The 55,615-nt window shown below is 61.0% G+C and carries 51 protein-coding genes and 2 pseudogenes; 36 read left to right on the top strand and 17 right to left on the bottom strand.

Annotation, left to right across the window (positions count from 1 at the left end):
• Positions 1–197 precede the first annotated feature (197 nt).
• From E3T46_RS11085 to E3T46_RS11075, 3 genes are all read left to right on the top strand, one after another.
• Positions 198–758, top strand: a complete 561-nt coding sequence (locus tag E3T46_RS11085; RefSeq protein ID WP_241980647.1) for a hypothetical protein — start codon at positions 198–200, stop codon at positions 756–758.
• Positions 759–819: 61 nt separating this feature from the next.
• The gene (locus tag E3T46_RS11080; RefSeq protein WP_134578608.1) at positions 820–1,281 is read left to right on the top strand and encodes a hypothetical protein; all 462 of its coding nucleotides are present in this window, start codon (positions 820–822) and stop codon (positions 1,279–1,281) included.
• Positions 1,278–1,652: a rhodanese-like domain-containing protein gene (locus tag E3T46_RS11075; RefSeq protein ID WP_134578607.1), complete on the top strand. Its 375-nt coding sequence runs from the start codon at positions 1,278–1,280 to the stop codon at positions 1,650–1,652. The genes E3T46_RS11080 and E3T46_RS11075 overlap by 4 nt, the downstream gene beginning before the upstream one ends.
• A gap of 172 nt (positions 1,653–1,824) precedes the next feature.
• On the opposite strand, the gene E3T46_RS11070 is transcribed toward E3T46_RS11075, so the two are convergent.
• The 3 genes from E3T46_RS11070 to E3T46_RS11060 all read right to left on the bottom strand — a co-directional run bounded on the left by E3T46_RS11070 (position 1,825) and on the right by E3T46_RS11060 (position 4,707).
• The gene (locus E3T46_RS11070; RefSeq protein WP_134578606.1) at positions 1,825–2,064 is read right to left on the bottom strand and encodes a hypothetical protein; all 240 of its coding nucleotides are present in this window, start codon (positions 2,062–2,064) and stop codon (positions 1,825–1,827) included.
• Between the two features lie 93 nt (positions 2,065–2,157).
• Positions 2,158–4,476, bottom strand: coding sequence for a heavy metal translocating P-type ATPase (locus tag E3T46_RS11065; protein WP_241980645.1), 2,319 nt, complete (start codon positions 4,474–4,476; stop codon positions 2,158–2,160).
• Positions 4,477–4,491: 15 nt separating this feature from the next.
• Positions 4,492–4,707, bottom strand: a complete 216-nt coding sequence (locus E3T46_RS11060; protein ID WP_277870967.1) for a heavy-metal-associated domain-containing protein — start codon at positions 4,705–4,707, stop codon at positions 4,492–4,494.
• A 348-nt stretch (positions 4,708–5,055) separates the two neighbouring features.
• Between E3T46_RS11060 and E3T46_RS11055 the strand changes: the two genes are divergently transcribed.
• From E3T46_RS11055 to E3T46_RS11025, 7 genes are all read left to right on the top strand, one after another.
• On the top strand, positions 5,056–5,385 hold the full coding sequence (locus tag E3T46_RS11055) for a metal-sensitive transcriptional regulator (RefSeq protein ID WP_134578604.1): 330 nt from the start codon (positions 5,056–5,058) through the stop codon (positions 5,383–5,385).
• A gap of 717 nt (positions 5,386–6,102) precedes the next feature.
• Entirely contained in the window at positions 6,103–6,696 is a 594-nt protein-coding gene (locus tag E3T46_RS11050) for a DUF305 domain-containing protein (protein WP_134578603.1), read from the top strand.
• Between the two features lie 351 nt (positions 6,697–7,047).
• A complete protein-coding gene (locus tag E3T46_RS11045; protein WP_166790249.1) occupies positions 7,048–7,701 on the top strand; it encodes a M23 family metallopeptidase in 654 nt (217 codons plus the stop codon).
• Positions 7,694–8,962 (top strand): M23 family metallopeptidase, encoded by a 1,269-nt coding sequence (locus E3T46_RS11040; RefSeq protein WP_134578601.1) that lies wholly within the window; start codon positions 7,694–7,696, stop codon positions 8,960–8,962. Before E3T46_RS11045 ends, E3T46_RS11040 begins: the two co-directional genes overlap by 8 nt.
• Before the next feature lie 162 nt (positions 8,963–9,124).
• Positions 9,125–9,718: a TlpA disulfide reductase family protein gene (locus E3T46_RS11035; RefSeq protein WP_134578600.1), complete on the top strand. Its 594-nt coding sequence runs from the start codon at positions 9,125–9,127 to the stop codon at positions 9,716–9,718.
• Positions 9,719–9,720: 2 nt separating this feature from the next.
• Positions 9,721–10,482, top strand: coding sequence for a cytochrome c biogenesis protein CcdA (locus tag E3T46_RS11030; RefSeq protein WP_134578599.1), 762 nt, complete (start codon positions 9,721–9,723; stop codon positions 10,480–10,482).
• Positions 10,466–12,169, top strand: a complete 1,704-nt coding sequence (locus E3T46_RS11025; protein WP_134578598.1) for a cytochrome c biogenesis protein ResB — start codon at positions 10,466–10,468, stop codon at positions 12,167–12,169. Before E3T46_RS11030 ends, E3T46_RS11025 begins: the two co-directional genes overlap by 17 nt.
• Before the next feature lie 210 nt (positions 12,170–12,379).
• Here E3T46_RS11025 and E3T46_RS11020 read toward each other — a convergent pair whose 3' ends face one another.
• On the bottom strand, positions 12,380–12,862 hold the full coding sequence (locus E3T46_RS11020) for a DUF4395 family protein (protein WP_166790248.1): 483 nt from the start codon (positions 12,860–12,862) through the stop codon (positions 12,380–12,382).
• A gap of 749 nt (positions 12,863–13,611) precedes the next feature.
• Between E3T46_RS11020 and E3T46_RS11015 the strand changes: the two genes are divergently transcribed.
• The 9 genes and pseudogenes from E3T46_RS11015 to E3T46_RS10980 all read left to right on the top strand — a co-directional run bounded on the left by E3T46_RS11015 (position 13,612) and on the right by E3T46_RS10980 (position 22,586).
• Positions 13,612–14,676 (top strand): DUF418 domain-containing protein, encoded by a 1,065-nt coding sequence (locus E3T46_RS11015; protein ID WP_134578596.1) that lies wholly within the window; start codon positions 13,612–13,614, stop codon positions 14,674–14,676.
• A 126-nt stretch (positions 14,677–14,802) separates the two neighbouring features.
• A complete protein-coding gene (locus E3T46_RS11010; protein WP_134578595.1) occupies positions 14,803–15,258 on the top strand; it encodes a hypothetical protein in 456 nt (151 codons plus the stop codon).
• A 103-nt stretch (positions 15,259–15,361) separates the two neighbouring features.
• On the top strand, positions 15,362–15,511 hold the full coding sequence (locus E3T46_RS17950) for a hypothetical protein (protein WP_166790247.1): 150 nt from the start codon (positions 15,362–15,364) through the stop codon (positions 15,509–15,511).
• Between the two features lie 368 nt (positions 15,512–15,879).
• Positions 15,880–16,815, top strand: coding sequence for a prolipoprotein diacylglyceryl transferase (gene lgt / locus E3T46_RS11005; protein WP_134578594.1), 936 nt, complete (start codon positions 15,880–15,882; stop codon positions 16,813–16,815).
• A 16-nt stretch (positions 16,816–16,831) separates the two neighbouring features.
• Positions 16,832–17,011: pseudogene (locus tag E3T46_RS11000) on the top strand (cytochrome c biogenesis protein ResB); the annotation flags it as partial.
• A gap of 86 nt (positions 17,012–17,097) precedes the next feature.
• Complete coding sequence (gene ccsB / locus E3T46_RS10995; RefSeq protein ID WP_134578593.1) at positions 17,098–18,093, top strand: c-type cytochrome biogenesis protein CcsB; 996 nt, start codon at positions 17,098–17,100, stop codon at positions 18,091–18,093.
• Between the two features lie 31 nt (positions 18,094–18,124).
• The gene (locus E3T46_RS10990; RefSeq protein ID WP_241980644.1) at positions 18,125–18,406 is read left to right on the top strand and encodes a hypothetical protein; all 282 of its coding nucleotides are present in this window, start codon (positions 18,125–18,127) and stop codon (positions 18,404–18,406) included.
• Positions 18,407–19,239: 833 nt separating this feature from the next.
• Positions 19,240–20,706 carry an apolipoprotein N-acyltransferase gene (lnt, locus tag E3T46_RS10985; protein ID WP_241980643.1) on the top strand — a complete coding sequence of 489 codons (1,467 nt, stop codon included), beginning with the start codon at positions 19,240–19,242 and terminating at the stop codon, positions 20,704–20,706.
• A gap of 716 nt (positions 20,707–21,422) precedes the next feature.
• Entirely contained in the window at positions 21,423–22,586 is a 1,164-nt protein-coding gene (locus tag E3T46_RS10980; protein WP_134578591.1) for an SURF1 family protein, read from the top strand.
• Between the two features lie 427 nt (positions 22,587–23,013).
• On the opposite strand, the gene E3T46_RS10975 is transcribed toward E3T46_RS10980, so the two are convergent.
• Positions 23,014–24,348: a tyrosine-type recombinase/integrase gene (locus E3T46_RS10975; protein ID WP_241980641.1), complete on the bottom strand. Its 1,335-nt coding sequence runs from the start codon at positions 24,346–24,348 to the stop codon at positions 23,014–23,016.
• 150 nt (positions 24,349–24,498) lie between these two features.
• On the opposite strand from E3T46_RS10975, the gene E3T46_RS10965 reads away from it, so the two are divergent.
• The 3 genes and pseudogenes from E3T46_RS10965 (at position 24,499) to E3T46_RS10955 (ending at position 27,453) form a co-directional block, all read left to right on the top strand.
• Complete coding sequence (locus E3T46_RS10965; protein WP_241980649.1) at positions 24,499–25,713, top strand: IS256 family transposase; 1,215 nt, start codon at positions 24,499–24,501, stop codon at positions 25,711–25,713.
• 59 nt (positions 25,714–25,772) lie between these two features.
• Positions 25,773–26,549, top strand: a pseudogene (locus E3T46_RS10960) (DDE-type integrase/transposase/recombinase); the annotation flags it as partial.
• A gap of 124 nt (positions 26,550–26,673) precedes the next feature.
• Positions 26,674–27,453 (top strand): MFS transporter, encoded by a 780-nt coding sequence (locus E3T46_RS10955; RefSeq protein WP_134578587.1) that lies wholly within the window; start codon positions 26,674–26,676, stop codon positions 27,451–27,453.
• A 53-nt stretch (positions 27,454–27,506) separates the two neighbouring features.
• On the opposite strand, the gene E3T46_RS10950 is transcribed toward E3T46_RS10955, so the two are convergent.
• Positions 27,507–27,671: a site-specific integrase gene (locus tag E3T46_RS10950; RefSeq protein WP_198419199.1), complete on the bottom strand. Its 165-nt coding sequence runs from the start codon at positions 27,669–27,671 to the stop codon at positions 27,507–27,509.
• Between the two features lie 136 nt (positions 27,672–27,807).
• On the opposite strand from E3T46_RS10950, the gene E3T46_RS10945 reads away from it, so the two are divergent.
• From E3T46_RS10945 to E3T46_RS10935, 3 genes are all read left to right on the top strand, one after another.
• On the top strand, positions 27,808–28,404 hold the full coding sequence (locus tag E3T46_RS10945; RefSeq protein WP_241980639.1) for a sigma-70 family RNA polymerase sigma factor: 597 nt from the start codon (positions 27,808–27,810) through the stop codon (positions 28,402–28,404).
• Positions 28,370–29,416 (top strand): CU044_5270 family protein, encoded by a 1,047-nt coding sequence (locus E3T46_RS10940; RefSeq protein WP_134578585.1) that lies wholly within the window; start codon positions 28,370–28,372, stop codon positions 29,414–29,416. Before E3T46_RS10945 ends, E3T46_RS10940 begins: the two co-directional genes overlap by 35 nt.
• A gap of 401 nt (positions 29,417–29,817) precedes the next feature.
• Entirely contained in the window at positions 29,818–30,399 is a 582-nt protein-coding gene (locus E3T46_RS10935) for a GNAT family N-acetyltransferase (RefSeq protein WP_241980637.1), read from the top strand.
• A 169-nt stretch (positions 30,400–30,568) separates the two neighbouring features.
• Here E3T46_RS10935 and E3T46_RS10930 read toward each other — a convergent pair whose 3' ends face one another.
• The gene (locus E3T46_RS10930) at positions 30,569–31,087 is read right to left on the bottom strand and encodes a GNAT family N-acetyltransferase (RefSeq protein ID WP_134346804.1); all 519 of its coding nucleotides are present in this window, start codon (positions 31,085–31,087) and stop codon (positions 30,569–30,571) included.
• 1,124 nt (positions 31,088–32,211) lie between these two features.
• Here E3T46_RS10930 and E3T46_RS10915 point away from each other — a divergent pair.
• The 3 genes from E3T46_RS10915 (at position 32,212) to E3T46_RS10905 (ending at position 34,395) form a co-directional block, all read left to right on the top strand.
• Complete coding sequence (locus E3T46_RS10915) at positions 32,212–32,445, top strand: helix-turn-helix transcriptional regulator (RefSeq protein ID WP_134578582.1); 234 nt, start codon at positions 32,212–32,214, stop codon at positions 32,443–32,445.
• Positions 32,442–32,987, top strand: coding sequence for a hypothetical protein (locus tag E3T46_RS10910; protein WP_134346808.1), 546 nt, complete (start codon positions 32,442–32,444; stop codon positions 32,985–32,987). The genes E3T46_RS10915 and E3T46_RS10910 overlap by 4 nt, the downstream gene beginning before the upstream one ends.
• 313 nt (positions 32,988–33,300) lie before the next feature.
• Positions 33,301–34,395 (top strand): hypothetical protein, encoded by a 1,095-nt coding sequence (locus E3T46_RS10905; RefSeq protein ID WP_134578581.1) that lies wholly within the window; start codon positions 33,301–33,303, stop codon positions 34,393–34,395.
• Between the two features lie 1,212 nt (positions 34,396–35,607).
• Here E3T46_RS10905 and E3T46_RS10900 read toward each other — a convergent pair.
• The gene (locus tag E3T46_RS10900) at positions 35,608–36,735 is read right to left on the bottom strand and encodes a hypothetical protein (protein WP_134578580.1); all 1,128 of its coding nucleotides are present in this window, start codon (positions 36,733–36,735) and stop codon (positions 35,608–35,610) included.
• A gap of 510 nt (positions 36,736–37,245) precedes the next feature.
• Complete coding sequence (locus tag E3T46_RS10895; RefSeq protein WP_198419197.1) at positions 37,246–38,346, bottom strand: geranylgeranyl reductase family protein; 1,101 nt, start codon at positions 38,344–38,346, stop codon at positions 37,246–37,248.
• Between the two features lie 80 nt (positions 38,347–38,426).
• Here E3T46_RS10895 and E3T46_RS17945 point away from each other — a divergent pair, with 80 nt between their 5' ends.
• A complete protein-coding gene (locus E3T46_RS17945; protein ID WP_166790246.1) occupies positions 38,427–38,564 on the top strand; it encodes a hypothetical protein in 138 nt (45 codons plus the stop codon).
• A gap of 188 nt (positions 38,565–38,752) precedes the next feature.
• Here the strand turns inward: E3T46_RS17945 and E3T46_RS18485 are convergent, their stop codons facing one another.
• The 3 genes from E3T46_RS18485 to E3T46_RS10885 all read right to left on the bottom strand — a co-directional run bounded on the left by E3T46_RS18485 (position 38,753) and on the right by E3T46_RS10885 (position 39,655).
• The gene (locus E3T46_RS18485) at positions 38,753–39,145 is read right to left on the bottom strand and encodes a DDE-type integrase/transposase/recombinase (RefSeq protein WP_241980635.1); all 393 of its coding nucleotides are present in this window, start codon (positions 39,143–39,145) and stop codon (positions 38,753–38,755) included.
• Positions 39,142–39,354 carry a hypothetical protein gene (locus tag E3T46_RS18480; RefSeq protein ID WP_241980633.1) on the bottom strand — a complete coding sequence of 71 codons (213 nt, stop codon included), beginning with the start codon at positions 39,352–39,354 and terminating at the stop codon, positions 39,142–39,144. Before E3T46_RS18480 ends, E3T46_RS18485 begins: the two co-directional genes overlap by 4 nt.
• A 172-nt stretch (positions 39,355–39,526) precedes the next feature.
• Entirely contained in the window at positions 39,527–39,655 is a 129-nt protein-coding gene (locus E3T46_RS10885; protein WP_166790245.1) for a transposase, read from the bottom strand.
• A 209-nt stretch (positions 39,656–39,864) separates the two neighbouring features.
• On the opposite strand from E3T46_RS10885, the gene E3T46_RS10880 reads away from it, so the two are divergent.
• Complete coding sequence (locus E3T46_RS10880; protein ID WP_134578576.1) at positions 39,865–40,182, top strand: DUF6457 domain-containing protein; 318 nt, start codon at positions 39,865–39,867, stop codon at positions 40,180–40,182.
• Positions 40,183–40,244: 62 nt separating this feature from the next.
• Here E3T46_RS10880 and E3T46_RS10875 read toward each other — a convergent pair whose 3' ends face one another.
• Positions 40,245–42,587: an FdhF/YdeP family oxidoreductase gene (locus E3T46_RS10875; protein ID WP_134578575.1), complete on the bottom strand. Its 2,343-nt coding sequence runs from the start codon at positions 42,585–42,587 to the stop codon at positions 40,245–40,247.
• Between the two features lie 232 nt (positions 42,588–42,819).
• Here E3T46_RS10875 and E3T46_RS10870 point away from each other — a divergent pair.
• Positions 42,820–44,003, top strand: a protein-coding gene (locus tag E3T46_RS10870) for an IS3 family transposase (RefSeq protein ID WP_134578574.1) whose coding sequence is annotated in 2 segments (ribosomal slippage) — positions 42,820–43,081 and positions 43,081–44,003 — 1,185 coding nt in all. Because the reading frame shifts where the segments join, the coding sequence is not laid out codon by codon here.
• Between the two features lie 167 nt (positions 44,004–44,170).
• Positions 44,171–45,382, top strand: a complete 1,212-nt coding sequence (locus E3T46_RS10865; RefSeq protein ID WP_134578573.1) for an IS4 family transposase — start codon at positions 44,171–44,173, stop codon at positions 45,380–45,382.
• Between the two features lie 1,258 nt (positions 45,383–46,640).
• Here E3T46_RS10865 and E3T46_RS10850 read toward each other — a convergent pair.
• Both E3T46_RS10850 and E3T46_RS10845 read right to left on the bottom strand, forming a co-directional pair.
• The gene (locus E3T46_RS10850; RefSeq protein WP_134578571.1) at positions 46,641–46,883 is read right to left on the bottom strand and encodes a hypothetical protein; all 243 of its coding nucleotides are present in this window, start codon (positions 46,881–46,883) and stop codon (positions 46,641–46,643) included.
• 1,163 nt (positions 46,884–48,046) lie between these two features.
• Entirely contained in the window at positions 48,047–48,508 is a 462-nt protein-coding gene (locus E3T46_RS10845) for a hypothetical protein (protein WP_134578570.1), read from the bottom strand.
• A gap of 763 nt (positions 48,509–49,271) precedes the next feature.
• Between E3T46_RS10845 and E3T46_RS10840 the strand changes: the two genes are divergently transcribed.
• Both E3T46_RS10840 and E3T46_RS10835 read left to right on the top strand, forming a co-directional pair.
• A complete protein-coding gene (locus E3T46_RS10840) occupies positions 49,272–49,532 on the top strand; it encodes a hypothetical protein (RefSeq protein ID WP_134578569.1) in 261 nt (86 codons plus the stop codon).
• Between the two features lie 36 nt (positions 49,533–49,568).
• A complete protein-coding gene (locus E3T46_RS10835) occupies positions 49,569–49,895 on the top strand; it encodes a transposase (protein ID WP_134578568.1) in 327 nt (108 codons plus the stop codon).
• Positions 49,896–50,306: 411 nt separating this feature from the next.
• Here the strand turns inward: E3T46_RS10835 and E3T46_RS10830 are convergent, their stop codons facing one another.
• Positions 50,307–51,188, bottom strand: a complete 882-nt coding sequence (locus tag E3T46_RS10830) for a universal stress protein (RefSeq protein WP_134578567.1) — start codon at positions 51,186–51,188, stop codon at positions 50,307–50,309.
• A gap of 158 nt (positions 51,189–51,346) precedes the next feature.
• Here E3T46_RS10830 and E3T46_RS10825 point away from each other — a divergent pair, with 158 nt between their 5' ends.
• Both E3T46_RS10825 and E3T46_RS10820 read left to right on the top strand, forming a co-directional pair.
• Entirely contained in the window at positions 51,347–52,354 is a 1,008-nt protein-coding gene (locus tag E3T46_RS10825) for a universal stress protein (protein ID WP_166790244.1), read from the top strand.
• A gap of 271 nt (positions 52,355–52,625) precedes the next feature.
• Positions 52,626–53,954, top strand: a complete 1,329-nt coding sequence (locus E3T46_RS10820; protein ID WP_134578565.1) for a hemolysin family protein — start codon at positions 52,626–52,628, stop codon at positions 53,952–53,954.
• Positions 53,955–54,598: 644 nt separating this feature from the next.
• Here E3T46_RS10820 and E3T46_RS10815 read toward each other — a convergent pair.
• Positions 54,599–54,802 carry a hypothetical protein gene (locus E3T46_RS10815; protein ID WP_241977958.1) on the bottom strand — a complete coding sequence of 68 codons (204 nt, stop codon included), beginning with the start codon at positions 54,800–54,802 and terminating at the stop codon, positions 54,599–54,601.
• Between the last annotated feature and the right edge of the window lie 813 nt (positions 54,803–55,615).

Below are 55,615 nucleotides of genomic sequence, written 5' to 3'. Positions count from 1 at the left end.
CTTGAGCCGGTTGAGGGTCTTGCGCAGGTCGTCGCTGGCGTGGGTCGCGGGTTCGGTGATCCCCATGAGGGTGTGCTCCTGTTCGTAGGCGGATGCGAGGCTGGTTTTGTCTAAGACCAGGATACCCCTTAGGGTATCAGTGTATTCAAATATGACAGCAAACGTTTCACGATGAAAAGTAAATGAGGGCTATTCGAATGCGTGACCAACGCACCCGCAGGGACGAATCACCACGGCGTGCCCCTTGGCGCGGCAAGCTGGCCGGCCTCGGCGGGGACCTGCGTAGCTGGCCCTCTCGCCGCTGGTGGGTTGCTCTGACAACAGCACTATTTACGGTGGTCTTCATTGCCATCCCGACGGACTTGATTGACACGCCATTCTTTTCGCGACAGATCCCGCCGACCGCCTGGTCGTGGCCGGTGCTCATCCTCAGCGCGGTCTTGACGGGCATGGTCACCGCCACCTATGTGGCGCACCCGGAAGGTGCCCCGCCCAGTAGGGCGGCCGGACGATTGGGCATGGCCGGTTGGCTGGTAACGTTCTTCGCGGTGGGATGCCCCGTCTGCAACAAATTGGTTCTCCTCGCTCTCGGCACAACCGGGGCGATGCAATTCTTCGAGCCGGTCCAGCCGTATCTGGCCGCCGCATCCATCGTCTTGCTCGGCTGGGCTCTCTATGCGCGCATGACTCGAGAAAATTCTTGCGGTCTTCCCGCTCGGACCGCTGCCGCGACAGAGACCCTTGATCGTGTTCTCTGACCTACAAACTTGGTCGACTCGACGCTGGATAATCGCGGCCCCCGTTGCCGCAGCCGCGTTCATGGCTTTTGTAACGGGCTACGCGCCCCGGGCGGACAACGCAGACGGTGCCCTCTGGTGGACGGTCGCGGCCACCGCACTCGGAGCCAGCTTGATCGGCTTGATCGTTGCCAGTTATATCGGCACCCCCATCGGCGCCGACGCAACTCTCTGCGACACACGGTGGCCAGCTCTGGGTCTGATAGCGCTGTATCTGACCACCGAAGTGCGCTCCCTAGACCCGATAGTGAGCGGTGCTGCGCGCCCGGTTCTGGCCGCCGCTGCGCTCGCCCTGTTGATCTGGGCCCTGCGCGAACGACTGGTAAGCGAACGCCGAGCCACCACCCGCCGCGAATCGTCAGAGTCCGCTGAGGGTGAGGTCTGCACTACCTGCACGCCCTTGTTCCCGCGCTCCCGGAAAGTCACCCCAGAGCCGATCACACTGCCACCCACTGCACGCACCGGTCAGGATACCCAGCCATGAAGAAAGCACTCACCGGCATCACAATCGCCGTGGCGGCACTGCTCAGCATGGCCGCCTGCGCGAGCCCCGCGCCGGCGCCCTCCATCGCTGTCACCTCCAGTACGGTCATCATCGATGTGCGCACCGCACCAGAGTATGTCGGTGGACACCTTCAGGACGCCATCAATATTGACGTGCAATCCCCGGACTTCGACACTCTGATCGCGGCGCTGCCAATCGACGGGGACTACATCATCTACTGCGCCACCGGAAACCGATCGGCTGCAGCAGCCACCCGCATGGCCAACCTCGGGTTCACCACGCTGACCGATGCTGGCGGCATCACGGACGCATCCGCCGCCACCGGACTGGCCATCGCCATCGACAAATAAGTTCCCTCTCTCCGCGTGTATGCTTCAAGAAAATCGCCAACCGCATCAGTCGGCTCGGTTCCCCAAGCCGGTGTCGTCTCAGCTCACTGTCGCGGTTTGGTGTGCGGTGCCACGATCGGGGCGAAGCATAATGCCGACCAGTGCCGCTGCGAACACCGCGTGATGAGCCAGATCAAATCCTCTCTCGAAGGCGAAATTCGGGCCACCAGTTACTGATGTATTCGCGCTGCTGAGCACATCGGCAAGTGTCGATGCAGCCGGAAAGTATGCCGCTGATCCCCCTCCCGACGTTCATCGAGTGCCTGGCGAGTACGCCGAGCAACATTGCGGCCATGGCCAGAATTGCAACGATCGTCGAGAGGAGGACATGCTTCCGGGAGTGGTCCGCAATCGCGGTGCCGTTAAGAATCATGTCACCTCCTCCTCAGGTTTCGGTTGAAGTCACGCCGATCTCATCCCCGCACAGAGTACCCGATGGTCGGCGATCCCGCCTGAGAGGATCGAATCAAACGACCGACGCAAGATCCCGGGCACTTTGAGGGCGTTTGCTTGACACAACTGCGGCCCCGTTTAGGGCTGCGAATCTGCGCAGCCTGAGGCTGTTGCTGACCACGAAGACTGATGACAGGGCCATGGCGGCGCCGGCGATCAACGGGTTGAGCAGGCCCAGCATCGCGAGCGGGATTGCGGCGACGTTGTAGGCGAAGGCCCAGAACAGGTTGCCCTTGATTGTGGCCAGTGTGCGTCGAGACAAACGAATGGCATCCGCTGCTGCTAGGAGGTCGCTTCTGACCAGGGTCAGGTCGCTTGCTTCGATGGCGACATCTGTTCCGGTGCCCATCGCAATGCCCAGATCGGCGGTAGCCAATGCCACGGCATCGTTCACCCCGTCTCCGACCATGGCAACGACTCGGCCATCTGCTTGAAGTGCCCGGATGACTTCGGCCTTCTCGGCCGGGAGTACGTCGGCCCTGACATCGGTGATGCCAACCGCAGTCGCTACGGCCTGTGCTACCCGGGCGTTGTCGCCGGTGAGAAGTACCGGTCGTAGGCCGAGTTGCCGGAAGTGCTCGATTGCGGCGGCACTGGTGGCTTTCACCACGTCGGATACGGCTAGTACGCCTCGCGCTTCTCCGTCCCAAGCGACCGCGACCGCGGTCTGCCCCTGCTCCTCGAAAGCGGTAAGTGCCGTCTCGAGCTCATTCGGGAGGACGATACTCCAGTGCTCAGCGAGCCAGCGCGGACGTCCGACGAGTACAAGCTTTCCGTCGATGACGGCTTGCACGCCGAGCCCCTGCGCGGAAGCGAAAGATTCCGGCTGGGGAAGCGATCCAAAGCGTTCCCTGGCACCGGTAACAATTGCTGCGGCGATGGGGTGTTCCGAACCGTTCTCCGCCGCTCCGGCGAGACGGAGGAGCTCCTCATCGCTCACGCCGACAATAGGTACGGAGGCAACCAGCGTCATCCGGCCTGTTGTCACGGTTCCGGTCTTGTCGAGCACGATCGTGTCAACGCGGCGCGTTGACTCCAGAATTTGCGGTCCTTTGATCAGGATGCCCAGTTGCGCGCCACGTCCGGTGCCCACCATTAGCGCGGTCGGGGTTGCAAGCCCAAGCGCACACGGGCACGCGATGATCAACGTTGCTACGGCGGCAGTGAAAGCCATCTCCGGCCCCGCGCCGATGAAAAGCCAGACCGCGAATGTGGCCAGTGACAACCCGATCACAACGGGAACAAAGATGGCTGATACCCGATCGGCCAGCCGCTGCACTTCGGCTTTGCCTGTCTGTGCTTGCTCGACGAGTCGCCCCATCTGGGCGAGCTCTGTGTCCGCGCCAACCTTGGTTACCCGCACGACGAGGCGTCCGCCGGAATTCAGGGTTGCACCCACGACCGTGTCGCCGGGTCCGACCTCAACGGGAACGGCCTCGCCGGTGAGCATGCTGGCATCCACTGCCGAATTGCCTTCGACGATCTCGCCATCGGTTGCGATCTTCTCCCCCGGGCGCACGACGAACCGGTCGCCGACGACGAGTAACGAAGTCGGGATGAGGGTTTCCACCCCGTCGCGCAGCACCGTGGTTTCTTTCGCTCCGAGCTCCAGCAGAGCTTTCAAAGCTGCACCGGATCGTTTCTTCGCGCGAGCCTCGAAATAGCGCCCAGACAATAGGAATACAGTGACCGCGGAGGCGACTTCTAGATAGATTTCATCTGCCGCGCCTCTCGGCGAGACCGAAAACGTGAAGGACATCGTCATTCCGGCCATACCGGCTGTGCCGAAGAACAAAGCGTAAAGCGACCAACCCAAGGCGGCCAGCACCCCCACGCTGATCAGAGTGTCCATCGTTGCCGCTCCGTGACGGGCATTGATCCATGCCGCGCGGTGAAAGGGCCACGCACCCCAAACGGCTACGGGCGCTGCCAGAGTGAGGGCGAGCCACTGCCAGTTGGTGAACTGCAGTACGGGAATCATCGACATGGCTGCGACTGGAACCGCGAGTACCGCGGAGATCACCAGTCTCCGTCGAAGGCTCGACACCTCACGATCAGCGTCCGTGGGCTCCTCGGAATGCGGCTCGTCACTGACGACCGGTCGAGGGAGCGCAGCCGTGTATCCGGTCGCCTCGATTGTCGCGATCGCGTCCGTGATACTCGTGCCCTTCGGCACGAACACACTCGCCTTCTCGGTCGAGTAGTTCACCGAAGCCTCGACACCAGGCATCCGATTGAGCTTCTTCTCAATCCGCGCCGCGCACGACGCGCACGTCATCCCACCAACGTCGAGTACAACCTGCTCACCACTCATCGACACCGCTCCAGTCATTTCAGCATCGCCTGTCTAGTCAGACGCCAAGTCGTAGCCCGCCTCATCGATCGCTGCGGCTACTGCCGCGCGATCCAGAGCGTCGGTACTGGAGACAGTAACTCGCGACGCTCCACCCACGACGAGCTGAACATCAACGCTCTTGACTCCACTCAGTCGGCTGACCTCTGCGGTCACGCTAGACACGCAGTGCCCGCAGGTCATCCCTGATACTTCGTACGTGCGCGTCATCAATCCAACGTCGGCAGAAGCCGCACCCGCAGATTCATGAGCATGGGTTCCACAGGAGCAGGAGGCGTCGGTCAGGCCGAGGTCATTCGTGTTCGTGTTCGTGTTGCACATGGTAAATGTCCCTTTCGTTCCACAGCGGTTTCACTTTGCACCCAGGATCATGTACCCCCTGGGGGTAATTAGAATTTATACCCCATGGGGGTATCTGTCAAGATTCCTTTTATGGCGACATCAGATGCGTCGTGGAACCACCCTGTCCAATAATACCACTGGGGGGTATACTCGCAGGGAAATTATTGGGAGGATACCCTCGCGCGCACATGAGGCATCCAGACGAGAGGAAAGGGAATGGCCAGGAGTGAAATCACGGAGGCTGCAGGCGGCACGCCCAGCGGCCCTAACGGCTATATCTCCAACAAGGGCGACTACCTGAAGCGTCTGCGGCGCCTCGAGGGACAGGCTCGGGGCATTCAGGGAATGGTCGCGGAAGAGAAATACTGCATCGACATCCTCACGCAAATATCGGCGATGACGAGTGCGCTCCAATCCGTCGCCTTGAGTCTCCTTGGCGACCACTTGAATCATTGCGTACTGGAGGCAGCGTCGGCTGGTGGCCCCGAGGCGAACCTCAAAATACAGGAAGCTTCTCAAGCAATAGCGCGCTTGGTTCGCTCCTAACATCAGCTCACGGGAATGGTTGCGGCCGAGACCGTGCGGGGCATTTGCGGTCAGGTTTCAGCGCGTGCGGGAACCATTCAATTCGTTTTCAGGTTTCAGTGCAGCCATTGGTCTATCCTTTAAGAAGGCTTCAGCCGTTTGACGTGCTGTCTGGTTGCAATAGCGGAGGTGACATGACGTCGGATCGCACGGCGCGCCGAACGGTTGCGCCCGTCAGCTTTTCAGCGATTGTGGCGTTATTTGCTTTAGCCGTGGTGCTCGTGGGTACTTTTGCCATCCATTCTGAATATCCTGGGTCTGTCACGAACCCCCCGGCCGTTATGTCTATCGCTGCGGCTAATTCAGCTGACGAAACTGCGAGTGTGACCGCCGTAGCTATGGTGGCTCATGCGGCCGTGTTGATATCTTCGGGCAGCCAGGACGGCTTGTTGAACTGCGCCCTCCTCGCGATGGCATGCGCTCTCCTACTCATTTTTGTTGCGTCGATCGTCTTGAATCGGCGGCCAGCTTTGTATCGGCGACTCCTCGACGCAGGCGGTCGCATTGGCGTGGCCGTCCGCGAGGCTCCCCTCCACATTTACCGGCCGAACCTGCTCGTTCTTTCTATTAGTCGTATCTGAACCGAAACGCTGCCCACGCGCCAAGACTTGGTTGCGTGGCTTTGCCGTGCACGACGGCCCTTCGGTTTAGAAACGTTTGACAATGAATGGATGAACGATGCTTAGCGTACGAAAATTTTTCCTTGCCACGGCAGCATTGGCGACAGCGCTCACTCTGAGCGCATGCTCCGGCGGAATGGCCGGCATGGACATGGGCAATGACGCCGGGACGACTGACGCCCCGACTGCATCCGCTTCCTACAATGAAGCCGATATCGTCTTTGCGCAGGGGATGCTTCCTCACCACCAGGGTGCTGCTGGGATGAGTGACGTCGTCCTCGCGAAGCACGGCATCGATCAGGCGGTTCTTGACCTCGCTACCGAGATCAAGGCTGCTCAGGAACCAGAAATCGCGCAACTCACACAGTGGCTCACGGCTTGGGGCGCTGATGAGAACGGCATGTCCGGCATGGAGGGGATGGACGGAACTATGTCCTCCGACGATATGACGGCTCTGCAGAATGCATCGGGTGTGGAGGCGAGCAAGCTGTTCCTTGAGCAGATGACCATTCACCACCAAGGAGCCGTGGACATGGCGCAGACCGAGTTGAACGACGGTCAGAACGCGGACGCACGGGCAATGGCCACGACCATCGTGACAACCCAAACCGATGAAATCGCCATCATGAAGGACATCCTCGCCACCCTGTAACCGGCGCTCAATGGAGACGACGTTTCCCCCGAGGTTGGTGACGTCGGTTTTATCTGCCGCTCATCACTGTTCCGTAAGCTGATTCACCTGCAAGGACGTTCTACATGCATTCCGCACAATTTTCGATGCTCCCCTCCCATCGGTTTATGGGCCCACGTGGATAGCGCCGGTCACGTTGCTACGGCACCTCTGGTCGCTGGTGCGCTGCCTTTCATGTCGCGGCGCGACCTGCGTGCGTTGGAAAACCGCCTCGGCAAAAACCGATTCAACACAACCGCATCTGCGCCTACACACCCCTCGCCGAAGCGAGCGTCAATTCGACAGCGAGCTTCTGCCGCCGGGGCAATGGCAATGATTGTTCTCTTCGCCATTGGTGCGTCCCTGCCCGCTCTCGCCGTGAACCCGGAAAGGGGGCAGGCATCACCCACCCCGGCGACCCAAACCGACAACTTGCAAAGTGTCAGCAATTCCAGTGCCGCCACGGTTAAAATTAACCGTGACGGGTTCACCGTCACCGAGGCAGCGAAATCCAAGTCTTACACGGAGAGTGCGAGCAGCGGAGCGTGGTCCAGCCTCGTGCCCATCCAGATGAGCGATCAAGGATGGGCGCTGCCCGTTGTCGGCAGGATTTCGAGCCCCTTTGGTCCACGACCGAACAAGCCCGTTGATGGTGTCGGCGAGTACCACAACGGGACCGATATTGCCGCTCCGTGCGGCCGGCCCGTTTTCGCGGCGACCGGAGGAAAAATTGTCGACGCGGGCTATCAGGGCTCGTATGGCAATTGGGTCCTTATTGACCACGGGAACGGCGTCGAGACCGGGTATGCCCACAACAGCAAACTCCTCGTCGACGTCGGGCAGTTGGTCGTCGCAGGCGAGATTATTGCGGTCGTCGGTACGACGGGCGCCTCCAGCGGTTGCCATGTGCACTTTGAAACGCGTATCGACGGAATCCGTATCGACGCGGAGCCGTTCATGATGGAAAAGGGGATTTCTCTTGGATAAGAGCAGAACTGGCATGTACGTCACGCGGGCCGCCATCGCGATGGTGGCGGTCTTGGCCATAGTGGGGGTTGCAGGCTCGGCCACGGCAGCGGAATACCCGTCATGGTCCGACGTCGAGAGCACCCGCTCTTCAGAGGCTGGCAAGCAAGCCCAAATTGCGGAGCTAAACACGCTCATCACCGGACTCACCGTTGAAGTGGATGCTGCCCGTGCAGAGTCCGAACGCCGCGCCGCTGTCTACGAGGCAGCGCAGATGGCGTTTGACGGGGCGACTTTGCGAGCCACAAATCTGCAGACCCAGGCGGATGAGGCAACAGCCAGCGCTGCTATATCGGGCGAACAAGCCGGTCGCTTTGCGGCGATGCTCGCCCGCTCCGGAAACAGTGATCTTTCAATGACATTATTTTTGGAAGGCCGAGAGGCCGACCAGCTGCTCGATCAGCTCGGCTCTATGAGCAAACTGACTGAGCGGATGAGCCGGGCCTACGACTCGGCAGCAGCCGACCGAAACTCCGCGACGTCGTTGACCGATCAGGCAGAGGTTGCCCGAGAGGTGCTGGGAGATTTGGCGAAGGAAGCCGAAACGGCGCTGACTGACGCGGTGGCCTCCAGCGCCCGCGTGGAAACAGCACTTGCCAACCAACAGCAAGTCGCCGGAACGCTGCAAGCACAACTCGCCGTTCTCATCGAGGACCGCGCTGCGACCGAAGCGGACTACGCCGCAGGAGAAGAGATTCGCCGCGCAGCTGAAGCCGCTGCGGCAGAGGCTCGGGCGGCCCAAGCCGCTGCGGCAGCAGCTGCGGCAGCAGCAGGCAGGCCGGCGGCAGGGAGCGGAAGCAGCACGCCCAACGGCCAGGGCTGGTCGTCGCCGGTCTCGGGCTGGATCAGTTCCGCCTACGGGCCGAGGCCCAACAAACCAGTGGCCGGTGTCGGAGCATTCCACTACGGGACCGATATCGCCGCCGGGTGCGGTCAAGGCGTCTACGCCGTCTACAGCGGGACCGTCGTCTACGCCGGTTGGCTCGGATCCTACGGAAATTGGGTACTCATCGACCACGGCGACGGCACGCGAACCGGTTACGCACACAACAGCTCCATCCTGGTCAGTCAAGGGCAACAGGTATCGGCCGGAGCGACCATAGCCCTCGTGGGCAAGACCGGTGCGTCCACTGGATGCCACCTGCACTTTGAAACACTGGAAAATGGCGCACGCGTCAATCCGCAATCATTCATGAGCGCACGAGGAGTCACTCTTGGCTAGATTCACACTGCCCCACCGCGCTACTTCGGCGCTATCTGTGTCGAACGCAGTATCTTTGCCCACCTCGGTGTGCAGCACGCACGAGACAGGCTCGAGTGTTGCGCGGGGCGGCGGACCGCGCGTGGGCATCCGATGAGCATGCGACGCATCGCAGCCCACCGCATGAGCCGCACCGGATACACCGTCGTCGTGGTCACCGCCGCTATGTTTTTTTTGGCCGGCTGCGCTTCCGACCCGCTTGCCGACCAATATCGCGAGGGTAGCAATAAGGGCTACATAGCGGGCGACGGCAGTGTGACCGAAATTGCGGTCGCCGAGCGAGGCGACCCTGTTGAGTTCAAAGGCTCAATTGAGACAGGAGAGACCGTCACCTCCGGCGACTACCGCGGCGAGGTCCTCATCGTGAATTTTTGGTACGCCAGCTGTGCTCCATGCCGTGCCGAAGCCGGTGACCTGAAAACCCTCAACGCACAGTTCACGGGCCAGGGAGCGGAGTTTCTCGGCGTGAACGTGCGCGACCAAGCGCCCAATGCTCTCGCCTTCAATGCCACATATGACATCGCTTACCCTTCCGTACTTGACGTCGACGACGGCGCGATGCAGCTCGCATTTAGCGGCAGCATCCCCCCGAACGCCGTACCAACCACTCTTGTACTCGATGCGGAGGGTCGGATAGCTGCACGCATTCTCGGCAAGATTCCCGAGGCCTCAATCTTGGAAACATTGATCATCGACACGGTTGCTGAAGGCTCCTAAGCGTGGAAAATCCGTTCGGTGCGATCGTCTTTAGCGGCGAACTTTACTTTGCGATTCCCATTGCGTTACTCGCTGGGTTGGTGTCCTTCGCCTCGCCGTGCATTCTGCCCCTGGTGCCCGGGTATCTCGCCTATATCGGCGGCTTCTCCGATGCGAGCGCCACGGCATCGACGCGCCACCGGCGCGGCCGATACCGGTTACTCGTCGGGGTCGGTCTGTTTATTCTCGGTTTCACCGTCATCTTCGTGTTGACCGGAGTCGTATTCGGTGCAGCAGGGTTCTGGCTGAATCAATATCGTGACCTCGTCACCCGCATCGCCGGAGTCGTCGTCATTTTACTCGGGCTCGTTTTTGTAGGGCAGTTCGGAGCGCTGCAACGCAGCGTCAAATCCTCATGGCGCCCGAAGATGGGCCTCGCCGGCGCACCGGTGCTCGGCGCAGTCTTCGCCGTGGGATGGACACCGTGCACGAGCCCGACCTTGACCGCTATCAATTCTCTCAGTCTCGGGACCGGCTCCCCCTGGCAGGGCGGCTTGCTTGCGTTGTTCTACTCGCTCGGTCTCGGCATCCCCTTTTTACTGATCGCCGTCGGCTTCAGCTGGGCGACCGGCACCGTTCTTTTCCTGAAACGTCACACCCGGGCGATCAACCTTTTCGGCGGTGTTCTGCTGATCATCATCGGAGTGCTCATGCTAAGCGGCCTATGGAACGTGTGGCTCCTCGACCTCCAAGGGGTGATGGGTAACTTTGTCACGGCCATCTGACCATATCGATTCTCACCCGGCGGATACCACCGGTGTCGTGCAGCCCACGCTCGGCCTTGCTGGCTGGCTGCGTTTCGGGTGGCGGCAGCTCACCAGCATGCGGACTGCCCTCTTTTTACTTCTCCTGCTCGCCATTGCTGCGGTACCCGGATCGCTGGTACCGCAACGCTCCGCCGACCCGAATGGGGTCACTCAATACTTCACCGATCACCCTGAGCTAGCGTCGTTCCTCGACAATATTCAGGCATTCGACGTGTATTCCTCCGCCTGGTTCTCAGCGATCTACCTGCTGCTGTTCGTGTCGCTCATCGGCTGTATTATTCCGCGCACTCGCCACCACCTCACGGCATTGCGCGCCACACCACCCGCCACCCCGGCTCGGCTGGCGCGCCTGGCCGGCTTCACTACGCGCGTAGCTCCCGTCGGAACAGAGAGTGCCACCGCGATAACGTCGGCCCGTTCCCTGCTGAAATCTAATGGCTACCGCGTTGCTCTCTATGGCGAGGGCGGTAGTTTGTCCGTGTCCGCAGAGCGCGGTTACACCCGAGAAACCGGCAACCTCGTATTTCACTCTGCACTCGTAGGCCTTCTCGTGGTCGCTGGCTTCGGCGGCGGCTTTGGATTCGCTGGCCAGCGCGTTCTCGTGGAAGGGCAAACCTTCACCAACACTCTTCTCGCTTACGATTCCTTCAACCCGGGGCGTTTCTTCGATGACGCCACCCTGGACCCCTACACGCTCACCCTCGACGAATTCTCCGTAATTTACGACGACCAGAACACCGCCGCTTTGGGCCAGCCCGTGGACTATACGGCCGATGTGACCCTCACCCCTCGGGGCGAAGAACGCGGAACTGACCAAGTGAAGGTGAACGGTCCGTTGCGGAGTGGCGGCACAGACGTTTTCCTCCTGGGGAATGGATATGCGCCATCGATCACCGTATCGAATGCCGACGGTACACCTGTCTTCACCGATAAGATCCCGTTCTTGCCGCAAGATGCGAACCTCACCTCCCTTGGCGTTGTCAAAGTACCCGATGGCCTCCCTGAACAGCTCGGCATGATCGGTTTCTTCTACCCCACGCAAGAAACGGCACGTTCAGGCGCATTTTTCTCGTCCTATCCGGACCTCGTCTACCCGATGCTCACGCTGAACGTTTACACCGGTGACCTTGGACTCGACGAGGGGGTGCCGACATCTGTCTATTCTCTCAACACCGACAATATGACCCAACTGACCGGCGGCCAGACCGGCGTCGAGACGCTCGAACTCCTGCCCGGGGAAACCCTAGACTTGCCCAAGGGACTCGGCACTGTGACGTTTAATAATGCGGATCCCACTGCGCCCAATGGCGACCTTTCCAATTCGGTCCCGCGGTTTGCCTCGTTCGATATTCAGCGTGATCCCACTCAGGCTTGGGTGCTGGTCTTCGCGATTTTGGTCATGCTTGGCTTGCTCACCGGGCTGTCTGTGCCCCGACGCCGCGTCTGGGTGAAGGCGGTGCCGCAGTCTGACGGTACGTTACGTCTCGAATATGCAGGTCTGGCCCGTGGCGAAGACCCAGGGCTTGTAGCTGCCGTGACCGCGATCGCGGACCGGCACTCGACACTCATGGAGGCCCACACCACGAATACACGCACGACGGCTCACGCCAGCGGTTTGGCTCTCGATCAGTTCAACGACGCATGAAACTCGATGACCTCTCGATTTAGGGTTGTATTCGGTGAGGTGCATGACCCCACCTGCCTCGCCATCGCGATTGATCTCGCCCACCGATGGAGGGCCGAGGCGAATTGCGCACTTTCATCTGAATGAACGTACGCCAACGTGTGTTCGCGGCGAGGCGATAAGCTGACGGAACTCAGGGTCGCTGTGCGATTCTGCTGCGTAGTCGTGCTCTTATTTTGCCCCTCGATGAGCGAAAATTAGTCTGTAAAACCACGATCCGAGACACCAATGGGTTGTGGTGAGGATTGTTCCTCCGAGGGCGACCATTCCTCCCAGCACAAATCCCAGCGCTGATAATCCGTAAAAGAAGGACACGGCCGAACCCGCAATGAGCACGGTGGACAGTAGGTAGGAAAACCGTCGTGGACTCGGTGTCGGGGGAAGCGCCGGAGCACCAAAAACATGGCGAACGCCCAAGTTGTAAACCAGATCAAGAATCATGCCACGGGGGAACAGCGCCCCGGTGAGAGGGACGATTGCTCCCACTCCAAGAAAAATAGGCGACTGCAAAGCCAATCCAACAACGATTAAGACAGTGCCCACGGCCGGTGTGAATCGCAGGGGCCGTGCGTAACAGGACTTGGCTTCATCATCGAGACCTCCAAATCCTTGCTCATCCAGGTTGGTCTTTGTAAAGCCACTCAGTGCTGCCATTCTCAAATCCTTCATGCTGGCGCTAGACAACGCCGGTTTCAAATAGTAGGAGCAACACGGCCTATTTCTTCTTTGAGGGTAGCCCCGGAGGGAACTCGTGAAACCTGATTCTCAGAAATAGTTTCGAGAATAAAGTCCTCACATCATCGCACGACCACGACCTCCTAAGTTCTGAAAGACGCTCATGCTCATCGGCTAGCCCCGCTCCTCCGCCACCGAACAAAATCTCACCCTGCAATACCAAGCCTTACTCGCTGCCACCTGCGAACACATCTGTGAGGGTACGAACAGTGGCACCCGCGAGGGGCCAGTTTTGTCATGAGTCACGACCACGGCGGAGCGACCAACAACTCTGCCAGCCAGTCCCGGACCAGCCACCCCAAGACTCACAGCTTTGTCAGTGGCCTATGAGAAACTCGCTGATTCAGACCGTTGGAAAGCAATATATCTGGTGCAGCCGGAGGGCAAATGCGGGGCGGATCGCTCTTGCGCCGAGTCAGGTTATGGTTGCGCTGGCCTGCTGAGTCAGGCTTCACGTCTTCCACACCATGAGCACGACGATGACGGCGGAGGCGTCAAAGAGTGAGAGGTCTTTAATTGGAACGATTGTACGGCTTGCACTCCAGACGGGTAAGTCACAGCACCCGACGGTATGCTCGATAATCGGTCAGCGCTACCTTCGTTGAGCCGCCGGACTATGTGAGTACACCAATCCGGTTGTGTAAATCGGGCGGAGGTTCACTGTGGTCATGGGTCGCCGAGAAGTCATTGCCGAAAGTCGCGATGGCATCGCCGCCGCTGCTGGGCTGGCGTCTGCCGGGGGGCGGCGTATCGTCGGTGTTGACATTGCGCGCGGTTTAGCGATCATCGGCATGTTGGTCGCACACGCAATTCCTCGGGCCGACGAATCCGAACTGCTCGTCGATGGCCGGTCGTCGATCCTTTTCGCGACCCTCGCCGGTATTTCTCTGGGAATCATGACCGGTTCGGAACGAAAAACGGAGCCCGGACACCGGGCGGATCGCGTCGCGAGCATCGCAATGCGTGCGCTGGTATTGTTCCTGCTCGGCGTCACTCTGGGCAGCTTGGGCAGTGAAGTCGCCGTGATTCTCGACTACTACGCGATCATGTTCCTGTTCCTGACACCGGTGCTGTTCCTTCCCCGGTGGGTTCTCGGACTGGTCGCTGCGGTACTGGCGGTGGCCGCACCGGCGTTCGGCGTCGGCGAGGCCGATCCAACCGCGGGGTTCTTAGCGTATTTCGCTCAGTACTACCTCCTTACAGGCTATTACCCGGTGCTAATTTGGCTGCCGTTTTTGCTGGTTGGCCTAATCTCGGCCCGATCAGGCTTGGGCGGAGCGAAAACTCAACTGTGGATGGTCGCAGCCGGGACCATCTCGGCGGTGCTGGGTTACGGTGCCGCGCTACTGCTGCCCGGCATCACCGCGGAAGCGCATTCCGGTTCAACCGCCGAAGTTCTGGGTTCCGGTGGTTTCGTGGTCGCGCTCATCGGCGGGTTACTGTGGTTGACGTCACCGGAACGTGCGCGTGTTGGCACCGGTATCCGAGCCGTTTTGGCGCCGGTCGGCGCCGCTGGCTCAATGGCACTAACCGTGTACACGCTTCAGATCATCACCCTCGCGGTCTTTGCGGTCCTGCGCGACGAGACCGGCGGTGCGGTCGAGTACCCGGGATGGCCGTTGTTGATCGGGATGACGATTGTGTCTCTGCTGTTCGCCACTTTCTGGCGGGCGTTCCTGGGCAATGGGCCGTTGGAGCGCCTACTCGGGCGGGTGACCCGCACCCAACGCTGACGGGCTGCGGGTGCGGCGGCGGTTTCGGGGTCGCCCTGACGAAGCGCGGTGCGCCGGGCCTCCGGTAGTCTAGAAAGGGGTGCGTTGAGCGCCTTCGGTTCAACGGGAATTCTTAGTGGAGGTGACATGAATCTGAACGCCAACCTGGTTGTTTACCGTCCCCGACGGCATGTCATCCGCTCCACGATGGTTGCAGTGTTAACCATGACTGCGATAGTGCTCGGTCTGCTGGCATTGCACTCGGCAGCCGCCGGCGATGAAACGAGTGGTCCGGTCTCGATCGTGTCCGCACATAATGAGAGTGTTCCAGCCGAACCTGCAACAGGAAGTGTTGCGCTCATTACTCCTTACGTCGATGGCGGCTCACACACCGTCGACAACCGCCTCCTCGTCGGCTGCGTGATCATGGGGATGGTCTGCGTCGCTCTGCTCATCCTTGCAACTGTAGTCTTCCTGGCCCGACCGCCCGCGGTGTACCGCCGTCTGCTCGACGCTGGCGGTTTCGTAGTTGACTCCTTCCGTGAGATACCGCTGCACCTGCACCGGCCCAGTCTGACTCTCCTTTCCATCAGTCGCGTTTAGACCGAAACCCAGCGCACGCAGCAGCATCATCATCAGCTGCGTGGCATCGCCGTGCCACACGGCCGCCCGGTTTCTTGAACGTTGGACAATGAATGGAACAACAATGCTTAGAACACGCACCTATTTTCTCGCAACCGCCGCCGTGGCGACAGTGATCACGCTCAGCGCATGCGGCGGAACGTCCGGGATGGGCGGAATGGACATGGGAAACTCCTCGGAGATGACCAACGCCCCGACCGCAACCGCCCTGTAGGTCGACTTCACCTCGCGCCAAGGGCGGAGTGTTTTTTGATGGCCGCTGAAGCCACACACACGGCCCACGGCAAAACGCGCGCGCGGCCCCAGCTTTGCAAACGCTATGGACGAAATACCAGGACCGGGGCGTCGACAACGGTGCTGTCCAGCTTGCCTTCAGGGGGTGGTCGCGCCCAACGCGGTGCCCACCCCCTCGTCGTCGAAACGGAGGGAGGGGCGCCGCGCGGGCGCTCAGACGCATCTCCGACGCGAGCATCCTCGATGCCCTGATCAAGACCGCGCTCGAGGAGAACGACTAATGAAACCTTCACGGTCCGGCGATCCCGCCGTCTCCCCGTACCCAACCCATGAAAGCGTGCCCGGCCTATGAACCTTCTCGCCAGCATCCCAAGCCCCGACATCAGCTTCATCCAACTAGGGCCGTTCCGGGTCCACTTCTACGCGCTGTTCATTCTTAGCGGCATCGCGGCGGCCATCGCCCTCACCTCAAGCCGGCTCAGCCGACGCGGTGGGCAACCGGGCCTCGTCCTTGACATCGCCCTCTGGACCGTGCCATTCGGCATCGTCGGTGGACGGCTCTACCACGTTGCCACCCACCCGAACGACTACTTCTTCGTCGGCGCTGACCTCTGGAAGATCTTCTATGTGTGGGAAGGTGGCCTAGCGATCTTCGGCGCCGTGCTGTTCGGGAGCATCGGCGCGTACATCGCCTGCCGGAGGGCGGGGTTGCGTTTTCTGTCCTTCGCCGACGCGCTGGCACCCGGGATGCTGCTCGCTCAGGCCCTAGGGCGACTCGGCAACTATTTCAACCAGGAACTTTTCGGCGGCCCGACCACGCTCCCCTGGGGCCTGGAGATCGACCCGTCTAACCCGGCGTTCCCCATTGGGCTCCCTGCGGACACTCTCTTCCATCCGCTGTTCCTCTACGAGATGCTGTGGAACCTCGCCGGCGTCGCCGTGATTCTGCTCGTGGACCGCCGCTTCGATCTGCGCTGGGGGAAGGCGCTCGGCCTCTACCTGGTCATCTACGGCACTGGTCGTACGTGGCTCGAAGCCCTCCGGCTAGATCCGACGGAGTTCCAGCTGCTCGGCGTGAAGATTAACATCATCACCGCGGCGCTCGTCGCGGCTATCGGCCTGGTCCTGATCATTGTCCAGTCACGCCGCCACCAAGAACTGGAGATCAGCCCGTACCTGCCCGGTCGGGAATGGTCGGCGGAGAACGCGGAGGCCGGTCAGCCGCCCGTCGAGGCCGACCCCGCAGGGGGCGTTCCCTCCGCGCGGTCCGAGGACCAACCATGATCGCGCAGGGCTTGTAGTGTCGCGTCCACTTGATCATTACGGTTCCCGCCCGGCCGCGTTCGCTGATGGCGTCACCCAGCCGCCGCTCGGCTTTGTCGGTTGGGTGCGCTGGTTCTGGCGTCAGCTCACGAGCATGCGCACGGTGCTGTTCCTGCTGCTGCGCGCGATCGCGGCGGTCCCCGGGACGCTCGTCCCCCCAGCAGCGCGAGCACCGAGAACGGCAGCGCTGGCACCCGTCACGTCGTCCGCCCCGACAACCGAACAGAATTAGAGGCATATCCAATGAATCTTAATGAGTTCTCAATCCTGAGCCTGTACTCAGCCATGGGCCTATACGCGCTCGCCTTCATCGCCTTCTCGATCGACTTGGCCAGGCGCTCCTCGGCAGTCGGCGACGCACAGGGCGCCGCGCAACTCGCGGCCGAATCCGCAGGCTCCGGCGCGGCGCTATCCGGCGGCACGACCACCCTGACCCGGATCAGCGCGCGCATTACCAACGACGCCGCCACCCCTTACGGCCGGTCGGCTAGCCTTCGCGTCGGGGTCTCGCTCACCCTTCTCGCCTGGGCCCTGCACCTGGCCGCAACCGTTTTACGCGGTATCGCCGCGGAGCGCGTGCCCTGGGCGAACATGTACGAGTTCGCGATGACTGGAACGCTGCTCATTATGACGGTGTTCCTGATCGTGCTCTCCAGGGCTGACCTGCGTTTCCTCGGCACCTTCGTTACCGGACTGGTGCTGATCCTGCTGGGGATCGCCGCACTTAGATACTACGTCGAGGTCGCCCCGTTGCCGCCGGCGCTCCAGTCCGCGTGGCTGGTCATCCACGTGTTCGTTGCCTCGCTCGGCACCGGTTTCTTCGCGCTCGGCTTCGCCCTGTCGACCGTGCAGCTGCTGCAGTTCAGGCGGGAATCCCTCGTCGCCGGTACGAAGGCGACCCTGCTGCGTTTCGTGGCCACGCTGCCGTCCTCGGCGACGCTTGAGAACTTCGCCTACCGGCTCAACATCATCGGCTTCATCCTCTGGACTTTCACCCTCATGGCCGGGTCGGTCTGGGCCGAGCAGTCGTGGGGCCGCTACTGGGGCTGGGATACCAAGGAGGTTTGGACCTTCATCATTTGGGTCATCTACGCCGGGTACATTCACGCGCGGGCGACCCGCGGATGGCGTGGCTCACGCTCGGCGTGGCTGGCGATCATCGGTTTCAGCGCCGTCCTGTTCAACTTCGGCATCGTGAACGTCTTTTTCAAGGGCCTGCACTCGTACTCCGGCCTGTAATCCCAGCAACATCAACCCATTAGGAGGAAAAATGAAACACCCACGTGGAGTCGCGGCTACCGAGGCCGCTAAACCAACGCTGAGCGCGGAAGAGCTGGCGAGGAAGAAATACTGGCGGACGCGGCGCTTCGTTCGCATTGGACAGTCGCTGATGCTCGCGGGCGCTCTCGTCGCCCTCGTTCACTGGCTTGCGCATATCGAGGCATTCGGACCACAACAGCCTGCGCTCTGGCTGGACATTGTCGCCGGATACCCGATGGGGGCAATCCTGCTCATCGTCGGCGCAATCATAGCCGGGCAAAAACCGAAATGAACATAGATAGCTTATCGTTCAACGCCGTTTTCTCCGTCGCCTCTACTATTGGAGTCGGCCTTCCTGATGCGCGCGATCACTCACGCCGACCGAAACGAGTGAAAGATCTATGCCTGGATCGAGGCCGAAGAACGCGCCAAAGTCCCGGTCAAGAAGGAACCCCACACCGGTGGGTAAGAACTTCGCCAACATCGTCCTGAGCGGCTAACTTCTCTCGGCCGTCCCGAGCGCGGTGTGGGCTGGCTAGGTGTCCTTCGTATCCCGATGCGTACTGCCGCTAGTCCCCGGCTACCTCGCCTACGTCGGTAGCATAGCCAGCCCGGTCACCCGATTTCCTCGGCCGCGACTCGTCGCCGGTGTTGAGCTCTTCGTCCTCCCCATCTGACCTCACAAATCACGAATCTGAGAGAATCCCCCACAATGACACGTCCCTCCCTCCAAGGGTTTCAGCTGGGCCGGCGCATGCTTCCCGGTGCCGGACTGTCCAGCGCGACCCTGCTCGCCCTTACTCCGTGCACCCCCACCTCAACGTTCGCGTCTCCGACTTCAGATGCATTTGCATGGTCACACCTTTTAATACTCGGGCGGCGGAACGCGCAAAGGCACCTCAATCGTTGTGTCCGGTCGGACCCTGACCGTCGACATCGATGCAGACAACCCCGGTCGGCGGCTCCCCTACTGCCACGACCCCAACCACGGCGAAGCCGAAATGGTGGGCGTCCATGCTTACCTTAAATGATCACACTTCAACCGCGAAACGACTAGCACGAACTGTACCGAGCAGGACCAGGCTTCCCCTGTGGCTCGCCGCCCCCGTCGCCGCACTCGGAGGCTTGCTGAACGCATTGGCGTTCCCCGGCACCGGCTGGTGGCCGCTGATCTTTGTCGGCACCCCACTCATCCTCTTCTCCCTTATCGGTCGCCGGGTGTGGGGGGCGTTTGGAGTTGGCGTGCTCGCAGGCTTCTCATTCTGGGGAACCCACATCCTCTGGCTCACCATCTACCTAGGGCCGGTTCCGTGGCTGGCCCTCGCCGGCCTGGAAGCGATCTTCTTCGCGCTGGGCTGCGTGCTGATTGCCTTCGCCTGGCGCTTCACCGACCGTGCGTTCCCCGGCGCATGGGGCCGCCTCGCACTGACACCCGTGATCATCGCGGGTCTGTGGACCCTCCGTGAGTACCTCACGAGCAACTGGCCATACGGGGGCTTCTCGTGGGGACGACTCGCCTTCTCCCAATCGGAAAGCCCGTTCGGACAGGTGGCCGCGTGGGTCGGCGTATCCGGCTTGTCGTTCCTCATCGCGTGGGTCAGCGCCCTCGTAATCCAGGTGACGCGAGAACCAGCCTCCCGACGCCGGATGCTCCGAAGCAGCGCACCTATTGGCTTGATCGCGCTGATGCTTTCGATACCCGCCTTTCCCATCGTCGAGACCGGAACCATGCGAGTCGCGGCAGTGCAAGGCAACGCCGATGCCGGACTGTTCGCCGAATACACGCCAGGCCAGATCCTCGACGACCATGTTGCTGCCACCGAACCGCTCTACGGCGAAGACGTGGACCTGGTCGTCTGGCCGGAGAACGCCTCCGACATCAACCCCCTGGCGAACAGCCGGTCCGCTGCAACGCTCGACCAGGTGACGGCGCGAATGGGTGCGCCACTGATCACTGGCACCATCACATCCGACGGTAGCGGCATCTACAACAGCTTGCTGCTCTGGAAGAACGGAGAGGGTGCCGTCGACCAGTACGACAAAATTCATCCAGTGCCATTTGCTGAATACATCCCCGACCGTGACTTCTGGTATCCGCTGGCCCCCGATCTGTTCTCGCTCATCCCGCGCGATTACGCAATCGGTACCCGCGACAATGTTTTCGATATCAACGGTGTAGCCGCTGGACTCGCCATCTGCTTCGACATCGTCGACGACAACCTCATCCGACAAATGATCGCCGGGGGAGCAAACGTCATCCTCGCACCGACGAACAACGCAGACTTCGGGCGCACCGACGAAAGCGTCCAACAGCTCGCAATCGCACGCCTGCGCGCCATCGAAACCGGTCGCAGCGTCGTGAACACGTCAACCGTTGGCACCTCGGCGATCATCGCCCCAGACGGCAGCACCATCGACCAGCTGCCAACTTTCACACCGGGAGCAATGATTCAGGAGGTGCCACTCAGCACGACAAAGACACCCGCCATGATCGCTGGCCAAACAATCGAGTTCGCCGCTTCTGGTCTAGGACTCGCTGGATTGATTCTTGCGGCACTTAGCACCCGTCGCAAACGCGACCGCGACCGCTAATCCCGGTCCATTGTGATCAAATTGCCCCGGTTCGGGTTCTCTAAACAATCGGATTTGACCTCTTTCTCGTATCGTCAGGGCCGATTAACGCGTACGCCTGCGAGGCTGGGCGGGTGGCCGGTGTGATCTGGCGGCACCGGCGTGGTCGACCGGGCACTCCGCTGGCTGATCAACTGTACCGAACCGGGTTGCGACCAACTGCAAGCCCAAAAGCACGCAGGAACAGGAGGCCGCGATTACGCGAAGGTTGACGATCGGACCGGAATACAAATTCGTTTGGATAGCTGGGGAGGTCAACATGGTCCACCGCTCTTTGGTGAGTGCACAGCAGCCACCGTTTAGCCAGCGAAGCAACGCGATGCACCCCGGCCAGCTTGGCGGGGTCCCCGCCCCTTTTCTGCACGTTGACTGCGTCGGTCGCGAACGTAGCCAATCTTGCCGACGTAGCCCACCCATGCGTCAGTGATCTCTGTCGAGCCGATCTCGTCGCAACGTCGCAGCGCTCCCGGCGGGTGCCGAGCGAGACCGCAAACTTTTGGGCGCTGTCACCACGCAAAGGACTCAGCCAAGAGAGCCCCGTTATGCGCGCCCCTATGGGCCGCTACATTGACACACTCGATATCATCAAAGCCGAGGGCGTTAGGGTTAAGTCCCACGACCGACCACGGCGGTAGACCAATAGCCATCAGGCAAACGAGAAACCAGGCAGCGCAGAAATGATCGAAGGACCGGCGACGAATACGCATCGCCGAACCGACCTCAAGCCTCGGCAAGCCGGTGAGCTCACCCCACCAAGCGCGCGGCAAGGGGCCCCCGTCGCCGTATACGACACAGTCACGGAAGGGTTGACTGGATGGCAATTCCTGCGTACATGGCGATGGTTCGAATACATCGCCGCGGCCATCATCTTCGCTATCGCCTGCGGACTTCTCGCCAATTGGCAACTCGATGTCGGCCAGCAGAAGTCAGCCCGCAACGACGTAATCGTCGCAAACTTCTCTGCCACCCCCGTCCCGATAGAGGAGGCACTACCCACTCTTCGCTTCTACGATGCGAACCAAAACTGGCGACGGGTTACCATCACGGGGGTATATCGCCCGGACGACGAGCTCATGGTCCGCAACCGCTCCAACAGCGGCAACAACGGCTTCGAGATTCTCACTCCTCTGCAACTAAGCGACGGCTCCTCGTTCATGGTCGACCGGGGCTGGGTGGCGCCATCCCCCGATGACGCGCTGGCTCCCGACTCGATACCTCAGGCAGCGTCGGGGACAGTGAAAGTCGTCGTGTGGCTGAGGCCGAGCGAAGCACCACGCGGAACGGGAACTCCGGCGGGAAATCAGATCCAGTCGATCACTTTATCCGCAGTCCAGACGAAGATCGTCGGAGATCTCTATACCGGAGCATACGGAGTGCTTGAGCGCCAGTCTCCCTCCGCGGAAGCGGGACTCGCGCCCATCCAAACGACCATTCCGACCGAAGATATCGGCACCAACTACTCTTACACCCTGCAATGGCTGCTCTTCGCCCTCATGGGCTTTATCGGGCTCGGTCTCGGCATGCGTCGGGAGTACCGACGGCTAAATGTCGACGACCCAGAAGAGCAGGCGCGCGCGTCTGAGCGGCTGCGCAAGCGGGTGAGCAAGCCATTCACCGACGAGGAACTCGAAGACGAACTACTCGACGGATACATTTCATTCACGCGTTGGGGCATTTCCGGCGGTACCGTGCCTCGGTCTGCGCCGGTGCCACGTGCGGTGTCTTCTGGGACACAGGACGCTCTCGGCAACGAGAAGGCAAGGAGGGACAAACAGCCCTCTGTCCCTCCGACCGTGTACACGATTCATGCAGGCCACGAACCCGGCGACAACGACCCCTGACGGATGTTGGCGTATGATCGATGGCTCGGTTCTTGGAGACTCTCCGCCGTTCGTGTCACCGATCATTTCGGTGACCTGGACTGCGTGCTCTGCCCAAGCTTGTCAGTGCTGGGAACCTGGGCGTCGATCGCGTGGATGAGGTCACTGCCGCTCAGCCACTGGACGAATGCACCATTGCCAAGTGGGTCTTTGAAAGCCGCGACCTTTGGCCACAGCACCCCGTCATACTTGGAAAGTGCGCAGCCCACAATGGAGGTCAAGACGAGAGTTGCAACCCACGGGTTGGGCGGCGGTATCTGCACGCATTACAAGTGATTTCTCACTCCGCATCCAAGTATTGATCGGGCGGTCCCACGGCTCCCAGTGGCCATTCCTTTGGTGACATGAAGATCCTGAGGCCAGAGTCACTGGCGGCGAGGGACTTGACCTAAAGGAGCCCCTCTAAAGCCTCGTCCATGATCTGCGCCGTGATCGGGTCGACAAGCTCGGCGGTCACGACGTAGCTGGCACGGGTAACCTGCTCGTTGGAGTGCCCAAGCAGCCGAGACGTGAGAGTGATGCCCGCGACGGCTTCGATGAGCGTCGCCGCCGTCCTTCGAAAGATGTGTGTGGAGAATTCCCCCACCTCGATCCCGGCGTGCACCAGTACTTTCTCGTTGTCGGCAACGAAGGTGCGGAGTAACCGTTCGAAGTTGCTGACGCTGCGTGGTTCGCCCGTCTTCGTCGCAAAGAGATACGCCTCCTTGTCTCGGCTCGTCTCGGACAGTTGCCGGCGGATCGCGGTCGCCGCGAAGCCCGGCAAGGCGATGCGCCGCTTCTGCCGGGATCGTTTCGGCGAAGGCTTTCTACGCAGTCCTTCCGCCCGAGTCTGCGTAATCGTGCTCGCGATGAGCACGGTGGGTGGATTCGCCGTCACGTCGACGTCGCATCGACGCAGGGCAAGTATCTCGCCGATGCGAGCGCTGGTGCCCACCATGATCCACATGGCATTCTCAAGTAGTCGTGCGTTTGGGCGCGGACCATGGTGGACACCATCGGACCGCCAAGACCGCATGAGGGCGCGCACGATCTCCAATTGTGCGGGGGTGAGTGCCGATTCCTTCTTCGGCGACAGTGGCAGGGCTCGGGCGTCGCCGACGGGGTTGAAGGCAAGTACTCCATGCTCGATTCCGGTAGCGCAAATCTGCGAGAACATGCTGCGAGCCTTGCGGGCCGCCGATAAGGATTTCGTCTCGCGAATGTGCTGCAGAATCCGGTTGCAACGCAACACTGTGAGGTCGGTCAGGAGCAGATCCCCGCACTCGGGAATGATGACTTTGTTGACGCTGAACTCGTACGTCTCGATGGTGGAGATCTCGACCGTTCCGGACCGCCGCTTGTCGTCTAGGAAGACCATCGCGGCCTCCGCAATCGTCGAGTACGCGGTCAACGACAGCCCTGTGATCCCATTTCGAAGCAGGTCGGCCTGATCATCAAGTGCCCGGCGGGCCTCCGCCTCGGTGGCACGTGTTCCTTTCAGCCGATGGAGCGTCCCGAACTCATCCCGCATCCGTGCATGCGCCTGGATCTGTCCGCTCGCCAGAACGACGATGCGGATGGTGCCGACTTCGCCCGCGCGCATCCGCCGCCTAGGCATGCATGGCCAAAGCCTCGAACCAGGCGAGAACCTCGCGGCGCAGGTATCTGACGTGGCGGCCCATGCGTCGATACGGTGGTCCGGTTCGGGTCTGGCGCCACTCTTCGAGCGTGCGGGGCGGGTCACGTCCCGTTGAGTGGTGTGGTTTCCCGGCTTTGAGCGTTGCGTCGTCGACGCGAGGAGCCATCGTGCGATGGTCAGTGAGTACCGACTAAAGCAACTCACGAAGGACACCACACGACCCTTCTATGGTTGAAGTTGTCTGCCCTACTCAACCTGCTGGGAGAACTCAAACTCACCGATGTCACCGACCGCATTCGCGTCGCGACCGAAACTCTGTATCAAGAACTCATCGATGCGGAAGCGAGCGCGTTCATTGGCGCCGCCCCGTTTGAACGTTCCGGCGACCGCACTACCTACCGCAATGGCACCCGGCCACGCACTTTGAGCACGACCGCCGGGGACCTCGAGCTGAAGATCCCCAAGCTGCGCGCCGGGTCGTTCTTCCCCGCCCTGCTCGAGCGGCGCCGCCGCGTCGACCAGGCCCTGTTCGCCGTCGTGATGGAGGCCTATGTCCACGGCGTCTCGACCCGCAAAGTCGACGACCTGGTCACAGCGCTCGGCACTGATACTGGGATCTCCAAGTCGGAAGTGTCCCGGATCTGCGCCGGCCTCGACACGGAAGTAGCCGAGTTCCGAGACCGGACTCTGGCCGCGCAGGACTTCCCCTACGTGTTTCTCGACGCCACGTACTGCAAGGCCCGGGTCGGACACCGCATCGTGTCCCAGGCCATCGTTGTCGCGATCGGCGTGGCCGGCGACGGACGACGGGAAGTCCTGGGTTTCGACGTGGGCGACAGCGAGAACGAAGGCTTCTGGACCAGCTTCTTACGGTCGTTGAAGACTCGAGGTCTGGACGGGGTGAAGCTGGTCGTGTCGGACGCCCACACCGGGCTGAAGAAGGCCATCGGGACGGTCTTCCAAAATGCCGGCTGGCAGAGGTGCCGGGTGCACTTCATGCGCAACGTCCTCGCCGTGGTCCCGAAAGGATCCCAGGAGATGGTCGCGTCGATCATCCGCACCATCTTCGCCCAGCCCGACCGCGAGCACATCGAGAAGCAATTCCGTGAGGTCACCACGATGCTCGGCCGATCGCACCCGAAGGTCGCGTCGATGCTCACCGATGCCCAACCCGACCTGCTCGCTTTCGCAGCGTTCCCACGGCGTAACTGGCGACAGATCTGGACGACAAACCCGTTGGAACGGGTCAACAAGGAGATCAAACGCCGCACCGACGTCGTCGGCGTCTTCCCCAACTCCGCCGCCCTGCTCCGCCTGGCGGGGTCAGTCCTGATCGAGCAACACCACGAATGGGAAGCAGGCGAACGCCGCTACTTCTCCGAAGCCTCAATGCTCGAGCTGACCACAATGAACAACCCCGTCGAGGTCATCGATGAGGCGGTGATCCTCCCCGAACTCGCTGCCGCCTAAACTAAAACAACTGACCTGCACGGTGTTGAGAAACTCCACCACTCAGCGGGACGTAACCGGATGCGGGCACATACTTGTGCTCAATTTCAACGATGTATCGGGTGTTGAACGAGAACAAGCAGGTCAAGGAACGCCGCCGCCTGGCCCGCCATCCGGCGCGCGCGATCCCGGAACTGGTCGCGACCGGTCCGGGCCAGGTCATGTCGTGGGACATTACAAAATTGGCTGGCCCCATCAAGGGGAAGTATTTTGACGCCTACGTCATGATCGATATTTACTCGCGTTACATCGTTGGTGCGCATGTTCACGCGTCGGAGTCGGCCGTGTTGGCGGTGGAGATGATGAAGGAAATCTTCGGAATCCACGGCGTCCCCCAGGTCGTCCACGCCGACCGCGGCACGTCCATGACATCCAAGACCGTCGCCACGTTACTGTCCGATCTGGAGGTCACCAAATCGCATTCCAGGCCCCGGGTGAGTAACGATAATCCATTTTCGGAGAGCTGGTTCAAGACGCTGAAATTCTCTCCGGTGTTCCCCGAACGCTTCGGTTCCCTCACCGACGCCCGGGCGTTCATGGCCGACTTCGTCGACGGATACAACCACAACCACCGCCACTCCGGGATCGGGCTGAACACCCCAGCGGACGTCCACTATGGCCTCGCCGAGGCCAAGGCCGTCGAACGGGCCGCGACACTCGACGCAGCCCGGGCACGATTCCCGGAACGATTCAGCACGAACCACGCCCCGAAAATCCTGAACATTCCCGACACGGCATGGATCAACAAACCCGCCGAAAAACCCGCCAAGATTGAAGGGCTAAAACTAGCCGCCTAAACTCCCACTGGCCTCATTCACCTTGACAAATTCCGGGACTCGCGACTCGATCGGTGGATCGAGGCTTAGGGCGTTGTGGCCGCGCATGATGCAAGCGGGGCCCCAGCTCAATACGGCTTTCAGCATGGACGTGGGTGCGCAGGAACTCTTGTATGTCGTCGCGCCAATGATCACGTCCTTCGGAGTTCTCCTGTTCGGAACATCCTTCAACGTGGTCTTCATGGCAACACTGTTGATTCTCGGTAATCTTGCCTTCGCATGGCATCCGATCGCGCGCAGTCAATCTGCTGAGCAATCGACGGGAACCCGCTCCGCGCCTCTCCGAATAGCTACATTCCGACGATTGGTTGTGTTGCAATTCCTGATCGGAATACCCATGGGAACGTTGGCGATCATCCTCACCACCTTCGGTGAGTATCACGGTTCCGACCTAGCAGCCGGTATCCTCCTGGGGGTCAACGGGGTTGGCGCACTTGTTGGCACAATCTGGATTGGAAAGCGCCCTTTTCGCACGCCGCTGGCCTCGGCACTGAGATGGACAGCGATCTGTTTCGGCATGTCCTTCCTCGGGGTAGCGTTTCTTGACCTTCCCTTTCCCCTCTTCACGGCAGCCGCTTTCGTGGCCGGCATCGGATTCCCCATGGCTTTGACGCAGGTGTTCCACATGGTTGCGCAGAGTGTCCCCGTCGGCTCGCTCAATGAAGCAAACGCCTGGGTTGTGAGCGCCGTAGGCGTCGGAATAGCCGAAGGAACCTGGCTCTCCGGAATGATTATCGGCACTTTGGGAAGCGTCAACGGTGCGATGCTCACGGTCGGGCTGGCCGCCGCCGCCGCGGTGCTGGGCGGATTGTCCGCACCCCGTGGCACTAGAGAGAGCATGCCCGAACCCAGCGTTAAAGGGTAGGAATCAGGACTGCTCTTGTTTATGAGAACCGACCACTAGTACTAGTGTCGCGTTTATTTTTCGTTCCTGTCTGTGGGAACACCGAGCGTGGCGGTCAGGTGCTTGAGGAGCATCCGCCAGGTGTCGCGGTAGGACGCGATCGTGTTGTTGGAAAGGTCACGCTGGGTGCGGGCGAAGGCAGTGAAGTAGGTTTGCAGGCTCGTGGCCAGGGCGTTCATGATGATTCTCCTTCCAGGGAGACTGAGTACTAGCGCGGACTGCGTTGATGCCCGTAAGGCGATTCCGTATTGCGGCCGTGCTGAATGAGTCGGGATATTGTCGTGAACTATTAGTTGGGAAATGAGCAATACGTTTGTGAGCGACGATAACGAAACCATCCGAAAGTCGGTGGGGACCCCTGCGGTCTTCGCCGAAGTCTACGACCGACACGCGCCGGCAGTATTCCGGTACGCCATCGGTCGGGTTGGACAGAGCCATGCGGACGACATCATGTCCGAAACATTCCTCGTGGCCTTCAACCGTCGAGCATCGTTCGACCTCTCCGTCGTGGACGCCCGACCCTGGCTATTCGGAATCGCAACAACGCTGATTCGCAAGCACGCCCAAGTCGAAGCACGCGCATGGAAAGGTCTCTTCGCCGACGGCGCAGCGGCGGTCCCATTCGACGCTATCGCCGCCGTCGGGACGCGAATCGATGCGGAGATCGCGGTCAAGGAGATCGCGGCGGCATTGCGGAAGATGCCCGCTCGGGACCGGGATGCCCTGCTGCTCTATGCGTGGTCGGACCTCGACTACGCCGGTGTCGCGGAAGCACTCGGGATCCCGATGGGGACTGTTCGCTCACGTCTGAACCGTGCACGGCAAACGCTGCGCAGGGCAAGCCACCGGGCCTCGCGCCCGGAACAGGAGGTGGACCATGGACGAACTGACGTTGCTGCAGAGACTGCATGACAATAAAACCCCGACCCAGGAGTCGCTGACCCGAGGACGCGCCGCGCTCTTCTCTCAGATCAACAACCCCGGGCCAGCACCACGACCCGTCAAATCGCGGCGCCATGTCGGGGGGCTGAGCGCCTTGGCGGCATTCGGTATCGCTGGTGCGCTGGTAGCTACCAACATCGTCGGACTCGGTGGATGGCGCGGCGGCGCGGACTCAGCAGCCGCCGCGGTCTTGGAACGTGCGGCAACCGCGGCCATCTCGTTTCAAGATCCCCAGGTCAGCGCTGGCCAGTACTTGCTCGTCGAGAGCGAGAATGTCCACGTGACCGACGGGCAGGAGAAGGATGGCCCGGTGATCGCCTACACGATCTCGGAGTCGAGCGACCTTTACGTCCCCGCGGACAGGGACGGCGAGTGGGTGTGGCAACGCAATCCGGTAAGCGTCGTCGATGTGCTCACCCCTGGAGGCGAGGCGATGGTCGCCCGCAGTCACCCGACGAGCGGCCCCTCGGCCGAACCGACGCTCTTGGCCGCAGCCGGTGGTGCGTTCTACGGCAACTCGGCAAACAGCCAATGGGGTGACTTCGACTCGATGCCACGAGATCCCTACCGGCTTCTTAACCACATTTACTTGACCACCCTCGGCGCAGGCTCCTCCCCGGATGGAGAGGCCCTCGTCTTCATCGCCGACACCCTCCGTCAGGGCACAGCACCGGCCGACCTCCGCGCCGCGCTGCTTCGCGCAGCCGCGATGATTCCCGGAGTCACGATCACCGACGATCAGGCCACTCTCGACGGCACCACGGGAACGGCGATAGGCCGACTCGAGGGGGTGAACGGACTGAGGAATGAGATCATCATCGATCCCGATACTGGAACTCTGATCGGGGAGCGAACGGTCGCCACTAGTGCGATACCCGAATCGAGCATTAGCGCCGGAGATGTGTGGAGCTGGTCGAGCGTCACGACGTCTGTGGTCGACTCGGTGCCAAGGGGCGGTACCTCAAGCGGCGAATCAGAATGACGACCAGCAGGCCGTCCGGTTCCGGCTCCGAGCTGGATCGGATAAGACCGGAATCCATCGAACTGCCAGCCACTGTGTCGGTGGATATCACTCTCACCTTGACGACGATCTAGCAGCTGGAGCTTCTGCCGACCGTCGCACGGCCTCCGGAGAGGAAAGCTGTGCGACGGTCCGTTTGAGATTGAGCAGCGTAGACGAATCTAGGTCGTGGCACTGCCGAACGGCCATGGTGCCCGTAGGAGGGACTCCTACCGGAACACTCGAACGGCCGATCGACGGGTCCTGCTCCGTTCCCGTAAGCCGAACCCCTTACGGGACGTTTCCTGTCGACCATGAGTGGGCAGTTTTCGTGGCCACCGCGGGCGTTTCTGTTGGCCGCCCGCGGTCAGTTCGGATTGGCCATGGACTTGCTTGGCTGCAATAGTCAGGAGATGATTCAACGCACCCTTCAGGCTAGCCGGTTGACTCTCGTTCCGCTTGGAGACGAGCACCTCGAACACGAGGTCACTCTGGATGCGAATCCCGGCGTCATGCGTTACCTAGGTGCGGGCGAACCGCGGGAGCGTTCGGAAGTTGAAAAACACCATCAAGAACGCATCGACGCAGCGCGAAATGGTCTCGGCTTCTGGGCAGGTTTTCTTGGAACAGACTTCGTTGGCTGGTGGCTCCTCGCACCGGCGGACGAGGATGAGCGAGGACAAGCAGAACTGGGGTATCGGCTGCTGCCGGACTTCTGGCGCCAAGGATTGGCTTCTGAAGGTGCCACCGCACTGCTCGCTTACGGTTTCAAAACTTTGGGGCTGACGCAAATCTTCGCCGAAACCATGGCCGTCAACGCAGGCTCTCGAGCGGTAATGAGTCGCATTGGCCTAACTCATCTAGGTACTCGCGGCGAAGGGAATAGTGGCCCTATCACCGGCTCCGACCAAGGCACTGTCGACTACGCCATCACCAACGACCGATGGGCTGCGTTCATCGATTAAGGGTGCCCCGAAGTCGATCGTGCGTTGTGTCAGCGACGGTTGAAATCTAGTCCAAGATCGACGCCCCCGCCTAGCTTCGTTCGATGTAAGGCGTAGCGCGTAGTGACTTTTAGTTGAAACCCGAATTCTTCGTGAGCCGCGCCCGCAAGCCGAACCCCTAACGGGCGCTCTAGGGTTGCTGGGATTCCCAGCGAGTTTCACCATCCTTCTTCGATGAGGTCGCGTGTAAGGCTTGATTTTGCGCCACCTTCATGGAGGCCTGATGATCGGGATGAATGTGCGCTGTGAGGCGGCAGACTTCGTTTGATCGCAACCAGGCGATCATCGCTTGAGCGGCCTCAGAAGCGATTCCTTGCCCTTGCCAGTCGGGTGAAATGACCCAAGCGATGTCAGCCACGAGACTCGACCCATCGTCTTCGACGGTTGCCTGTACAAATCCCACCGGCTTCCCGGAGTCTAGCTGTGTGACAACCCAGTTCAACCACCACTGCGAACCATCATCAGAGTGCCCAACGGCCTGCGCGGCATAGCGTTTTTCCAACACCGTCAGAGACGGTATTTCTCCGCCGGTGTATTCATAGAGCGCAGGGTCGGCCAGAACCTCGATCATCGAAGGCGCATGCTCCACCGACAGCGGTTCCAACAAAAGTCGCACAGAAGCAATGGGTTCAGTTGTGGGCCAGTCCATTCTTTGACAATGGCAGAGTCCTGAGGTCTTCGTAAGCCGAACCTGCTACGGGACGGGTACGGCACGGAAAAAGAGAGAGTCCGTTTAGCGACCCTGCTGCCGAATATAGAAACAGTCAGGGAACCGAGTCGAGGCGGCCTCCCATCCGTCGGCGGCCGAGGGCAAAGCGCGCGGTGAAAAGATGGAGACGCGTGCGACCTCCCATGAGCCTTCATCCCGTTCGAGAACATGTTCGCCGTGCAGGGACCGGACTAACTTCCAGCCCCGTCGCCCAGCCGCGTTTATGTCGTCGACTTCCTCGGCGCGCGATACTGGACCCACAATCCGAGTGGCTTCGGTGTTAGCAACGGGGGTGTTGCGACGGCTATCGAAACGCTGCTGGGCTGCCTGCCGGGACGTTCCTAGGGCTTTGCCAATCTTCGCCCAACTCAGTCCCGATTCCAGGGCTGATGCCACGGCTTCAGATTGCAGCTGCGCAGCAACGCGTGCCAGGTCCCCGAAGACAGTGACCGAGTGCAATAGGAAGTCAGGGGATTGATCCTCGTCACGGTTACTGAGGGCTACTCCTCTGTCGGCTGCAATTTTGGACAACTGTACCGACAAGGCAGCGTCGGCTGCTCCGGTCATCGTTCGTCGTCGTCCGCTGGGCGCCAGGAATCCGATCGCGAAGCTGCTTTGGACTTCTGGATGAAAAATGAGACGAGTCCAATTAGGCCAGCAATTAGAGCGATCCAACCAGCTACGCCCACGATGAAACTGGGGAGCCCAGCGCCTATGAACGTCGCAAACAATACCAAGCAGATGCCAAAAGCCAAGAGGGCCCAGAGGGCGGTTCGCGCAGTGCGAATCTTTGTCAACGAGTTCATGCGTCAAGGATACATTGACATTCAGCCTACCGTCAAGGCGACGTTGACATTATGGGGTGATCTCCGGCTGGACACATCCCCACGCCGTCGCTTGAAAATATCGAGGACGGCGTCCGGTTGCGACTCGGAAGGGCAACCGTGAGCGCGACTATCTGTTGGAGCGTCTAGCGCGACCAGCGTCGAAAAACGCTCTCCCGCAGCGCACCCAGATGACAATGATACTTGACATTGGATGTCAATGATCCTTAACATATGTGTATGTGTACCCACGATTCCGCTTCCGCCACGGCGAACCCGGTGCGGGAGCGCCGCAAGGAGCGGCGGATCACCCAAGCCGAGCTCGCCGAGCAGGTGAACGTGAGCCGGCAGACCATCATCGCCGTTGAACAAGGCGACTATGCCCCATCTGTGTATCTCGCGTTGCGGATCGCCCGTGCCCTGGGTGGGACCGTCGAAGAACTTTTCACGAACGAGACAGGAGCTGACACATGACGCGCAGACGAAACTTGCTGGACCGATGGACAGAGCGGGTCATGGACCTCGACAGCCCGGCATATGGCGACGAACGCGAACGCGCCGTGTCAATGGAGTCGAGTGCCTTCGGACTGACGGCCGGGCTCTACGTCGGACTCTTGGCAGCCCTCGTCGCCTCACTTTTCGGGCTCATTCTCCTGCCGGTTGTCCTGCTGGTCGTGACCGTCGTGCCGTCGGTCGCGGCCTTGTGGTATGCGAGTCGGCGGAACGTCAACCTCCAGAAGCTCGCCGAGAACGCTGGCGCCCGATCGACAATGGTCGGCATCATGATCTACGGCGTCGCGATGGTGCTGACCTTCGCCGCGATGACCTACACGGTACTCACGGGGGAGCCGATGCTGCCCACGCCATCGCTCGAGGTGACCCCAGGCGAGGGGTTCTTGGGCGGAATGGCCCAGGGCGCGGTCATAGGCGGAATGATCGGCGGGCTCGCCGCCATCGTCGGAGGTGTCCGCTCTTTCCGGCGGGTGAGCCGCCGACGCACGGGGCAAGACCGCTGAACGCTGTCCCGGTGCCGATGCTCGTTGCGCTCGCTTATACGAAACGGGCGAGCCGCGGGCGAGCTCCGCCATGCTCCAAACGGGAACCCCGTCCGGGAATCGGACCGTGATGTCTTGGAGATGGATCGACTAGGTTTCGGTGTGGTTATTACGCGTCGATGCGTCGTCCGCGGTGCAGAACGGGAGAGACAGCTGCTCTCCGGAGCGATCCACGAGCTGGTGGCCGGCGGTGAAGTCATTATCTACTGTGACGAGCAAGCGGTGTGCGACTGCTTTGTCGACTCGGTGGCTCTCCGACGGGATAATCAGGTGCATGTTGCACATCATCCCGGGCGGGTCAGCCCTCACATCCGAGCAGGCAAAGATCCTTGATGACGAGTTCTTTCAGGCACGTCCGCTGGCCTACTTCTCCGCGCGAATATCGGCACTTCTCAGTGCAAGCAGCGAGCAGAACGAGGTCACTGCCGGTGACGCGGTTGGGTTTCTCAAGGCGCTTGGCGATCTGGAGCTGGCGAATATCTTGGAGCACGGGGACAGCGACCGAGACCTCCAAGTGGCACTCGATTCTGTTTCGGTTCGCCACCATGCAGCAGAAGCGCTTATCCGAATGCTTCACGCGGTGGTCGTCGCAAGGCCTCGAACCGGGGACGCTGCTTGCACTTGGGCCACTCTCACCGACGGCCCTATTGGCCTTCATGAGGTGACAGATGAGCTGGCAGCCGCGATGAACTCAGACGTCGGTGCATTTGCAAAAGCGTTCCTTCCACCTAAATCGGTGCAGAGTGCGGCTGATATTGAGGCGTTTGGGGTGGCGTGGGCTTGGGTACTGCGGGCAGCGCAGCTCCTTACAGACAACGAGTTGACTGTAAACGCGGCCCATAACAAGTTGAAGCACGGCCTCGCAATCCGGACACGGGATGACGTGCGCCTAGAACTGATGACGGGTCCCGGACCCGGTGAAGACGGAGAAGTTCCCCTGAGTAGCTTTGGCCCCGGCAAATCCATCGTCATTTTCGACCGTCCGTTGGTCACATATCTCGCGCGGCCGTATCCACCCGGGAAGCAGGGGCTCGAAGCGACATCGCTGCGTGTCGATCCGCCTGCGGTCCTGGCGGAAGCATGGATGATTTCGTGGGTCTATGCATCGGTGTTTCATGTCGCGGCTGCGCGCCATGGCAGCACGACTGATGGATTGCCGGCACCGTACCCAGCACCCCGAACTGGGCCGACGCCGGCGCAACTTCTCGAGAATTCAGGTGCGGCAGCCCTTGGTTATCGCGGCTCGGTGACGACGGCAACCGACAGCTCGTTGAAGCCACGCCCGTCGGGGATTTTCTTCCCGGGGTTCTTCCAGTCGATGACCATCGATTTTGCGGGCGCGACAGCGGCCACGGTGGTGGACGGATAGTGAGCGTTCACCGGCAGACACCAGTCGGCAGCACCAGTGAACCTGCCGCCACGAATCCCCGATAGCCAGCCTTTTCGGCCGCGTCCAGCGTTGATTAGTCCCGCAACCGGATCACAGTTGTGTCCCAGTGGCCTCCGGAGCGCCCGCGTGGCGTTAGCAGGATTGCGATGGTCACGGGCTCAGAATCGCCACTTGACTCGCAGTGTTCATGATGAAGCAGCATCGCCCGTACTCTACCTATCGCCCGCGATAGCTCGGCGAGTCCGCTCGCGGCCATGAAGCTGAGCGACGCCTGCCCGTGACGCGGTGAAAAGAAGATTTTGCTCTCGACGCGGAAGTCGCCGCGCGCTCCAGTCTTCTCGCTCACCCGTTCCATGAACCCGGCCAGCACACCTCCGACACTGGGTAAACAGATTCTGTCGTTACGCGCGCGCTGCTCCGCCGTTCCGCAAGCCGGACCTCCTACGGACACTCCCCCGCGGAGACCGGGCTACGCGGTCCGCGTGGGCAGTCGAGTCGCATTTGACCCGCCCGTAAGGAAATCCCGCATGCCTCCTACGGGACAAGGATTCGGGACTCAACCGCCAATTGCAACCCCTCGCATGAGTCTGGCTCGTGGCCGATTCTGGAACGCTCCACTGCATGCATGCCATCGGGCGCGGAACAGATACGCCGAATCCTGATATGCGGATTCGCAGTGGATCGTCGGCTGTCGCTAGCGCTGTATGCGATGGCCCACGCCGTCGTGAGGTCCGCTGCGTTGGAGTTCGCACAAAGCGTTGGAGTTCGCATGAAGCGGTGAAGCTTCCCAGAGGCCAAGACCGCCAACTATGCTCGGAGTGCTGCGGCACCTGCGAGCCACACACGTTCCTGGCCGACGGGCGCATCACAGCCTGACAGCCTTGCCCCGAGTGCTTCGTACACACGCTTATCGGACCGTTCGAAAGGAAGCGCTCACCATGTTCGAGCCAGCTGACGGGCAATACCGGACCTGCGCCGAGTGCGGCGCAGATTGCCCGCCCGAGCCGTTTGAGACGGACTCCGGCATCAAGATTGCTTTCGCCTGCCCAGAGCACGGAGTACACACGGTCGTGGACCCGTTCGAGGGCAGTCGGTAGTCAGGGTTGAAACACTGGCATAAGTGCGGTCTGAGTCACTCCAACCGGGAGTTGAGCTGAGTGCTTATGCGTGATCACCAGGAGACGGACGTGCTTAACTCCGTTCCCGCCCGCCCAGAAGCGAAGGAAAAGCAGCTACAAGCTCGTCCCGTGAAGCAGTTGGGTTTTCGATGAGCGGGTAGGGGTCGTATTGCGCGAGGCCGGCGTCCACGTAGTCGTGCTGTGACAACCGGACGATCGTCTCGTTCCACGGGCCCTCGTAGTGGATAACGTCCTCGTTGCCGACCCGCCGGAAGAGCGCTCCCACCTGTGCAGGCGAGATCGAGTAGAGCCACTTGTGCCGATCACGTTCGGACACGACCCAGATCATTGCCGGCCCATGCTCGGATTCGGGATAGAACTCGAGGACGAAAGAGTGGATGAACAAGCTAACTAGCTCACGAACGGTCAGCTCGGTCTGACGCTTCGAATCCATCTCGTAGTACTCCCAGTAGGCCCACCGGTCAAAGATCCCGGGAACACGCCCTGCCAGAGGATGCATTCCGAACGACACCCGTTCGCGCGGTAGCAGGGACGACGTCTTAGCCGCCCCAATGAGCCGCCGGATCGTGAACATGCCGACCATGAGGTCGCGCTCAACGAGGAATCCCGTCCGTATCGACCATCGTTTCAGCTCGGTCCGTCGCTCTAGCGCGGTAGCTAGATTCAGCAGCTCTTGTCGCCACGGCACGGAATCTGAGATCACGGTCGAGTGGCCTCCCCGGCGCCGGCCCACCTCCACCGGATTCAACGCCCGGATCCGGCGCTCCACCGTGTTCCGCGCTGGAACTGGAAGCTGTCGCATCCGGCAGGCTCGCGCGATGTCGCGGTAGACCGCCGCCTGGGTTCGCTTCTGCCGGGTCAGGAACTGCTTACTCACCACCCCACGAACAAGGTCTTCAGCCTCAGCGTCCAGCCGCCACGTACCTTTCCCATGAGAGGAGCGCCCGGGAGCCAAATCCGTGAGCAACCCAGTCCCCGCTCGATGGCGTTTGATCAGCACGTAGACCTGCCGCCGCGATATCCCCAGCGACAAAGCGGCCGCATCGACCGCGGCCCGACCCACGATCGCTCGAGCCGCCAACGGTGCAATCACCGCCGACACCCTCATCGTGCGATCCCACAAAGCATCCGGCATCGTCAACGTGCCGGGCTCAGCAATGTGCGCCGATTCAGCGTCCACCCCGCCACCTCCTTATTGTGCAGAGGAGTAGTGAGCAAAAACTATTTTAGTGCAGAGGTGAACGGAAAACCAGCGCGCAACACACGCCTGCACAACCCCGAAAAAACGCGGGACGCTGTGCAGACGTGAACGCAAAAAATGACATATTTCTGCACTTCCCCCACGACTCAATGTGGGCAGGACTTGTGTCTCGTAAACCTTTACCTTTCTGCGACATCGAATATCGCGCAAAACTATCGAGAGTGCTATTCACTGGCGGGCGCATTGTCGAATAGGGTTGCCGGTCACTTCTCGCGACCCGGTCCGCTGCCACGACCTGATCGTCAGAAGATGACCTGTCACGCAGGCACAAACGACGCCCAAGACCCGCGGAGATCCGCCCAGCCTGGAGCGGTCACCCGCCGACCGCCCTTGGTTTTCTGCTGACTACTCGTAGCTCATCTTCGGATACATGGAGAGCCCGGATGTTGTTTTCACACTTCATGACCTGCAGGCCGCGGCTTGGGACTGTCAACTCCTCCACATGCTGGCGGCGAAGCGGGCGAGATCTATGACGCGGAAGGTTCCCGCGCCGAGCCCGATGGAGATCAGTTGTCGGAAGATACGGGGATCGCGTCCACAGGCCCGGAGAGCGGTTGGAATGACTGATGGTCGGCCCAGAAGCGGATACAGTGCTTTGAGCTGGCGGTGTTGACGACCGAACCTTCTTCGCAACGCGCGGGAATAGCGCTCGCCTGCATTGGCAGCCACAGCGGCGCTCCCGGCGAGAGCGCCTGAGGCCAGTGCGTAGAATATGCCCTCCCCAGTGAGCGGATTCACCAGACTGGCTGCATCGCCGACGAGGAGCACACGGCCGATAGCTGTGCGGGGCGTCTGGGTTGAAAGCGGCAACACGTGTCCAGTCATCCGGGTGGAGCGGACCTCGAAGCCTGGAAGCAATTCGGCCGCCCGATCCTCCAACTGCGCCCGGGTCACCACCGAAGCGGTCGTGCCGTAGCCCAGATTGACTGTGTCATGGGCGGTAGCAAACGCCCATGCGTAGTGAAGGCCGGCGCCGGGCAGGGGGTCCCAGCGCAGGTATAGGCCATCGAATCCAGCCGGGGCGGGAGCGTAACCCCGTACTGCGAGGGCCACATGGTGACCGCGGTTGGGCGGCTGCCCCACGGCGCGGCGCACCGTTGAGTTCGCCCCGTCGGCACCGATCAGTACCGGTGCGCTGTATTTTCCATCAACGACAACACGGTTCGAATCTTGCTGCACCTCGCGCACAGCATGCTGTCGGTAGATCGCCCCGGCACTACCGGCAGCGACCATGAGCCGGTGGTCGAGTTCAGCACGGGGGACGACATACCCGGGAATCAGCGCGGTTCCGGTCGTGTCCGCATCTCCGGCGACCAGCCGGAAGCGATATACCCGTTCGCTGGGATGGAACAGCTCGGGGAGCCCGAGGCGAGCAATTTCCTCCGCGGCGTCGGGGCTCACCCCATCACCACAAACTTTGTCCCGACCAAGCGGCGCTCGATCGAGGACCAGGACCCTGGCGGAGGGCCGAGCGCGCAACGCACTCAACGCCGCGGCGGAACCTCCCGGCCCGGCGCCGACGATGATCACATCGAATACCTCAAGAGCGCCCGTCACACCCTCACCTCCTGTTCCAAGCTCTGTGACACTTAACCCTAAACCGACAGATCATGAGCGATCAGATCGCGCCATTTGTTATTGCACCGCGTGTAGCGCGCAAGTCGAACGCCTCACCTACCCCGCTCGAGCTGCTCCGCGACCGACACGACTGCGAACACCTCGCCCTGATCCTCGCCATCGGAAACTAGCGCCACAAAGCGATCACAAAACGCCGCCAAAGAGCGCCAACAGTCACAGTCGTATCCATTGCATTGTCCTTCCGTTAGGAGCATGGATACAAGACACGCTAGACGGAAGCATTAAGCCGAGGAACAGGGCAGCGGCCCCGGAATCACAAGGGCGAACTCGCCAACCTCGGTTTAACGGTTTCCTCGGCTTAATCGGTGTGGAACACGACGCCGAGGGGGTGGCCGGTGTTGAGGAAACCGCCGTCGGCGGCCATGTCCAGGGCGTCGGTGACGATGCTGGAACGCATGTGATCGGCGAGCTGCCAGCCGACGACCATGCGCGAGCACAGGTCAATGACGGTCGCCAAATAGAGCCAGCCTTCGCCGGTGCGCAGGTAGGTGATATCGCCCACGAGACGGATCCCGGGGGTGCGGGTCTGGAAGATGCGCTTGAGCCGGTCGCGTCGGTCGGTCAGCTCGGGAGCCTGGATGGTGGTGCGCTTCCACGCCCGTGGTTGCAGGGCGACGAGGCCCTCGGCACGCATGATCTTGCCCACAGTGCCGAGGCCTACCGGGGTCCCGTCACGGCGCAGCTGCTTCACAAGACGCCGAGATCCATAGCGTCGCTTGTGTGAGTGGTGAAGAGGTCGGTGACGGCCTCGGTGAGCGAGTCGTGGCGGATGGATTGCTGGGACTGCACCCGCGTGGTCACTTCGTAATACGACGACCGTGCAACGCCCAGCAGGGCGCACATGAAAGCGACGTCGTAGTGGGCCTTCTCCTCCAGGATGAGAGCGCATTTCTCGCTCATGGTTGCATCCTCGCGAAGAAGGCTGCGGCTTTTTTAGGAATTCATTTTCCATCCGCAGCGGAGCATTCTCGGTCAACGCTTCCTTCAATTCCAGCGCTTGCGCCGGGCTCAACGGCGGCCCCGGGCGGGCCTCGTTCTCGGCGTTGAATTGCTTCACCCACAGGCCGAGGGACTAGTCCGCGATGCCGAGCTCATCGGCGACGTGCTTGACGGGCCGGCCCGTCGTGACAACGAGCTGCACGGCCTCCGCGCGAAACTGCGGGGAGAACGAGCGCTTGGGCTTCTTCTCATTGCTGGTCAATTGGTTCAACTTCCTAGATCACGACGCCGTGTCCAAGAACAGTGAAGCACGCCACGTCGTCGACACGTTGCGAGCTTTCCGTGGGGTGGGGGTCTGGTTCCGCTGCTGGCGTTGTACAAAGAGCGTCCCGGTGCAATGGTTGAGGACAACGCTACTTTCGGTGGTGAATATACCAGCGGAAGACCGCTTTCACGGATGAGGGAGAGGCTATGACGGAGTCGAACGATGAAAAGCGCGAGTTGAGTCAGTGGAGCCGCAGTCTGGCCGAGGCGCTGCAGATCCTGGATTTGGAGGTGGAAGATCAGACGATCCTGGATCTGGCGGAAAAAACATCGGGCGCTGTAAGCCCGTCCGCCGGGCCGATCAGTGCTTTCCTGGTCGGCTTCGCGGCCGGGCAGGGCGCCACGAACGGCAAGACCAGTGTTGAGGCTTCAGTGAACTCTGCCATAAACGTTGCGGAGCGCTTACTCGAGAACGAACATAACGAACATTGGGGACGTGGCGGCTGGGCCGGCACCGCCCAGTAACGTACAACAGTCAGGGCCAGGAAGTGCAGCCCGGCCCTGACTGCATGCGGCGTCTGCCGTCCCTACACCCTCGCGGGCGTTACGTCCGGGACCGTGGGGTGGGACTCCTGCTCCTGAGCGGGTTCCAGCCGGACGATGACGGCCTTGGACACCGGTGTGTTGCTGCCGTCCGCTACGTTATCCAGGGGAACGAGTACGTTCGCCTCGGGATAGTAGGCGGCAGCGCACCCCTTGGCGCTGGGATAGGAAACCACGCGGTAATTGCGTAGTACTCGCTGCGCGCCGTCATCGTGCACCCCGTGTACGTCCACCCGCTGGCCGTCTTTCAACCCCAGTTCGGCTAGGTCCTCCGCATTAACGAAGACCACATGGCGGCCATTCTTGATGCCTCGGTAACGGTCGTTGAAACCGTAGATGGTGGTGTTGAACTGGTCATGGGACCGCAGGGTCTGCAGGATCAGCGTGCCAGCCGGCCGGTCGAGAAACTCAAGTTTGTTGACGGTGATCACGGCCTTCCCCGTGGGCGTGTGGAAAGTGCGCGAGTCGCGCGGCCCGTTCGGCAGGACGAAGCCGCCATCCTTCCGGATTTTTGTGTTGTAGGCTTCGCAGCCTTCCACCACGTGCGAGATGTGTTCGCGGATCAGATCGTAGTCCTTCTCGAAACCGGCCCAGTCGGCACTGGTCTTGTCCCCTATGGTCGCCCGCGCCAAGCGGGAGACGATGGCAACCTCGGAAAGCAGGCCAGGCGCCACCGGTTCAACCTTGCCGAAGGAAGGGTGCACCGCACAGACCGTGTCTTCCACGGACACGAACTGCTCCCCCGACGCCTGCCGGTCGATCTCGCTGCGGCCCATGGTCGGCAGAATAAGCGCTTCCTTGCCCACCACCGCGTGCGAGCGGTTCAGTTTGGTGGAGATCTGGACGGTCATCTCCGTGCCGTGCATGGCGGCTTCGGCGGCATTGGTGTCCGCGATCGCCCCGACCAGATTGCCTCCCAAAGCCATGAAAAACTTAATGCCGCCCTCGCGCATGGACTGAATTGTCTTGACCGCGTCGGCACCGTGGTGAATTGGCGGCTCGAAGCCGAATTCCTTGCCCAGCGCGTCCATGAATGACGGCGGCATCTGCTCCCAGATACCCATGGTCCTGTCGCCCTGGACATTGCTGTGGCCGCGGATCGGGGAAGCGCCGGCGCCCGGCTTGCCGATGTTGCCGCGCAACAGAAGCAGGTTGATGACCTCCTTGATAGCGGCGACCCCCTTCTTCTGCTGGGTCAAACCCATCGCCCAGGTGATGATGACCCTCTCGGCCTTCAGGTAGCGGGCCGCCAATTCATCGATCTCCTCTACGCGCAGGCCGGTGGCCTCCAAGACTGCGTCCTCGTCCAGCTCCGCGAGGTGCAGTTTGAGCTCCTCCAGGCCTTCACAGTGCTCCTGAAGGAACTGGTGGTCCAGCACTGTCCCCGGGTTCTCGGCCTCGGCGTCGAGCACACGCTTGGAGACGGCCTGCAGCAGGGCCATGTCCCCGCCCAGCCGGATCTGCATGAACTGGTCGGCAATCTCGGTCCCGTGGCCGATGATGCCCTTGACCCGCTGCGGGTTCTTGTACCTTTTTAGACCCGCTTCCGGCATGGGATTGACGGCGACAATTTCCGCGCCGTTGTCCTTGGCTTCTTCCAGCGCGGTGAGCATGCGTGGATGGTTGGTGCCCGGGTTCTGTCCGATGATGATGATCAGATCGGCCTTGCCGAAATCGTCGTAGACGATGGTGGCCTTGCCGATGCCGATGGTTTGGCCCATGGCCCAGCCGGAGGATTCGTGGCACATGTTGGAGCAGTCGGGCAGATTATTGGTCCCGTAGCCGCGAACGAAGAGCTGATAGGCGAAGGCGGCCTCGTTGGAGGCGCGGCCGCTGGTGTAGAAGGCGGCCTCGTTGGGGGACTGAAGACTGTTGAGCTTGTTGCCGACGATGGAGAACGCCTTGTCCCAGCTGACGGGCCGATAGTGGTCCTCGCCGGCCGGCTTGTACACGGGTTCGGTCAGGCGTCCCTGCATGCCCAGCCAATACTCTGAGCGCGCGAGCAGGTCGCTGACCGAATGCTCGGCCCAAAAACTGGAAGATACGACAACGGGCGTCGCTTCCCAAGTGACGGCCTTGGCGCCGTTTTCGCAGAACTCGAAGGCCCTGCGATGATCCGGATCCGGCCACGCGCAGCTCATACAATCGAAGCCGTCCTTGTGGTTCATGGACAGCAGGGTCTTTCGCGTCCGCTCCACACCCATATGCTCAATGGCCGGAATCATTGAGTGCAGGACCCCTGGCATCCCGGCGGCCCAGTTCTTAGGCTTCCCGACCTCAATTTCGCTCTCTTCAGGTTCTTTCACCGGAGGATTCTCGCGCACCATGGCCCCTCTCCCTATCTTCCCGCTCTCCAAAGCAGCGACCGGAAGCGGTCCTGCACGTTCACCTCATGACTAACAGCTATAGCCAGCCATCGCAACCAAAACGATTGAATGAACCACCACTCCAACGCGGGAAGCCAGGCCGGATTCAACCGGTCGTCGCAACTGACCTGCTGCGGATATCTCGGACAGTGGGCCCTCTTAAAATGAGGGATCACTGAAAGTAGAGATCAGCATGACCGCAGCGCGGAGAAAATTTACTCAGGAGTTCAAAGACGAGCTGTGTCGCGAGGTGATCAATACCTCCAAGCCGATCAAGGACGTCGCCACCGCGTACGGCGTCGGCCCGGAGACGCTCCGGAACTGGCTCAACAAATATCGTGAGGCTAACGGCGGCACGGAAGTGGACTTGACTGTGTCGGAACGTGCCAGGTTGAAGGAACTCGAGCGGGAAGTTCACGAGCTGCGGGCGGAGACCGCTTTCTTGAAAAAAGCCAGCGCTTACTTCGCGCGGGAGCAGCGGTAGTGAGCAAGTACGAATACATCGACTCCCAAAAATCTGAGCCCACCAACCACAATTCGGTGGTGAAAATGTGCCTCTGGCTGGCCGTCTCCACGTCCGGTCTCTACCACTGGGCAATCCGGCCGCAGTCCGCAACTGCGGCCCGCCGAGAGGCCCTAATCTCCCGCATTCAACACTTCTTCGAGGAGTCCGACGGCACCTACGGATACCGCCGAATCCACGCCGACCTCGCCGCGGAGCAGACCGAGTGCTCGCCCGAGCTGGTGCGGCAGCTCATGCGCCAGATCGGCCTCGTAGCCTGCCAACCACGGCCCTTCCGCATCACGACGGAGGCCGATGCCGAGGCGGCGGCGAGCATGCCCGACCTCGTCAAACGCGACTTCGCCGCCGACCGTCCCGCAGCGAAGTTCGTCGGCGATATTACGTACATCCATACCTGGCAAGGATTCATCTATCTGGCCACCGTCATCGACTGCTATTCGAAGAAGGTCGTCGGGTGGTCCATCGCCGACCACATGCGCACCGAACTCGTCGCCGACGCCCTCCGGAACGCCGCCGCGACGACCCTGATTGAGCCTGACGCGATCTGGCACTCCGACCGCGGCAGCGTCTATACCTCGGCCGAATTTCGGGCTCTGGTGACCGGCCTGGGGATGCGGTCCTCGATGGGCCGGACCGGCGTGTGCTGGGACAACAGCATGGCCGAAAGTTTCTTCTCCATGCTCAAGAATGAGCGCGTGTACCGCACCGCCTACGCCACGAAATCACAAGCTCGCAGCGACGTCATCCGCTATATCGAAGGGTTTTACAACAGTCGACGCCGGCACTCCGCTCTCGGTTACCGCCGGCCGAATGAAGTCCACTACGGTTATCAACAGCCAGCATTGGCAGCGTAGAAGAATCCACTAATTCCGCTGTCCGAAATACCCGCGGCAGGCCAAACACCGGCTTGTTCGATCAAGGATACGTGTTGGGTTCTCAGGAGGATCGGTACCGGAATTCGCGCCGGACTCCCTAAACCTCAATACCGTTCAGTTAAGCATTTTCGTGTTACGTTGTGGTTATGGCGCGTACAGGGTGGGTGAAACCGGTCTCTGACCGTCGGTTGTCGGATTTGGTGTCGGTGGGTTTGTTGACCCGTGTATTTCCTGCTGATGTCATTGACGAGGTGGTTCAGGCCGCGGGCCGGACCGAGCAGCGCAATCGGGCGTTGCCGGCGCGGGTGATGGCGTATTTTTCAATCGGGATGGGCCTGTATGCCGAAGCGTCCTATGAGGATGTGTTTGCTCAGCTGACGGATGGGCTGTCGTGGTCAACCGGCTGGTCCGAGATGTTTGCGCCGCCGTCGAAGTCGGCCATCTTTCAGGCGCGTCGGCGGCTGGGGTTTGAACCGGTGCGGGACTTGTTTGCCCGTGTTGCACGGCCGCTGGCTGGGCCTGACACGCCGGGGTCGTGGTTGGCTGGGCGGCGTTTGATGTCCATCGATGGAACGATCCTGGATCTGGCGGATAGCGTGGTGAATGCGGAGTTCTTTGGCCGCCCGCCGGTCAGTCGGGGGGAACAATCCGCTTTCCCGCAAGCGCGCCTGGTGGCGCTGGCTGAGTGCGGGACGCATGCGATTCTGGACGCGGTGATGGGCCCGTGCACGACGTCGGAAATTGAGCTCTCCCGAGAGCTCGCTGCCCGCTTCGAGCCGGGAATGCTGGTCCTGGCCGACCGCGGCTTCTACGGCTTCCGGCTCTGGGCGCAGGCGGCAGCGACGGGTGCTGATCTGCTCTGGCGGGTCAAGACGAACCTCCGCCCTCGGTACCAGGAGACCCTCGCTGACGGGTCCTGGCTGGCAACGATCATTCCGACCTCCGGCACGGGGCGGCAGTCGACAACACCCTTGACCGTGCGGGTCGTGGACTACACAATCGACGACGGACGCGACAATCCTGACTCCTACCGGCTGCTGACCACGATCCTGGATTCGGCCGAGGCCTCGGCAGAGGAACTCGCGACGGTGTATTCCGAACGGTGGGAGATCGAGACGGTGTTTGACGAGTTGAAAACCCACCAACGCGGCCCACGCATGGTGATGCGTTCCAAATCCCCCGACCTGGTCAAACAGGAAATCTGGGGCCACCTGTGCTGCCACTACGCGATCCGCACCCTCATGGTCGACGCTGCCCAGCACGCTCACCGCGACCCTGACCGGGTTTCCTTCGTTGCCGCACTCCGCATCGCCCGCCGCTCCGTGGCACAGGGAGCTTTTTCCCCCTCCGCAGCCTGACCACGCCACAGCAGTCTGGCGTCATGCGGTCCGCGCCCTCGTCCGGAGGCTGAATCCCGCGCGCCGACGACGATCAAACCCTCGCGTCATCAAACGCAAAGTCTCGAAATGGCCCGCCAAACGCTTCCACCACGCCCACTGGCCACAACCCGCCCACGAGCCAGAAATCACCATTCAAGTACTTAACTGAACGGTATTGAGGCTTAGTACCTCCCACTCAACTTCGCGTGCGAGGCCCTGCGGACACGGAGCCAGGCTTCGTCCACGATTCCAACTGGCACCGTCGGATAGAGGGCGGCTCCACTTCATCAATATCAATGCCCACCATGTCAGTCTGAAAGAGGGGGTCAAGGCGGAAACGGGCGAGCACTTCGACGAGGCAAGCAAACAGGCTCGAGCCTGTGTAGATCGTGCGGTAGGCCGAGTCGAGTGCGTCCCAGCGCGGGTTGAATCGTCCGTCGATGGCGTGAGCCCAGTCGACCCAGTCCCACGGTTCTGGCCCGTACCCAATCCGCCACACTTCACCGGGGTCGGTGCGAACGGCCAGACGGTTGGCGGTGTCCGAAGTGATCTCCACTATCCGACGGCAGCGAACGCGCGCGCAGCGGCCAGCACGCGAGGACCGACTTCGTCTGGGTTGCCCTCACGGATGAGCCGCGCCGGCGCCGTGTCCTCGAGCTGGGGGTTCATCCCCTGAAACCAGGCCTGGACGACCCGCGCATGGTCCCGCTCGGTGAGCAGGCCGGCGACCTGGTAAGCAAGCCTCGGCCGGTGGCTTGCGGGTGCCCTCGGCCCACTGCCGTACGGCCCGGGTTTCCGTGACGGACCCCAGGTAAGCCACCAGTTGTGCGCCCAGGAGCTCGCGCAGCTGCCCGACAAGTTCAGTGATGTCCGAACGAATGGAAATCTCGTATGCCCGCAGTCCGGGGGTGGTTGGTGACATGTCATTAACCTAAGGTTTTGCCACAGCAGATGCTATCTATACACCATCTGCAATCCCACCCTATATGACCGATGATGTCGATTATGTCAACAGGTAAAGTGGTTATTGCAGAATCTGCCGAATAGGGCTCCCGTCATGTCCTGTCTCATCTAAGTTAAGTTAGTCTCATTTTTGATACGCACGCTGCTTGGCAGCCAGGGACAGCTTGGACCGAGCCGCTCCTGCTTCATCTGGACCTCGCAGCGTGAACACATCAGGGTTTCGTGCCCGGAGCTGAGTGAATCGGCGAGTTGGCGTCAACGCCGTGGATAAAATCTAAGTCGGGGAGACTGACGCAAACGAGGCGACCGCCGACTCGAAATGATCGAACATGACGTGCCGTCTCGGCGCCTCTATGTTCATGACTTCAAAAGCAGAACCTCGTTTTTCGATGTAACCGAGCACCTTCTCGGGTGACCTTTCGTGGCAGCGGCGATCGCCCACACGCCATTCATGATCGGACAGATTGCGGACCTCGAGATCTCCTGTTGCGCACGGTTCATGAGCTTGATTCGACATTGAATCTCCTTCGTAATGAGCGGTCCGGACCGGCGGTACCTCAACCAACTCCGATGCCGCTTGCATCTCCCACCCAACATAGCCCCCTCCCCTGGCGGCATGCCGTTGCCAGCACATGCAGCGCCAACCAATTGCCGTCATCGGGGACAGCGCCGCGCAGAGTCCGAACCGACTTCACGCAGACGGTGTTACCGGCGGTTCCGGTGTTGCCGGCAGTCTGAGCCAATTTTGGCCAAGTTCTTGATCTATTCGGGCCCACACTCAATCGAACTTTTGGCGTTGCGGACCTGCCGAACACAGCATCTCGTAACCCTGCGGTTTGGAGCCTTGGCTTAAACGGAAGGTTTCTTCTGCAGGGTCGCCACAAGCTTGCGTTCATATCCGATGAACTCGCCGCACTCACCTCAGCCGGGGACGGAAGCGTGGCCTGTCTCATAGTCGCCGCCGTGGTCAACAGCGTCGCCGCCTGCCCTACTATCTACGCTGGCTGACAGCGATGTTCTCCCGAGGGTCCGCGCTTCCTTTTCCCAGCGACCTCATCACCCATCGCACGCTGCAGCACGCAGGCAGGCAGCGCGACTGGACAGGTCGCTCAGCCCTCACCGAAGCAGTATCCGTGCCCATTCTCGGCATGTCGCTGGCAGCATCCTGTCCATCGTCGGCGGCGTAGTCCAGCCGACGCTGCAACACTCGATTCGATCAGGCAAGAGCCGAAGCGTGCACACACTGGGCTGACCGCGTTCCTCATCGCCGGCGCCTTGCTCTGCGACCCGCCCATCGCTGCCGCCGAGAAGGCGCGAAACCCTCACTAGCACAGTGCTATTTCTCAGAAAATACCGGTCAGGCCGTGCTTGAACGCACCGCTTCAAGAACTTTTTCTCTCTGGCCTGTAAAACTGGAATGTCACTATTTGGATGAAAGCAGCACGGAGTTGATCGTGTCCCCCGGCTAGTTCTTCTCCCGGCCTAGCCTCGGAAGCGTGACCCAGTGGTGGCGCTTGGCGTGCTGACTGTCGTCGCCGTGGTTCGATCACCCGATCATCCGATCACGCAGCCGGGAGGTCGATCTTCCTGGTCAACACGAAACGTCCCGCTGGGCGTTGCCAGATTTAGGCGACTACAACGGCTCGCTATCGGTAATGCATACAGGCGGCCAATAGGTCATTATTCAAAGTTCTTCATTGGGGCAGCAAACTCGGTTACGGGGCCGTCAGAAGGACAAGACCTGAGTTCCACGGAAAACGTTCGTTCGTTGTCCTCAGGGGTGACAGGAACCGAATTCACCTTGATCACCAATTCCTCTACGCCATCACGCTGCCAACGATGTGAGGGATTGGCAACTTCTAGAACAGCTACTGGATCACCGACTTGAATGCCGTCAACGGTCTCGATTCCTATTCCGTGGACCTCTGCCGCCGTGACGTGCATGATGATCGCCGGGTTGGTGGGACGTTGCGCAGGCCCGTCCGTGCCGATCGACACTCCGCTCCAGTCGTAGTCAACCGAGGGGATGCCTTCATAGGTAGTCATGACGGGTTCTCCCCCGAATATAGCCGTGAGCGCAGCGACCACAGGTTCAATGGGTTCGAAATAACCGAACTCATCACCCTTCGTTCCATCGTCCAAGACGACCTGGATACTACTCGCAGACACAACCAAATGGTCCGGCGTGGCACGAGCCTCAAGGCTCGCCCCTTTCTCATCTGTGGTCGTTGAAGTAACCGCTGGAGCCGGAATATTCGCCTGAGGCCCAATCGAGGAACAACCGGTTAAGATCACAGCCAGAGCTGCGACAGCTGCGAAGAGCGTTCCCCTACTCATAAGTTCCCCGTTCGCTTAAGTTCCGTTCACCGTATCAGGAGCCCGGAAGACGTCTGGCTTGCGCACACTGACGAACCAAACCCGTTCGTCGGGGACACCGCGGTTGATTCCGCCGTCCGACTTACGGGCGCAATTGCGGCACGATGCGACTGAACAGGTCGGCAGACGCGTGCGGTCGCGCGCGATGGTGCACGCATGCTGTCACAGTCGCTGCGACTGCGACAGCGTCCCGACACCGGCGTGATACCCGCCGCGTTGGGCCGGACAGACATCGTTTCGTTCCTGAACCGCTTGGCCTACCTCGTCTCGACGGGAAAGATCAGCACCGACGCTCGGATCCGAATCACATGTGAGGTCCGCTTCGTGCTCACGACGATTCGCGCGTTGGGACTCACCACCCCATCAGTTCCACCACCGCCGACGTGACCATCGCCCAACAGGTGTAGGTTCGCGACCGCCCCCAGACACACCGGTGTGCGATCTGAAATTGTTACCCACCGACCGGAGGAACGCCAACGGTCACAAATCACTCGCCGCGTTCAGCGTCGCTTTCCACCACCGATCATGGATGAGCGCCTTGCCGGTATTGCACACCAGCGATGGGATCGAATTCGATAAGAGCCGCGACGTTCTCTACGCTTATCGGCACACCTCTGCTCAGCGCCACGCCGACGCCGGGGTGGCCATCGATGTCCTCCGCGAACTCATGGATCATCGCACGCTCGACACCACCAGTGACTACTACCAAGTCGGACAGCAGCGTCGCCGGGACGCCGTCGGTGAGGTCATCGTCCCCTTCGGTGTTTGCACCGAACCGTCCAACGTTTAAGCCGACGGCCAGGCGTGTCCCTACAGATTTCGCTGCGTGGGCTGCGACCACTTTCGCACCGATGTGTCATACCTGCCGGACTTGAACGCCCACCTCGCTGATCTGCTTCGCAACCGCGAGAGATTACTCGCCACCCAGGATTTGGAGGGCTGGGCCCGCGACGAAGCGTTCCCGTCCCAGACCGAAATCACTCGCATTCGCCAGCTGATCAGCAAGGTCGAAGCCGGACTTGACCTGCTCACCCCGGCGCACCGCACCGAAGTTGAGTTCGCCGTGACCCTCCCACGCCGCCACCGAACTGTGTTACTCGGGATGCCCCAGGTCCGCCAGCCCCATCCCGATATCCGGTTGGAACGCCAATGAACCTCGCCGAACTGCCACCAAACGTACGGACCGCCGCCGCCATCATGGCCGCCGCTCAGAGCCGCCGATCGATTTCGAGACGTCAGTGGTCGGGCATCGCGAAGGATGCCGCAAACGTGGCCCGTATTGAAACGTGGTTTCGACAGGATCGGTTTCGGGTCCTAGTTTCGGTTCCTGATCGCAGCGTCGAGTGCGCTCATGAGCTGTGACAGTCGCGAACTTCCCCGCGGTGCGACCGGATACCGACGAAGCACATCGGGAAGGGGAAGAATGGGTTGCGCTGCGAGTGCACTGATGGCTCCCCTGCCCGCACTCTCATCGCCACCCGCTTTCAGCTCGGCCGGACTCTCATCGCTTAACCCGTGTCCACTAACCGGGGGCAAGGCTAACCCGGCCGCTCCAGCGGAATCGCTATTTACCGTGCTCGGCGTTCGGTATGAGCAGAGGCACGTCGGCTGGGTGCGGCACGACCACGACCGGGCACGGCATACTGATCAGCAAGTCGTGAGCTATCGAGCCGAGTAACAGCCCAGCTATCATCCTTCGTCCGTGGGTGCCTACCACGACCATTTCAGCGTGCTCCGCCGCACCCGTAAGGACCAACGCAGCAGATCCCTGTTCGAGGGTGTCTCGCACCACCAGGGTCGGATGCTCGGCGCGGACCCGTTCGACCACGCCTGCCAGAACCTCAGCGTGCGCCATCCGTATCTCGTCATAAGAACTAGCACCAGCGCTCAACCATCCGAGAGCGAGCAGGGTGGGGATGCGCCACGCATGCACGATCGACAGTTCACGCCCGAGCCGCTCGGCCTCCCGAGCGGCGAAGGCCACCGCACGGTGAGAGGTTTCGTCGTCATCCACGCCGACGACGACGGAACCGTTACGAGGCGTCCAGTCCGTGGGCACGATAACGAGGGGGCAGCTCACCCCGGCTGCGATCTGGTGGCGCAATGTTCCATAGAGGGAGCCCGCGGCCTCACGCGTACCGATAACCAGCAGATCGGCATCAGCGGCGGAATTCAGCAACTCCTGGAGCGGTGCGCCTCGTCGTACCGACGTCATCACCTGCACGGCGGGCGCGTCGCGTCTCACCCGACTCGCGGAATCCATCAACATCTGCTCGTAAGCAGGAAGAACCCGATCCTTCGCAATCGTCGTCGGCAACCTTGCCAGATCGATGACAGTGGTCAGTTCCAGAGATATCTGAAGGATGCGGGCACGCTCAATCACCCAGTCGAGCGCAGCGGGACTTCCCGTGCCGCCGTTTAGCGCGAGAACAATTGTCTCGGCCATACCGTTTCCTCTCCTCGATCTTATGGAGAATTAGTGCTCGAATAGGCCTCCAGTGTAACGGACACTGTTCGCCAGAACAGAAGTCGGGCCGGACGGGCACCCCTGAAATGGTGCAACAAACGTCGCTCCTTTTCCCTCGACTATGCAAGGCTGTGAGTATGCACAATGTGATTCTGGTTGGCGTTGATGGCTCGTCGAACAGCAATAGAGCTCTGGATTGGGCAATTGTCGAGGCTAATATTCGCAACTGGTCATTGCGATTAGTGAGCACGTTTCCCTCAACTTTTGTCGCGGATCCCATTGTCGGAGCGAGCTATGCACTGGCCGCAAGACAAGAAGCCCAAGCCGTCCTTGACCAGGCAACGAAACGCGCAGAAGATCAAGGCGTTCGCACCGAAGCGCATGTTGAGTCCGGTGATGCCACCAACGTTCTGGTCGAACATTCCGAAACCACCAAACTGGCCGTAGTCGGCAAACGCGGCAGAAAAGGCTTTGTCGGGCGACTGTTGGGTAGCGTCTCATCGGGCCTGGCGGCCCACTCACACTGTCCCACTGTCGTGGTCCCGCAGGGGCACGACACCACTGCAACCGAGTTGGAAGACGGTCAAGGCACTCGTGGTGCCCCCCGCAACGAACGCGGCGAACAGAGCACGATGCAGCCAACCTTCTTCGAAGCAGTGAATGCCGAAGACCCACCGCGGCAGCAGGAAAGCGCACTTAATGGTCTTTCCTTTACTGGTCAAATCGTGATCGCGGTTGACTCGGGTATGCAGGGCCCCGCCTTATGGGAAGCTGCAGAAATGGCGCGCGTCCACGGCAAACCACTTGCACTGGTGTCCGTGACAGGTGCACCCGTCGGCGACTTGGGTTGGTCGCCGCCCGTGAAAGATTCGGATCCCTATCACGAAGAGGAACTAGCAAAGTTGACCCGCGTCATCACTGCGGTCGCAGCACGGTACCCCGACGTGAAGGCCAGCCCGCATCTCTTCATAGGAAAGCCAGCAGAAGTTCTTGTTCACACGACGCAAACCGCCGACTTGGTCGTGCTCGGAACCCGGGGCCTCGGCGGATTCCCCGGACTGCTCTTAGGCTCCGTTAGCCAAGCCGTGCTGCACCATGGACGATCGCCCATGATGGTAGTCCCTGGAGCGAATACGGTGAGTTAGCAGCGAGCCTGCGATCGGGCTGCAGCCGCGCCAATTTTGTTCAGCGTCAAGTCTCTTGCAACTCATGGGATACGAGGCGTCGCAATGCCGGTCTTCAGTTGGCTCATGATCGTTCCAGTAAGGAACACGCAATCGGGCAATCTCAAATCCAGCTTTCTGCCGGAGACCTTTGGTACCTTGTACGCATGCATCAGACTCCTCAAGAGTCATCTCCCGACGGTCATAGACCCCGCGTCTCGACCCCGACCTCCATGTCGACGGTCGAGACATTATGAACGGCGATCTCGTACTAAACATCGCCCTCGTCCTCATCTTCGTTCTGATCGGCGGGGTTTTCGCAGCCACGGAGATGGCGCTCGTCACGCTCCGTGATAGCCAACTCAACGCAATCGCGGCCCGCGGGCGGCGCGGCGAGAAGGTCGCGGCTCTGGCGCGCAACCCCAATCGGTTTCTCGCAGCCGTACAGATCGGCGTTACTGTAGCCGGGTTTGCATCCGCCGCTTACGGGGCCGCCTCAATCGCCCCATCGGTAGCCCCGTTATTCGTCGCTCTGGGCCTCAATGGAGCGCTCGCTGCTACGGTTGCCACGCTCGCGCTCACCCTAGTGATCGCGTATCTGTCCCTGGTGCTCGGTGAGCTCGCCCCCAAACGTCTCGCGATCCAGCGCAACTCAGCGTTCGCCTATGCAGTCGCGCCCGCACTTAATGGGTTTGCGATCGCGATGCGCCCGGTTATCTGGCTGCTGTCGAGGTCGACGAACGTGATCGTGCGTCTACTCGGCGGAGACCCACACAAAACCAGTGAGGAGATGACCGAGGAGGAACTGCGAGACATCGTTTCAAGCCATGAGGGGCTACCCGAAGACGAACGGCGGATCCTCGACGACGTGCTCTCTTTGCGGCACCGCCAGCTCAGCGAGATTATGCGTCCTCGTCCCGAAGTCGCAGCCCTGGACGGCACGGTACCCATTCGCGAGGTCTTTACCGAGGTGCATGATCTGCCGTATTCGCGATACCCGGTAGTCGATCGCACCATCGACGACATCGTCGGCTTTGTCCACGTGCGCGACCTCTACGAGATGATCGCAAAGAATCCCGACACGCAGGTTCGCGAAATCATGCGTCCTATCTTGTACTTCCCCGCGACCGCGCGTGTGCTCCCGACTCTCACGATGATGAGAGCAGAAAAACATCAGATCGCCGTTATCGTCGATGAGTACGGCGGAACCGACGGCATCGTCACCCTCGAGGACCTCGTAGAGGAAGTTGTAGGCGAAATCTTCGACGAGTACGACACCGAGTCTCCCGTAGGCGACCTCCAGTCAGAGGGAGGGGTACTTGACGGTCGCCTCAATTTCCAGGACTTTGAAGAGGTGACCGGCGTGCGGTTGCCCGTAAGCGCGTCCGATACCGTAGCCGGTTTCGTGATCGAACGGCTCGGACGTCTCGCGCGGACCGGTGATGTCGTCCACCTCAACGACATCAGTCTGCAGGTCACGGCGATGGATCGCCGGCGCATTTCGGAACTACTCATCGTCCCGCGCAAAGAGACGCCGTCACCGCCATCTCAGGAAGCCAGTGCGGACACTACGCCGAGCTGATCTAACAGTCCTAAACGGTGACGCAATCGCCCCACACACCGGGTGCCAGCAGGAGCGTTGACAGGTCGGCCGGCACGAAAAGGACTTGCTGATAGCCACGAGGCCCACTTCGCCAATCTCAATGAGGGCGGCGGCATCGGCTGGGGCGACCGGGCTGAGACGCATCCGCCGCTCAGCTTCGCAGGAGGCCGATCACGATAACCATGTCGACGAGAGGCAAAAAACCAAATTAATGGACGCCATTCCATTTTACCTGGCCACCCGAATATCCGCCGAGAACGCCGGACCCAAGCCGGACGTGTCTCCGCCTTACGATTTCAGTGAAATGGCTATATCTAAATCGCGCCTGGCCGCCAGCAATGGAGCAGTTCCTATCTCACTGAGAATCGTAAGCCTGACGTGTCTGCTAGGAAAACAGTCCTGTTTTCGATCCACACAACGCCGCGGAGGCACGGTCGCTCGTAACCGAAGTGTGTCAAAACCCANAGGGTCTTGTATCTCGTGCGATACGAAACAGGTCAGTTATGAGACACCACAGTCGTGAGAACTGGGGCAGCCTGGTCGACCTGGAACAGGCATTTCTATGTGTGGAAGACTCGAGAGTAGAGGGGATCTCCATGGGTGCGGGCAGCCTTGAGAGCGCATCAGGTCGGTCCCGGTTCGGAGTATTCTTCGTGCGAGATCGCACGGAGGATGCGGATGGTGCCGTCCAGGCCAGTGCCTGCACGGGTGCTGGTCTTGGCAAGTTGGCGAGGGGCTTCCAGCACTGGGAGCGACGTCGTTGTGCTCCGGCTGACCCGGGTTACTCCGCCAGTGCGGGCAGTGAGGTAGCCCTCGGATTCAAGCACTTTGTACGCCTTAGCGACGGTGCCAGGAGCGACATCGAGATCCTCCGCGAGCTGACGAACCAAGGGACGGCGCCCCTCGGCGTGCCCACAAGCGCGGAGTGGAACCTTCTCAGTCGGAGCTGCTCGTCCCCGTCCCTTTGACGATTTGGAGTAGTTGGACCCGCTCGTCGGGCGTCAGGGTTTCGCCCACTGAATGACGAGATGGTCGGATCTGTAGAAGTCGGCATGGCTGTAAATGACAGACTGTCGCGCACGGTCGAGGGACTGATACCGGTAGGTGCTGAACCGCACGATTGAGTGGGTGCTCAAGTCCTCAAATACTCAGTACTCACCGACATCGAAAAAAGAGAGATGCCCATGCTGGGCGAGGACGGAACTCAAATAGCCGCTTAATCGTCGCCCACATGAAAATTCCGTTGACTATTTCCGGATGGAGTTGACGCCGCGAGTTATCTCCGCCAATCTGAGTTTCACACGACATCTGGTTCGTGAGCATCGGGGGGAAAATGATGTTTCGAAAATGGGCGGGTGGATCGTATCGCCTGCGAGACCAGCCATTTAATGAACCGCTGCCCGGGGTAATTGTTCCGCGCGTGAAGTCAACGCAACGCATGTTTTGACCTCTCTCCGAGGGGGTCCCCGCAGACGCCCCGCGTTCCTTTCGACGTCAATCATTGTCGTCACAGCCCTTCTGTTGATAGGTTGCTCATCGGCATCGATCACGCCGGCGGTTCGAGACACAGTCGCGATCGCTCTCGTCGATAGCGGCCTCAACGATGAAAACGTCGACTTTAGCTGTTTTCATGTTTTCGA

The organism is Cryobacterium sp. Hh11 (genome assembly GCF_004404045.1).
GTDB classification, from domain to species: domain Bacteria; phylum Actinomycetota; class Actinomycetes; order Actinomycetales; family Microbacteriaceae; genus Cryobacterium; species Cryobacterium levicorallinum.
This window is presented reverse-complemented; position numbering and strand designations above follow the sequence as displayed.

What these genes read in the sequence shown, in the direction of transcription:
- E3T46_RS10875 (WP_134578575.1), bottom strand. Translation starts at nt 42,587, where the DNA reads ATGGTGCGCGAGAATCCTCCGGTGAAAGAACCTGAAGAGAGCGAAATT.
- E3T46_RS10865 (WP_134578573.1), top strand. Translation starts at nt 44,171, where the DNA reads ATGGCGCGTACAGGGTGGGTGAAACCGGTCTCTGACCGTCGGTTGTCG.
- ccsB (WP_134578593.1), top strand. Translation starts at nt 17,098, where the DNA reads ATGAATCTTAATGAGTTCTCAATCCTGAGCCTGTACTCAGCCATGGGC.
- E3T46_RS17950 (WP_166790247.1), top strand. Translation starts at nt 15,362, where the DNA reads ATGCTTAGAACACGCACCTATTTTCTCGCAACCGCCGCCGTGGCGACA.
- E3T46_RS10990 (WP_241980644.1), top strand. Translation starts at nt 18,125, where the DNA reads ATGAAACACCCACGTGGAGTCGCGGCTACCGAGGCCGCTAAACCAACG.
- E3T46_RS11035 (WP_134578600.1), top strand. Translation starts at nt 9,125, where the DNA reads ATGAGCCGCACCGGATACACCGTCGTCGTGGTCACCGCCGCTATGTTT.
- E3T46_RS10910 (WP_134346808.1), top strand. Translation starts at nt 32,442, where the DNA reads ATGACGCGCAGACGAAACTTGCTGGACCGATGGACAGAGCGGGTCATG.
- E3T46_RS11015 (WP_134578596.1), top strand. Translation starts at nt 13,612, where the DNA reads ATGGGTCGCCGAGAAGTCATTGCCGAAAGTCGCGATGGCATCGCCGCC.
- E3T46_RS10930 (WP_134346804.1), bottom strand. Translation starts at nt 31,087, where the DNA reads ATGGACTGGCCCACAACTGAACCCATTGCTTCTGTGCGACTTTTGTTG.
- E3T46_RS10850 (WP_134578571.1), bottom strand. Translation starts at nt 46,883, where the DNA reads ATGTCGAATCAAGCTCATGAACCGTGCGCAACAGGAGATCTCGAGGTC.
- E3T46_RS10955 (WP_134578587.1), top strand. Translation starts at nt 26,674, where the DNA reads ATGGACGTGGGTGCGCAGGAACTCTTGTATGTCGTCGCGCCAATGATC.
- lgt (WP_134578594.1), top strand. Translation starts at nt 15,880, where the DNA reads ATGAACCTTCTCGCCAGCATCCCAAGCCCCGACATCAGCTTCATCCAA.
- E3T46_RS11075 (WP_134578607.1), top strand. Translation starts at nt 1,278, where the DNA reads ATGAAGAAAGCACTCACCGGCATCACAATCGCCGTGGCGGCACTGCTC.
- E3T46_RS10880 (WP_134578576.1), top strand. Translation starts at nt 39,865, where the DNA reads ATGACGGAGTCGAACGATGAAAAGCGCGAGTTGAGTCAGTGGAGCCGC.
- E3T46_RS11045 (WP_166790249.1), top strand. Translation starts at nt 7,048, where the DNA reads ATGATTGTTCTCTTCGCCATTGGTGCGTCCCTGCCCGCTCTCGCCGTG.
- E3T46_RS10905 (WP_134578581.1), top strand. Translation starts at nt 33,301, where the DNA reads ATGTTGCACATCATCCCGGGCGGGTCAGCCCTCACATCCGAGCAGGCA.
- E3T46_RS17945 (WP_166790246.1), top strand. Translation starts at nt 38,427, where the DNA reads ATGAGCGATCAGATCGCGCCATTTGTTATTGCACCGCGTGTAGCGCGC.
- E3T46_RS11020 (WP_166790248.1), bottom strand. Translation starts at nt 12,862, where the DNA reads ATGGCAGCACTGAGTGGCTTTACAAAGACCAACCTGGATGAGCAAGGA.
- E3T46_RS10820 (WP_134578565.1), top strand. Translation starts at nt 52,626, where the DNA reads ATGAACGGCGATCTCGTACTAAACATCGCCCTCGTCCTCATCTTCGTT.
- E3T46_RS10825 (WP_166790244.1), top strand. Translation starts at nt 51,347, where the DNA reads ATGCACAATGTGATTCTGGTTGGCGTTGATGGCTCGTCGAACAGCAAT.
- E3T46_RS10935 (WP_241980637.1), top strand. Translation starts at nt 29,818, where the DNA reads ATGGACTTGCTTGGCTGCAATAGTCAGGAGATGATTCAACGCACCCTT.
- E3T46_RS10980 (WP_134578591.1), top strand. Translation starts at nt 21,423, where the DNA reads ATGATCGAAGGACCGGCGACGAATACGCATCGCCGAACCGACCTCAAG.
- E3T46_RS11055 (WP_134578604.1), top strand. Translation starts at nt 5,056, where the DNA reads ATGGCCAGGAGTGAAATCACGGAGGCTGCAGGCGGCACGCCCAGCGGC.
- E3T46_RS11010 (WP_134578595.1), top strand. Translation starts at nt 14,803, where the DNA reads ATGAATCTGAACGCCAACCTGGTTGTTTACCGTCCCCGACGGCATGTC.
- E3T46_RS11065 (WP_241980645.1), bottom strand. Translation starts at nt 4,476, where the DNA reads ATGACTGGAGCGGTGTCGATGAGTGGTGAGCAGGTTGTACTCGACGTT.
- E3T46_RS10830 (WP_134578567.1), bottom strand. Translation starts at nt 51,188, where the DNA reads ATGGCCGAGACAATTGTTCTCGCGCTAAACGGCGGCACGGGAAGTCCC.
- E3T46_RS11085 (WP_241980647.1), top strand. Translation starts at nt 198, where the DNA reads ATGCGTGACCAACGCACCCGCAGGGACGAATCACCACGGCGTGCCCCT.
- E3T46_RS10950 (WP_198419199.1), bottom strand. Translation starts at nt 27,671, where the DNA reads ATGAACGCCCTGGCCACGAGCCTGCAAACCTACTTCACTGCCTTCGCC.
- E3T46_RS11060 (WP_277870967.1), bottom strand. Translation starts at nt 4,707, where the DNA reads ATGACGCGCACGTACGAAGTATCAGGGATGACCTGCGGGCACTGCGTG.
- E3T46_RS18480 (WP_241980633.1), bottom strand. Translation starts at nt 39,354, where the DNA reads ATGAGCGAGAAATGCGCTCTCATCCTGGAGGAGAAGGCCCACTACGAC.
- E3T46_RS10915 (WP_134578582.1), top strand. Translation starts at nt 32,212, where the DNA reads ATGTGTACCCACGATTCCGCTTCCGCCACGGCGAACCCGGTGCGGGAG.
- E3T46_RS10840 (WP_134578569.1), top strand. Translation starts at nt 49,272, where the DNA reads ATGAGCGCCTTGCCGGTATTGCACACCAGCGATGGGATCGAATTCGAT.
- E3T46_RS10940 (WP_134578585.1), top strand. Translation starts at nt 28,370, where the DNA reads ATGGACGAACTGACGTTGCTGCAGAGACTGCATGACAATAAAACCCCG.
- E3T46_RS11050 (WP_134578603.1), top strand. Translation starts at nt 6,103, where the DNA reads ATGCTTAGCGTACGAAAATTTTTCCTTGCCACGGCAGCATTGGCGACA.
- E3T46_RS11080 (WP_134578608.1), top strand. Translation starts at nt 820, where the DNA reads ATGGCTTTTGTAACGGGCTACGCGCCCCGGGCGGACAACGCAGACGGT.
- E3T46_RS11070 (WP_134578606.1), bottom strand. Translation starts at nt 2,064, where the DNA reads ATGATTCTTAACGGCACCGCGATTGCGGACCACTCCCGGAAGCATGTC.